The organism is Sphingobium sp. 22B, from assembly GCF_001580035.1.
Lineage (GTDB): Bacteria > Pseudomonadota > Alphaproteobacteria > Sphingomonadales > Sphingomonadaceae > Sphingobium > Sphingobium fuliginis.
This window is the reverse complement of record NZ_LTAB01000011.1, coordinates 132,843-189,785: the sequence shown is the minus strand read 5'-3', so window position 1 is coordinate 189,785 and position 56,943 is coordinate 132,843. Positions and strand designations below refer to the sequence as shown.

Here is a 56,943-nt window from a genome sequence, read left to right as displayed (position 1 = left end):
CTTCCGCTGCGTGCGGCTGGACCATGTGCTGCTGGGCGGACCCAACATCGTCGAGAACAGGGACATCTTCACCGGGATATTCGGCTTCACCGTCAGCGAGGAACTGGTCACGCAGGGGGACGAGACCCGGCTTGCGGTCTTCCTTTCCTGCTCCAACAAGCCGCATGACATCGCCTTCATCCTGCAACCGGATGGCAGCCGCTTCCACCATGTCTCCTTCCTGCTGGATTCGGTGAACGACCTGTTCCACGCGGGCGACCTGATCGGCAAATATGAAATCCCGGTCGACGTGTCGGTGAACCGCCATGGGGTGACGCGCGGCGCGACCATCTATTTCTTCGATCCGTCGGGCAACCGCAATGAAGTCTTCACCGGCGGCTATGTCCATTATCCCGATACGCCGACGCTGACCTGGGACACCAGCCAGTTGGGCAAGGCCACTTTCTCGCAGGACAATATGCCGCGCGAGAGCTTTCTGAACGTTCTGACCTGACGGTCCCGGCCGAACGTGGAAAAAAACCTCTCCGCCGCGCGACCGGCGGGCCGCGCGTCGAACAATGGAATGATGGTCAGGTCGCGCCGCCCTGTTGGGCTGGTCGCGTCAGGTCGTCAGCGACGACAGGGTTTGAGAAACGTCCGCATCATGTGACCTCTTTTGGAGAGCAGGTCTATTCAATACTGACTGGTATATAATGCGGTGCAGCAGCAGGGTCAACAGGCTTTTTATACCGTTTGGTAATTTTTCGGTACGGAATTCCGGAAAGCCCGGTTTTCCGTCACTTCCCCGGCCAGACGGCCAGCGTCGTCTCCACCAGTTGCTCCAGCAGTTCGCGCGACATCCCCGCGCTCGCATGCACGGCCATGCCCTGCACCACGGCGGTCAGATAGGTGGCCAGCGCCTTCGGCTCGATCGTGTCGGGAAAATCGCCTTCCTCCCGCGCCCGTTCCAGCCGCGCCACCAGGGCCGCGTCGGAGGAGGCGCGGCGGGCGATGACCTCGTCGCGGATCGACTCGGCCTGCGTGGCGCAGGCGACCGCGCTGATCACGCCCAGGCAGCCATGCGGATCGGTCGTCCCGGTCTGGATCGCCAGCGACCCGCGCAGCAGCCGTTCGGCCACGCCCTTTGCGGTGGGTTCGTCCAGCGCGGACTTAATGTAGCACAGCTTGTCGCGCTCATAGAGGTCGAGCGCCTTGCGGAACAGCGATTCCTTGTTGCCGAAACAGGCGTAGAGGCTGGGCTTGGTGATGCCCATCGCCTCGGTCAGTTCCGCCATGGACGCGCCTTCATAGCCGCGCCGCCAAAAGACGGTCAGCGCGGCACTGAGCGCTTCTTCGGGATCGAACTCCCTCGGGCGTCCCCTCGCTGTCTGAGTCTGTGTTTCCATACCGAGCGGTATATAGTGAGAGTTGCGCCCATCGTCCAGACCCGGCTTCTACGGAGCGCCACTTTGCCCTATCAGCCGGAAAAAAGAGAGCAAAGCGCGCATGCAGACCCGCCTTCTTCAATATTTCCTGGCCCTGGAGAGGGAAGGGCATTTCGCCCGCGCCGCCGCCGCCTGCCATGTCTCGCAACCCACGCTCTCGGCCGGCATTTCCGCGCTGGAGGCGCAACTCGGCAAGCGCCTGATCCAGCGCAACCGCCGCTACGCCGGGCTGACCGAGGAGGGCCGGGCGATCCTCCCCTGGGCGCAGCAGCTTCTCGCGGCGGCGGACAATCTGATGCAGGCGGCGGCGGTCGCCAAGGGCCCCTTGCAGGGCGAATTGCGCCTGGGCGCGATCCCGGCCGCCATGCCCGCCGTCGGCCCGCTGGTGGAGGCGCTGCTGGAGCGGCATCCCGGCCTCAACATCTCGGTCCGGGCGCTGACCTCGCGCCAGATCGAGCGGGAGCTCGCCGCGTTCGAACTGGACGCGGGCCTCACCTATCTGGATTTCGAGCCGCCCTCCCACATGCTGGCCGCGCCCCTTTATGTCGAGCGCTACATGCTGGTGGCGGCGCGCGGCGTGCTGGATGAAAAGCGCCCGCCGGACTGGGAGGATGTGGCCGCCCTGCCGCTGTGCCTGCTCCATCAGGGCATGCAGAACCGGCGCATATTGGACGCCCGGCTGGGCGAGCGTGGCCTCGCGCTGCGCCCGGTGGTGACGGCGGACAGCTATGTCGCCCTGTTCGCGCTGGTGCGGCAGGGGCGGCTCTGCTCCATCGTGCCGGACAGCCATGCGATGCTGCTGGACGGTCTGGACTGGGTGCGCACCTTCGCCCTGCCCGACGCGGAGGAGGGGAGCCGGATCGGCGTCATCGTTTCCGATCGCGCCCCGCTGGGCCCGCTGGCGCAAGCGGTCCTGACCGTGGCGCGGGATATTTCAGGACGGAGCGAGGCGGTTTAAGGAGCGCCCCCACTCCCCGTCATGCTGAACTCCTTTCAGCATCCATTGGGCCTCCCAAGCGGAGCGTTCTGAAAGGCCCCGCCCTAAACCTCAAGTGGACGCATCTCACTGAGGCGATGGGTAAAAGGACTATCCTCTCTCCTCCTCCCTTTCCCCCAACACAATCGCATCGATCCGCCGCAACATAGCCACAAAAGCCTCCACCTCCTCCGCACTGAAATGCGAGAATATCCCGCTCTCCAGCTCCAGCGCCCTGGGCGCGATGGCCCCATGCAACCGCCGCCCTTCCTCCGTCAGCGCCAGCAGATGCGACCGCCGGTCCTCCGCATTGGGCAGGCGCTGAACAATCCCCCGCCCGCTCAACGCAATCGCCGCCCGGCTGACCGTCACCTTGTCCATGCGGCTCCGGGCGCAGATCTGCTGCTGCGTAACGCTGCCAAGCTCCGCCACCCACGCAATGACCCGCCATTCCGCAATGCTGATCCCGAACAGCCTCTCATAACTTTGCGCGATGGTGTCGCTCAGCAACGCCGCCGTGAAGGACAGGCGATAGGGAATGAACTGATCGAGGCGCAGCGTCTTGGCGGTCATCTGCAACTGGTAACATTTGATACTTCATCGGCAAAGCGCTATGATGGTAACAATTGATACCATAGGAGTCGCGCCGAAATGGGAGAGAGCAGGCCATTCGCAGCCGCCATGCTGACAGGCTTCGGCAATCATTTCGCGACGGAGGCGGCGCCCGGCGCCCTGCCCGTGGGCCGCAACTCCCCGCAACACGCCCCCTACGGCCTTTACGCCGAACAACTCTCCGGCACCGCCTTCACCGCGCCCCGCGCGGAAAACCGGCGAAGCTGGCTCTACCGCCTGCGCCCAGCGGCCAATCACCCGCCCTACCGCCCCTATGAGGCCGAAACCCTCCTGCGCAGCGGCCCCTTCGACGAAGCCCCCCCGACGCCCAACCGCCTGCGCTGGGACCCCCTGCCGCTCCCCGAACGACCGGTGGATTTCCTCGACGGCCTCATCAGCTATTGCGGCGCGGGCGACCCGGCGGCGGGCGAGGGGCTGGCCGTCCACCTCTACGCCGCCAACCGCCCGATGGAAAAGCGCGCCTTCACCAATGCCGACGGCGAAATGCTGATCGTGCCGCAGCAGGGCAGGCTGCGCCTCACCACCGAAATGGGCGTGATGGACGTCGCGCCGGAACAGATCGCGCTGATCCCCCGCGGCGTGCGGTTCAGGGTGGACCTGCCCGATGGAACGGCGCGGGGCTATGTCTGCGAAAATTACGGGGCCTTGTTCCGCCTCCCCGACCTCGGCCCCATCGGCGCCAACGGCCTCGCCAACGCCCGCGATTTCGAGACGCCAGCCGCCTGGTTCGAGGATGACGACAGCCCCCACGAAATCGTCCAGAAATTCGCCGGCCGGCTGTGGACGACGACGCAGGACCATTCCCCCTTCGACGTGGCGGCCTGGCACGGCAATCTCGCGCCCTGCCGCTACGATCTGCGCCGGTTCAACACGATGAACACGGTCAGCTACGACCATCCCGATCCGTCGATCTTCACCGTGCTGACCTCCCCCAGCGACCGGGCGGGAACCGCCAATTGCGACTTCGTGATCTTCCCGCCGCGCTGGATGGTGGCGGAGGACACATTCCGCCCGCCATGGTTTCACCGCAATGTGATGAGCGAATTCATGGGCCTGATCCACGGCGTCTATGATGCCAAGGCAGGCGGCTTCGCGCCCGGCGGCGCGTCGCTGCACAATTGCATGGCGGGCCACGGACCGGACAAGGCCAGCTATGAAGGCGCGCTGGCCGCCGAGTTGAAACCGCACCGGATCAGCGACACCATGGCCTTCATGTTCGAAAGCCGCTTCGCCTTTCGCCCGACCCGCTTCGCGATGGAAACGCCGCTTGGCCAGTTGGATTATGACGATTGCTGGTCCGGCTTCGCCAAGGCGCAACTGCCGCAAGGGAATAAGGCATGAGCTTCCCGCAGATAGACGAAACCCATGATCCCGCCCGGTCGAGCTGGGTCGAGGGAGCCGATGGCCATCCCGACTTCCCGGTCCAGAACCTGCCCTACGGCATTTTCTCGCCCCCCGGCGGAACGGCGCGGGCGGGCGTCGCGATAGGGGAGCGGATTTTCGACCTAAGCGCCGCCGCCGAAGCGGGCCTGCTTCCCGCCGCCGCCGCCGCGGTCCTGCACGGAACCGCCCTCAATGCCCTGATGGCGCTCCCGGCGGCGGACCGGCTGGCGCTGCGCCGCTGGCTCAGCGCCCTCTTCAGCGATGAAGGGCAACGGCAGGCGGTCGAACCCCTGCTGCACCGGGCGGCGGACTGCGCGCTGCACCTGCCCGCCGCGATAGGCGATTATACCGACTTCTATGTCGGCATTCACCATGCCACCAATATCGGCAAGCTGTTCCGCCCCGACAATCCGCTGCTGCCCAATTATAAATATGTCCCCATCGGCTATCATGGACGGGCATCCTCCATCCGGCCGTCAGGCGTGCCGGTGATCCGGCCGCAGGGCCAGCGCAAGGCCCCCGATGCCGATGCTCCGATGGTGGGGCCCAGCCAACGACTGGATTATGAGCTGGAACTGGGCATCTGGATCGGCGCGGGCAATGCGCTGGGCGAGCCTGTGCCGATTGCCGAGGCGGCGAACCATATAGCGGGCTTTTGCCTGCTCAACGACTGGTCGGCGCGCGACTTCCAGGCATGGGAATATGTGCCCCTGGGCCCGTTCCTTGCCAAGAATTTCCAGTCCACCATCTCCCCCTGGGTCGTGACGGCGGAGGCCATGGCCCCCTTCCGCATCGCCCAGCCTCCAAGGCCGCAGGGCGACCCGCAACCCTTGCCCTATTTGTGGGATGAACAGGATCAGGCCCATGGCGCGCTGTCCGTCGATCTGGAGGTCCATCTGTCGAGCGCAAACATGCGGGCGCAGGGCCTCGCGCCCATGCGCCTCTCGCGCGGCCCCGCTTCCTCCATGTACTGGACCGCGCAGCAGATCGTCGCCCATCATGCCTCCAACGGCTGCAACCTCAATCCCGGCGACCTGCTGGGGACGGGCACGCTCTCCGGCCCGACGCCGGACAGCTATGGCAGCCTCATGGAACTGACCGAGGGCGGCAAGACGAAGATCGCCCTGCCGACCGGTGAGGAACGCGCCTTTTTGCAGGATGGCGACGAACTGGCGCTGAAGGCGGTGGCGCGGGCGGACGGCCATGTGCCCATCGGCTTCGGGGAATGCCGCGCCCTGATCGAGCCGGCGCGATGAGCGCGCTCACCCTCCACGGCTATTGGCGCTCGACCAGTTCCTATCGCGTGCGGATCGCGCTGAACCTGAAGGGCGTGGCCTATGATCAGGTCACGCACGACCTGCGCACCGGCGCGCAGCGGGAACCGGACTATCGCGCCCTGTCCCCGCAAGGGCTGGTACCCGCCGTGGAGACGCAGGATTTTGCGTTCACGCAAAGCCCCGCCATTCTGGAGTGGATCGAGGAACGCTGGCCGCAACCGCCCCTGCTGCCACCCGATGCGGAGGGGCGGGCAATCGTGCGCTCCATGGCGGCGCTGATCGGCTGCGACATCCACCCGCTCAACAATCTGCGCGTCCTTCAGGCGCTGAAGCAGGACTTCGGCGCGGACCAGCCCGCCCTCGACACATGGATCGCCCGCTGGATCACGGACGGCTTCGCCGCGCTGGAAACATGGGTGACGCGCCATGGCCGGGGCTTCGCCTTTGGCGATCGGCCGGGGCTGGCGGACTGCTATCTGGTGCCGCAACTCTATTCGGCGGAGCGCTTCCATGTCGACCTGTCCGCCTTCCCCGCCCTCGTCGCGGCGGGGGAAAAGGCGCGGGCGCTGGACGCCTTCGCAATGGCCCATCCGTCCGTCCAGCCCGACGCCGACCCATGAGCGAGGACGAACGGCTGACCGCGACCCCGCCGGGCGTGGCCCTGGCTCCACTCGACAGCATAGCGGACGGCAAGGCGCGCAATTTCGTGATCCAGATGCGCAAGGGCCGCTTCCACGGCTTCGTCCTGCGCATCGGAAACGAAGTCCGCGGCTATGTCGACCGCTGCCCCCATATGGGCCTGCCCCTGGCGCAGAAGCTGGACGATTATCTGACGCCCGACGGCGCCCTGATCGCCTGTAGCTGGCACGGCGCCCTCTTCGCGCCATCCGACGGCGCATGCCTGGGCGGCCCCTGCGCGGGCGCCGCGCTGATCCCCTGGCCGGTGACGGTCGAAGACGGAATGATCGTGACGACGGTTTGATAGATAATCTCTATCAAACATGATCCTCTTCGATTTGACGCCACTCCCGCCAGCGCGCAGCATGGCGCGCAGGAAAGGGCGGAAAAGATGCAGCAGGAAGACGCGACGAGGCTGATAGAGGACTGGACCCGGACCCATGGCCGCACCCGCGACCGCCTGCTCCCGCTGCTGCACATGTTGCAGGAAGAGATAGGCTTTATCGATGATGCAGCCATCCCCGCCATCGCCACCGCACTCAACCTCAGTCGCGCAGACGTTCATGGAGTTGTGACCTTCTACCATGATTTCCGCCGAACCCCCGCCGGCCGGCATGTCGTAAAACTCTGCCGCGCCGAAAGCTGCCGGGCCCGCGGCGCCGCGGCAATCGAGAAGGCCGCAACCGATCGGCTGGGCGTCCCCATGGGCAAGACGCGCCCGGACGGACAGGTCACGCTGGAACCCGTCTATTGCCTCGGCCTGTGCGCCGTCGGTCCCAACGCCCTTGTCGACGGAAGGCCGGTCGCCCGGATCGACGTGGCGGCCCTCGACCGGATCGCGCAGGAGATCGCGGCATGAAGCGGGTCTATGTCAGCCGGGACATGGCCTCCGTCGCCCTGGGCGCGGACGAGGTCGCCCACGCCTTCGAAGCCGCAGGATGCGAGGTGGTGCGCACCGGCAGCCGGGGACTCTTTTCCATCGAGCCCTTGGTCGAGGTCGAAAGGGAGGGGAAGCGGACCGGCTTCGGGCCGGTCGGACCGGCGGACGTCGCGGCCGTGCTGGACGGCAGCCATGAAGCGCGGCTGGGCGACGTGGCGGCCTTGCCCTTCTTCGCCGGGCAGCAACGCTTCACCTTCGCGCGCTGCGGAGTGATCGATCCGCTCAGCCTGAAGGACTATGCCGAACATGGGGGCTGGCGCGGGCTGGAAACGGCGCGCGGCATGACTCCCCAGGCGGTGGTGGATGCGGTGAAGGCATCCGGCCTGCGCGGGCGGGGAGGAGCGGGCTTTCCCACCGGCATCAAATGGCAGACGGTGCTGGATGCGGTTTCGGACGCAAAGTTCATCGTCTGCAATGCCGATGAAGGCGACAGCGGCACCTTTGCCGACCGGATGCTGGTCGAAGGTGATCCCTTCTGCCTGATCGAAGGGATGGCGATAGCCGGTCATGCCGTGGGAGCAAGCCACGGCTATATCTATATCCGCAGCGAATATCCCTTCGCCATCGCCGCCATGCGGGAAGCGATCCAACTCTCCGCCGAACGGACCGCGCCTTTCACGCTCGAAGTGCGCGTCGGGGCGGGCGCCTATGTCTGCGGCGAGGAAACCGCGTTGCTTGAAAGCATCGAGGGCAAGCGGGGGCAGGTGCGGGCAAAGCCGCCTCTCCCGGCGCTGGCGGGGCTGTTCGGACGACCGACGGTGATCAACAATCTGCTCAGCCTGGCGGCGGTTCCCTTCATCCTGGCGGAAGGGGCGAAGGCCTATGCGGACGTCGGCTTCGGCCGGTCGCGCGGCACCATCCCGGTGCAGCTTGCGGGCAATGTGAAGCATGGCGGCCTCTATGAGATCGGCTTCGGCATCACGCTGGGCGAACTGGTGAACGACATCGGCGGCGGCACGGCCAGCGGGCGGCCCGTCCGCGCGGTGCAGGTCGGCGGCCCCCTTGGCGCTTATTTCCCGCCCAGCATGTTCGACCTGCCCTTCGATTATGAGGCTTTCGCGCAGGCTGGCGGGCTGATCGGCCATGCCGGGATCACCGTGTTCGACGACAGCGTCGACATGGCGCACATGGCCCGCTTCGCGATGGAATTCTGCGCGGTCGAAAGCTGCGGCAAATGCACCCCTTGCCGGATCGGGTCGACGCGGGGCGTCGAGGTGATGGACCGGATCATCGCGGCGCGGGACAGCGCGACCGTCGTTCAGGCCGGTCACAACTGGGAGGGGTATCTCCAGGAAGCGCTCAATTCTCGCACGCCCGACCGGATCGATGCCGGGCTGGAGGCGCAGACAGCGTTGCTGCGCGACCTTTGCGACACGATGAAACATGGCTCGCTCTGCGCGCTGGGCGGTTTCACGCCCTATCCGGTGCTGAGCGCGCTCGATCATTTCCCCGAGGATTTCGGTGCCAAGTCGCCGGTGAAGGAAGCTGCGGAATGAGCTACACGCGCGAAACCGACCATGGAACCCCGCCCGCCATATCGACCGGCAGGAGCGTGACCCTCACCATCGACGGCGATACCGTGACGATGCCGGAAGGCACGTCGATCATGCGGGCGGCGTCGCTGACCGGCTGTTCGATCCCCAGGCTGTGCGCGGCCGACAATGTCGAAAGCTTCGGTTCCTGCCGCCTCTGCCTGGTCGAAGTGGAAGGACGCAACGGCTATCCCGCCTCCTGCACCACGCCGATTGCCGAGGGCATGGTGGTGCGGACGCAGAGCGAGCGGCTGAAGCAGTTGCGGCGCGGGGTGATGGAGCTGTACATCTCCGACCATCCGCTCGACTGCCTGACCTGCCCGGCCAATGGCGATTGCGAATTGCAGGAGCAGGCGGGCGCCGTGGGCCTGCGCGACGTCCGCTACGGCTATGACGGCGCGACCAATATGGGGCAGGCGAAGGACCAGTCGAACCCCTATTTCGACTTCGATCCCAGCAAATGCATCGTCTGCTCCCGCTGCGTGCGCGCCTGCGACGAGGTGCAGGGCACATTCGCCCTGACCATCGAAGGGCGGGGCTTCGACTCCAGGGTTTCGCCATCGCAGGGGCAGGATTTCCTCTCGTCCGAATGCGTGTCCTGCGGCGCCTGCGTCCAGGCATGCCCGACCGCGACCCTGACCGAGAAGAAGGTGGTGGAGATCGGCACCCCGGATCGCGCAGTCGTCACCACCTGCGCCTATTGCGGCGTCGGCTGCACCTTCCGCGCGGAGATGCGGGGCGAGGAGCTGGTGCGCATGGTGCCGTGGAAGGACGGCAAGGCCAATCGCGGGCATAGCTGCGTCAAGGGTCGCTTCGCCTGGGGCTATGCCCAGCACCGCGACCGTATCCTCAAACCCATGATCCGCGCTTCGGTCGACGAACCCTGGCGCGAAGTGTCGTGGGAGGAGGCCATCGCCCATACCGCCAGCGAATTCCGGCGCATTCAGGCGAAATATGGCACGCGCAGCATCGGCGGCATCACCTCCAGCCGCTGCACCAATGAGGAGACCTTCCTCGTCCAGAAGCTGATCCGCCAGGGTTTCGGCAACAATAATGTCGATACCTGCGCGCGGGTCTGCCATTCTCCCACCGGCTATGGGCTGAAGACGACCTTCGGCACCTCGGCGGGCACGCAGGATTTCGACAGCGTGATGCAGGCCGACGTGATCCTGGTCATCGGCGCCAATCCGACCGACGGCCATCCGGTCTTCGCCAGCCGCATGAAGAAACGGCTCAGGCAGGGCGCCAAGCTGATCGTCATCGATCCCCGGCGGATCGATCTGGTGAAGTCGCCCCATGTCGAGGCTTCCCATCATCTGCCGCTCCGGCCCGGCACCAATGTCGCCATGCTGACGGCGCTGGCGCATGTGATCGTGACGGAAAAGCTCTATGACGAGGCGTTCATCCGCGATCGCTGCGATTGGGATGAGTTTGCCGAATGGGCCGATTTCGTTTCCGAACCGCAGCGCTCGCCCGAAGCGGTCGAGCCCCTTACCGGCGTCAAGGCGACGGAGGTCCGCGCCGCCGCCCGGCTTTATGCGACGGGCGGCAATGGCGCGATCTACTATGGCCTGGGTGTGACCGAGCACAGCCAGGGCAGCTCCACCGTCATGGCCATCGCCAATCTCGCCATGGCGACCGGCAATATCGGGCGCGAAGGCGTGGGCGTGAATCCCCTGCGCGGGCAGAATAATGTGCAGGGCGCCTGCGACATGGGCAGCTTCCCGCACGAATTTTCGGGCTATCGCCATGTCTCCGACGATGCGGCGCGCGGTCAGTTCGAACAGGCCTGGGGCGTGACGCTGGATGCCGAGCCGGGGCTGCGCATCCCCAACATGCTCGACGCGGCGACGGACGGCACGTTCAAGGGCATCTTCATCCAGGGCGAGGATATTCTCCAGTCCGATCCCAACACCCATCATGTCGCGGCGGGGCTTGCCGCGATGGAATGCGTCGTCGTGCAGGACCTGTTCCTCAATGAGACGGCCAATTATGCCCATGTCTTCCTGCCCGGATCGACCTTCCTGGAAAAGGATGGAACCTTCACCAACGCCGAACGCCGCATCCAGCGCGTGCGCAGGGTGATGGCGCCGCTCAACGGCCATGCCGATTGGCAGATCGTCCAGTTGGTCGCGCAGGCCATGGGGCTGGGCTGGTCCTATGCGCACCCTTCCGAAATCATGGACGAGATCGCCGCGCTGACGCCCACCTTCGCGGGCGTGCATTATGACCGGCTGGATGCAGAGGGATCGCTGCAATGGCCTGCCAATGATGCAGCGCCCGACGGCACGCCAACCATGCATATCGGCGGTTTCGTGCGGGGGAGGGGCAAGTTCGTCGTCACCGACTATGTGCCGACCGATGAGAAGACCGGGCCGCGCTTCCCGCTGTTGCTGACCACCGGGCGCATCCTCAGCCAATATAATGTCGGCGCGCAGACGCGGCGGACCGCGAACGCGGCCTGGCATCCGGAGGATCGGCTGGAAATCCATCCCAACGACGCCGAAAATCGCGGGATCAGCGATGGCGACTGGGTCTCGCTCAAGAGCAGGGCCGGGGAAACCAGCCTGCGCGCCCTGATCACCGAGCGGGTGGCGCCGGGCGTGGTCTACACCACCTTCCATCATCCCGACACGCAGGCCAATGTCATCACCACCGACTATTCCGACTGGGCCACCAATTGCCCGGAATATAAGGTGACGGCGGTCCAGGTCATGCGCTCCAACGGACCGAGCGACTGGCAGCGCGACTATGCTGAGCAGGCACGGCATAGCAGGCGCATTGCGCCCTTGGAAGCGGCCGAATAGGATCGGGCGCATGAGCGATGAAAATGAAGTCATGTCGACCGAGGACCGCCTGATCTACATGGCGAACCAGATCGCCCGCAATGTCGCGGCGTTGGGCGAGGCGGAAGCTGTCGCCATGACGGCGGACCATATCCGCGCCTTCTGGGATCCGGCGATGAAGCAGCGCATTGCTTTGCTGGCGGCTGCGCGTCCCGGCGCACTGTCTCCCATAGCCGCCGCCGCTGTCGGCCGGGTCGTGGCGCCTTGAGCGCCGCGCCCGAAGATCGGCCCTTCACCTTCAGGCACATAACGCCGGCAGGCCCCATCACCCCGGTGACGCGGGAATTGGCAGAGGAAGTGCCGATCGCCATCGAATTCAACGGCATCGGCTATGCCGTGCTGATGGCCACGCCCGCCGATGTGGAGGAACTGGTGCTGGGTTTCACGCTGGCGGAGCGGTTGATCGGCCGGGAAGATGCGCCGTTCGAGGTGGATGTGCATGCGACCGAACAAGGGATCATTGCCCGGGCGACCTTGCCGGAGGAGCGAACGGAGGCCTTGCTGAGCCGGGTGCGGCATCGCGCCTCGGAATCGTCCTGCGGAATTTGCGGGGTGGAGAATCTGGAACAGGCGATCCGGCCCCTGCCATCCGTCACGGTTTCGTCACGGGCCGACAAACAGGCGGTTTTTCGGGCGCTGGGGGAGTTGAAAGGACATCAACCGCTCAATGCGAGAACCGGCGCGGCCCACGCGGCGGCGCTGGTGGCGGCAGACGGCACGATCCGCCTGGCGAGGGAGGATGTCGGGCGGCATAATGCTTTCGACAAGCTGATCGGCGCGATGTGGCGGCGTGGATGGGCATGGGATGGCGGCTTTGCGCTGCTTTCCTCGCGCTGCTCCTATGAATTGGTGGAGAAGGCCGTGCTGGCGGACTGCCCCCTGCTGGTGACGATCTCCGCGCCGACGCGCCTTGCAGCCGAACGGGCGGCGGGGGCGGGGCTGGCTCTGGTGGCGCTGGCGCGCGCTGACTCCATCCTGTTATTCGGGGAAGGGGGACTGGGCCTGGAGCAGTAAAGGACCGCAGGGCTTCTGCCGGGATACTGGTTTCGCGGTAATCCGGATGCGCTCCAGAGCCGGGCGCTAATTCGGCTGCCCGGCGGATCGGAAGCGCAGGCGGATCGTCCCGTTCGCCGGCACCGTCATGGCCCAGACCTGCTTGCCCGGCTTTTTCGTCAGGCGACCGCTGAAGCCGCTGAATAGCCGTCCGCTGTTCGCTGGAAAGTCGATCTCGAAACGGATGGGGAAGGGATTCGCGTTGCGCACGGCAAGGTTGTGATGGAGGATGCCCTTGCCCGCCTCTTCCTGTTCCGGTTCCAGTGTCAGGTTGCTGGCTTGCGCGAAGGACCATTCGACTTCCTCGTCGACGGTCTTGTCGCCTGTGGTGCTTTCCCCGACATACATGCGGCCCCAGGGGCTGTCCTGATAGAGAACCGCGCGTCCCGCCGGAAGGGGATCGCCCAGGCCATCCTTCCTGCCGTTGCGGAAGCGGAACAGCATCCGGGGATCGTCCGGCTCTTCCCACCTCATCTCCGTCCGATAGACCAGGCTGCCCTTCACCTTCTGCTTCACCAGAAAGGCCACCTGCTTCTGTGCACGGGCGGCGACGGTGACGGGAACGGGAATGCGGTACAGCTTGAGGTCGCCCAGATTTTCTGCCCTGGCGACCACGGCGACAGGAGCGGGGGCCGACAGCATGCCTTCCTGCCGCCGCTGGGCCGTCACGACAATGTCTTCGCCCGCCATCATCATGGCCATGGGCGGCGGTGCAGGCGGCGGCGGCGGCGTGCCGCTGCCCAGGTCGCTCGTCGTCCCGGCGGGCCAGCAGGCGCTGAATCTGTTCAGATAGCGGGCTTCTTCACGCGCCCTTTCGCCGCTGTCGTCGCGGCTGTCCTCCGAACGGTTCACCCTTCCGGCTATGGCGGAAGCGGTGGCATCGGCAAAGCTGGTGTCGTCCGCGCTCGCCAGCGTCAGCCAGCCGAGCAGGTCCAGCGACTGGCCGTCCGGGGCCAATGTGCCGACATAGGTCGCATCCCAGTCGAAGCCGGTGGCGATATAGGCCAGGGTGATCGTCGCAGGGCCGCCGGGCTGGTCCCTGGTCGTCATGGTCAGCACCGGCTTTGCGGAGTGGGTCGCGGGCGCCCCCGGATAAAGGAGCGTCTGGTGCAGTCCGGAGCAATAGAGCGCCTCCACGCCTCGCATGGTCGTCACCACCAGACGGTCGGCGGCGGATCGCACGGTCGCGCTTTCCTCGACCGTCCTGCCGCTCGCCGGGTCGGTGCGGCGAAGGATCACCCGTTGCCCGGTAAAGGCGTCAACCAGCCCCTTTTGCGACAGCAGCGCCGCGTCGCGATTGCGCTCCCGCGGGCGCGCGCCAAAGAGGATCGCCGATTGCGGCACGATGCCGCTCGCCACCCCCTCGAACCGGATCACGGCTTCGCCCGGCGGCAACATAACCGTGCGCGTCTCCGCGATCAGGGCGAAGGCGCCGGGCTCATCGCGGTCGAGCGGAGCCTCTCCCCGGTCCGGATCGCGGTAGAGCGTGACCGCCACCTTGTCCGGACCGCTGGAGATCACGACCGGCAACTGCGCCCTCGCGGCCAGGGGCGCCCAGAGCGGCAGGATCATCAGCCACAGCCACAGGCGGGGCATGGCCGCGCTTACCAGGGGGTGAGGAAAGTGGCGGTCAGTTCGACCTTGCCATTGGCGGGCACCGGCACCACCCAGCGCCGCAGGTCAGCCGTTTCCTGCACGCCGGGAATGCTCTCCTCCGGCACGCGCAGGTCGCGCCACCACCACCATTGGGACAGGCCGGACTGGACCACGTCGACATTCACCGGCACCGGCTTGGCATTGGTGACGATGTAGCGCATCCGCGTGCGAAAATATTTCTGCGGCCGCTCGACATAGCCTTCCGCCTTTGTGCCGTCGGGATAGGCGACGCGCCAGCGCTCGGTCTTCGTCCATTCGTCCGTCGTGATCGTGTCGCGCTGCTCGACCACCGGCTGCACCTTCACATCGAAGGCGTCGCCCGTTCGCAGGGCGAGGGTGGAGCCGCCGGGCGTGTGCGGAATGCCGCTTTCCCCGATGAACTGGGCCTGCCCGCGCGCATCCCGCATATAGACGCGAACCGTGCCCGCGGGCAGGGCCGCGCCGATTCCGGACGCCTCGGCATTGGAGAATTTGAGCACCGATGCGGCGCTTTCCGCCTGGTCCTTGCTTTCCATCCAGTTGCTGCGGAACTCGTAACCGCGTTCCGCCGGCACGCCCGATGCGTCGAGGAAGCTCACCTGCTTGGTCTGGGCATTGGCGATCGTCGTGCGACCCTCGATCGGATAGACATGGAAGTCGCCCAGTTGCTCGCCGCCGCTCTCCGTGCCGGGCCGGTTTCCGCGGGGCTGGGGCCGGCCGCCATTATAGCCGCCATAAGATTGCTGCACCTGTCCCACTTCCCCCGCGACCAGCAGGGCGCGGGCGTTGGCGAAAGCGGTGCCGGTGCTGTTGTTGAGCGTGATCCAGCCCTGCATGTCGAGCTTGCCCGCTTTCTCGTCGAACAGGGCGACATAGTCGGATTTCCAGCTCATGCCCGGCGTCAGGTAGCTCAGCGTCACCGGCCTTGCACCGCCCTGCGGCGCATCCAGGGTGACGCTCAGCGTCGGGCGCGCGCGCAGGTTGGGCGGGATGGAGGAGAAAATGACCCGCACAGGCAGACCGTCGTCGCGCAGCACCTCGATCCGCTCACCGATCTTCAGCACCACGCCGCCATTGGCCGCGAGCACCATTGCCTGTTCCCGCGTTTCCGCGCCGGTGGCTGGGTTGGTGCGCAGCAGGGTGATCGTCTGGCCCACCGCCTTTTCCATCAGCGATGCGGGCGACAAAAGGTCATAGTCGAAATTCTGCTCGACAATGCCGATGCCTTCTCCCGACAATGTCACCGTTTCCGGGCGAATGCGCGCCGAGACATCGGGAAATTCCTGCCGGGAGCGTCCGGAGGGCAGGGTGATGCGGCGGACGTCCTGCACCAGCGCCAGATCGTTATTATAGATGGTGACGGACAGGTCGCCCTGGGCATTCGGCGCGGAAGGCTGAGCAAAGAGCGCCTGGGGAGCCAGGACCGCAACCGAGATTATCGCAGGACATATCAGACGCATGAAGCCCCCCTCCGCCAATCCTGCAAGACATGCCGCAAAAACAAAGGTCGTTCCAGAGGCATAATCCCGGAACGACCTTTGTCGCCTTTCAAGATGACCGCGGTGCAGGGCGGACAGGACTGCGCCATTCTTCCGCCCCGCTCGCGAAGGCGTACAGCCCGCACCCGGCCCACCGCCCTTCCATCCGTTCGGATGCTGCGGAGGGAGGCGCCAGTCCGTCGCTCAATGCAGGCCCGAACCGCCGCCAGCCAGTTCCTTGGCGATGGTGCCGACCATGTCCTTGGCATCGCCGAACAGCATCTGGGTGTTGCTGTTATAGTAGATCGGATTGTCGATCCCGGCGAAGCCCGCATTCATCGAACGCTTGATCACGAAGACCGACTTGGCCCGATCCGCCTCGATGATCGGCATGCCCGCGATCGCGCTCTGCGGATCGTCGCGCGCCGACGGATTGATCGTGTCGTTGGCGCCGATGATCAGCGCCACGTCCGCCTGCGGCAGTTCGGGGTTGATGTCGTCCAGCTCGATCAACTGCTCATAGGGCACATTCGCTTCGGCCAGCAGCACGTTCATATGTCCCGGCATGCGGCCCGCGACCGGATGGATCGCGAACTTCACATCGACGCCCTTCTTGGTCAGCGCCTGATACAGTTCGCTCACCTTGTGCTGCGCCTGCGCCACCGCCATGCCATAGCCCGGAATGATGACGACGCTGCTGGCGTTTTCAAGCTGCAACGCCGCTTCCTCGGCCGAGGCCGAACGGACAACGCGGTCGTCCTTGCCGCCCGCCGCGCCGGCCACGACCTTGCCGAAGCCGCCGAACATGACATTGGCGAAGCTGCGGTTCATCGCCTTGCACATGATGACCGCCAGGATGAAGCCCGACGCACCGTCCAGCGCGCCCGCCACGATCAGCAGCTTGTTCCCCAGGGCAAAGCCCATGGCGCTCGCCGCAAGCCCCGCATAGCTGTTGAGCAGCGCGATCACGGTCGGCATGTCCGCCCCCCCGATCGGGATCACCAGCAATATGCCGAACAGCAGCGCCAGCGCCACGAAGGCGGGGAACAGCCAGGTCTGCGTCGGATCGAGCGCGAGCATCGCGGCGATCACCAGCGCCGCCAGCGCCACGGCGCCGTTCACCACCCGCTGCCCGACGAAGGAGACGGGACGGCTGCCCATGATCTCCTGCAACTTCGCGAAGGCGATGACCGATGCGGTGCAGGTCAGGAAACCCAGCAGCATCTCGAACATCAGCGCCCACATGATGAAGCTGCCGGCATATTCGCCATGGGCGTGCTTGTAATATTCCGCCGCGCCGATCAGGCCCACGGCAAGCGCGCCGAAGGCGTGGGAGATGGCGGTCCGCTGCGGGATCGCCGTCATCGGCATCAGCAGCGCCATCGGGATGCCGGCGGCCGCGCCCGCGACCATGGCGATGAGGATCAGGTTGTAATCGACCACCTCATGCTGGACCAGCGCGCCGACGATGGCGACCAGCATGCCGATCTCGCCTGCCCGCACGCCCCGGCGGGCGGTCGAGGGATGGCTCATCCACATCAGCGCCAGGATGAACAGCGACGATGCGATGATCGCCGCAAAGGGTACGAATGCGTTCATCTCACTTCCCCCGCGGCTTGAACATCTTGAGCATGCGGTCGGTGATCATGAAACCGCTGACCAGATTGACCGTGGCGCAGAACACCGCGACGAAGCCCAGCGTCCTCGCCAGCGGCGTCGCGCCTTCCTCGCCCGTGATGCTGATCGCGCCCACGATCACCACCGCTGCGATGGCGTTGGTCAGCGACATCAAAGGCGAATGCAGCAGCGGCGACACCTTCTTGATGAGCTGAAAACCGACGAAGGCCGCCAGGATGAAGACGAACAGATAATCGGGATTAAGCGAACTCATTGCAGTGCCCCCGTCAATTGAAGCAGCCTTTCGCTGACGACTTTCCCACCCTGCGTCACGCGGATGGCGTTGCCGATCTCCTCGTCCAGCACCGGCGCGTTCCGGTCCTTGTTCCAGAAGGCGGAGAGGAAGTTATAGAGGTTGCGCGCAAACAAGGCCGATGCGTCGGCGGCGAGGCGAGAGGGCACATTCTTGTGCCCGACGATCTTGACCCCATGTCGCTCGACGACTTCGCCCAGCACCGCGCCCTCGACATTGCCACCCTGCTCGACGGCCAGGTCGACGATCACGCTGCCCGGCTTCATCGACGCGATCTGCGCGTCCGAAATCAGGCGCGGCGCGGGCTTGCCCGGAATCAGCGCGGTGGTGATGACGATGTCCTGCTTGGCGATATGGCCGGACACCAGTTCGGCCTGCGCCTTTTGGTAATCCTCGGACATTTCGGTGGCATAGCCGCCCTTGCCCTCGCCCTCGATGCCCGCGACGCTCTCGACGAAGATCGCCTTGGCGCCCAGGCTCTCGATCTGCTCCTTGGTCGCGGAGCGCACGTCGGTGGCGGAAACCTGCGCGCCCAGCCGCTTCGCGGTCGCGATCGCCTGCAGGCCCGCGACGCCGACGCCCATGATGAACGCCTTTGCCGGCGACACCGTGCCCGCCGCCGTCATCATCATTGGGAAGGACCGGCCATATTCGGCCGCCGCGTCCAGCACCGCCTTGTAGCCGGCAAGGTTGGACTGGGAGGAGAGAATGTCCATCGACTGCGCGCGGGTGATGCGCGGCATGAACTCCATCGCCAGCGCCTCGAAACCGGCGGCGGCATAGGCGTCGACCCGCGCCCGCTCGGCAAAGGGATTGAGGCCCGCGACGATCCACGCGCCGGGCTTGGCGCCCGCGATGCTGGCCACGTCCGGCCCCTGCACGCCCAGGATGATGTCGGCATCCGCCACAGTAGCGGCGCGATCCGCCACCGTCGCGCCCATGGCGGCATAGTCCGCATCGGATATGGCGGCGGACAGGCCCGCTCCAGCTTCCACCGCGACTTCCGCGCCCAGCGCCTTGAATTTCTTGACCGTTTCCGGCGTGCCGGAAACGCGGCGCTCACCGGGCGCCATCTCTTTCACTATGCCGATCTTCACTGCATCCACCCTCGTCCCATGTTGGCAGGGCTCTGGCGCGGCCAAAAGCCGTCCTATCCTCAGCCCGTACTAATATGCCCATTATCGACCCCTATGAATCGCAATACTGCCAAACCGGAAAGAATCAAACAAATAATATGCACATAATAGGGCGGGGTGTATGAGGAGTGCCCTTTTGCCGGCAAATTCGCTATGGGCGGTCGGACCCCAGACGAGGAGTAAGATGAGCATCCGCAAGCAGAATTCCCGCGAAGGACTGGTGACGGCGGCCGTGGCGAAGCTGCGTGACATGATCGTCGCCCAGCCGCCCGAAGCGCAGATCGGATCCCTGCCCGATCTGGCGAAGGCGCTGGGCGTGGGCATCGTCACCGTGCAGCAGGCGGCGCGCGTGCTGGAGCATGAGGGTTTCCTGAAGGTGCGGCGCGGCCCCGGCGGCGGCTATTACGGCACCCGGCCCGATGCGGAGGGTTTGAGCCAGGCGATTTCCGGCTTCCTGGCGCTGCATCATTCGGCGCATCCGGAGGCCATCGACATCATCACCCTGCTCGACTGCGAACTGATGGCGGCGGCGGCGCGCGCCACGGACGAGGCGCTTCGGCAGGAGCTTGCGGCGCTGGTCAAATCCATCGACGGGCGCAATACGGCGCGGCAGCGCGGCGCATTCGACCAGAGCATGCTGGACATTCTCTACCTGATGGTCGACCGCCCGCTGATGGAACTGCTTTCCCGCGTGGCCGTGCACCATTATGCCGAATATCCGCGCGGGCCGGTCTATGGCGGAAGCGAAGGCAAGCAGCGCTGGAAGCGGGAAAGGCGCGCCATCATCGCCGCGATCCTAGACGGCGATCCGGAGCGCGCCCGCTTCGAAGCGCAACGGCGCCGACGGGAGATCATGCGCCAACTCGACGCGGCCATCTGAGGAGGCCGGATCGGGCAAAGATGAAGCGCCGGTCCCTTCATCGGGAACGGAGGCTTCGCGGGCATTTAAGGATGTGCTAGCGCCGCGACGATGACAAAGCCTTTGCCGCCTTCTGGACCGAATGACGAGCCATCGTCGCGCCGCCGCCAGATATTGGAGATCGCCGCCCAGCTATTCGCGAAAAAGGGTTATCGCGGCACCTCCATGCGCGACATCGGCGAGCAGGCGGGCGTGCTGGGCGGTTCGCTTTACCATCATATAAGGTCCAAGGACGCCTTGTTCGTGGAACTGCACAATGCCGCGCTCGACAGGGCGGAAGAACGCATAGCCGCGGCCGTGCGGGCGCAATCCGATCCTTGGGCCCGGCTGTACGCGGCCTGCGCGACATTGTTGGACATCCAGCTTGCCCCCGGCTCCCTCACCACGCCGATGATGAACGACTTTCGGGAAGTGCCGGATGATGTCCGCGAACAGCTGATCGCGCGGCGCGACCGGTTCGAAGGGCTGTTTCGCTCGCTGGTCGAGGAACTGCCGCTGCCGGCCCCTATCGACCGGTCGATCTATCGCAACCTGCTTCTGGCGCAATTGAACGCCACCGCCGACTGGTACCGTCCGGGCAAGCTTGCTCCGGCGGAGATTGCGGCGCAGATCGTCGCCGTCTTTCGGCATGAATGATCGCTGCCCCGCCGGGGGAGGGCGTCCGCGTGCTAAAATTCGATGGAAATCTGCACCTTGAGCTTGCTCACCCCGGCCGCTTCGGCAATGCGCGTCTTCGCCTGATCGATGACCTCCTTCAGCGACCGGGCATAGGCCTCGGCGCCCGATGCGTCGGTTTCCCGGAGCGGCGGACGCCCCTTGCCGTACAGCAGCTGTTGCTCGGACAGGCCGAAGACCGCCGCAAGAATGCGCAGATTTTCCCTTCTCGGGGTCGTCCTGCCTGTCTCCCATCCCCAGATGGTGGGCTTGCTGAACCCCGTCCGCTCGGACAATGCCGTGCGGCTCAGTCCCTTTTCATGCCGCAGCCGCAGCAGGCGTTCGCCCAATCCTTCGGCGGCGGCTTCCTCCGGCGGATCGCCGGCAGGCTTCACATCGTCGCGCCCTGGACTGCGCAGCCTGATCGCGCTTACCGCGCCCTGGGGCAGCGACGTTTCAAAACGACAGCCGAACAGGGTCTCGTTCTGCCAGACGACGCGGGCCACGACCCGATCGGCATCGGGCAGGGACAGCATGATGCTCTGCCCGATCTCCAGCGTCGACCTGGTCTCTATCAGCATGCCGGCGGTCGAGATGTCGTGGATCACCACATTCGTGCTCGCGCCGTCGGACGTGCCGGGAAGTTCCAGGCGAATGCGCCAACGCGCGGCGTCTCGCCTGTTTTCGGACTCGGGTGGCTGGTCGACGATCGCTGGTATGGGCATTTTCCGACTATTCGCACCGGTGGGTTTCCGGAATGTTAATAAGTCGGTCGTGGACCTTGGCGATTGCCGAATGGCAGGGGATGCGCCGCGATTGACTGTAACAGATGTTTGGTATAGCAGAGGCCCGCGATTTCCAGGAGAGTCCCGATGTTCAGCTATGTTCCCCCGATAGACGATTATCGCTTTCTGTTGACGGAGGTTCTCGGCTTCGACCGGACAATGGCGGACATCGGAAAGGAGGTCGATGCCGACCTGGCGGTGGCCGTCCTGGAGGAAGCGGGCCGGATGTGCGCCGACCGGCTGCACCCGCTCAACCGCCATGGGGATGAGGAGGGAAGCCATCTCGTCGACGGATCGGTGAAGACGCCGGAGGGTTTTGCCGACGCCTGGCGGGACTTCGCGGCTGCGGGCTGGGCATCGCTATCGGCGGAGCCGGAATATGGCGGGCAGGGGCTGCCCTTCATCCTCCAGCTCTGGCTGGACGAGATGCTGTCGGCGGCGAACCTGTCCTTCGGCCTGTTCCCGGGCCTGACACGCGGCGCGTGCGAGGCGATCATCGCCCATGCCAGCGATTCGCTGAAGGCCACCTATCTGCCGCGCATGGTGAGCGGCGAATGGACCGGCGCCATGGCGCTCACCGAAAGCGGCGCGGGCACGGACCTGGCGCTGCTGAAGACCAAGGCGGCGCCCGGCGCCGACGGCAGCTACGCCGTCACCGGGCAGAAGATCTTCATTTCCTCGGGCGATCATGATTTCGGCGGCAACATCGTCCATCTGGTGCTGGCGCGCCTGCCCGATGCCCCGGCGGGGGTGAAGGGGATCAGCCTGTTCCTGGTGCCCAAATATCTGCCCGCCGCCGATGGCGGCTTCACGATCCGCAACGCCATGTCGGTCGGCGCGCTGGAAAAGAAGATGGGCATCCACGCCCAGCCGACCTGCGTGATGAACTATGACGGCGCGACCGGCTGGCTGGTGGGGGAACCGAACAGGGGCCTGGCCGCCATGTTCACCATGATGAATGCCGAGCGTCTGATGGTCGGCATCCAGGGGCTGGGGATTGCCGGTGCAGCCTATCAACAGGCCGCCGGCTATGCGAAGGAGCGGCTCCAGGGACGCAGCGCCGATGGCGCGCGGGGTCCGGTGGCGATCATCGAACATGCCGATGTGCGGCGCATGCTGCTCAATATCCGGGGTTTCGTGGAGGCCGGACGGGCGTTGGCCGGGTGGACGGCCTTGCAACTCGACCGGGCGCATCATCATCCCGATGCCGCCCAGCGGGCGAAGGCGGATGCCCTGGTCGCGCTGTTGACGCCGGTGGTGAAGGCGGCCTTCACCGACTTCGGCTTCGAAAGCGCGGTGCAGGCGCAGCAGGTGTTCGGCGGGCATGGCTACATCCGCGAATGGGGCATGGAGCAATATGTCCGCGATGCCCGCATCGCCCAGATTTATGAGGGCACCAATGGCGTGCAGGCGATGGATCTGGTCGGACGCAAGCTTCCCATGGCGGGCGGCGCGGTGGTCGATGGCTTTTTCACCCTGGTGGACGCGGATCTGGAAGCTGGGGCGGGGCTGGACATTGCAGCGAAGACGGGCGACGCGCTCACCCTTCTCCGCGGCGTGACCGCGTCGCTGCGCGGCGCGGGGGTCGACGCCACCGGAGCGGCGGCGGTCGATTATCTGCGCCTTTTCGCGCTGGTCTCCATGGGCTGGATGTGGACGCGCATGGCCACCGCCGCGCGGGGCGATGCGCCGCTGCATGCGGCGAAGCGCGCGCTGGCCGACTATTTCGCGCAACGGATGCTGCCGCAGGCCCAGGGGCTGGCAGCCGGCATCGCGGCGGGTGAGGCCACGATCATGGCGCTTGGCGCCGACGCCTTCTGAACGAAAGGATCATCATGGCCGTCGAGATGACCCGGGCGGGTGCGACCATCGTCCTGCGCCTGTCCAACGGACCGGTAAATGCCCTTTCGGTGGGCAACGGCTTTGTCGAGGAACTGGGGGCGAAAGTCGGGGAAGCGGCGAGCGATCCCGCCTGCCGCGCCATCGTGATCGCCGGCGCCGGCCGGATGTTCTGTGGCGGCGCCGACATCGGCGATTTCGACGGCGATCCCGAGCAGGTCGACCGGCTGCGGCATCTGATTGCGACGGTCGAGGCGTGCGGCAAGCCGGTGATCATGGCGATCCACGGCATGGCGCTGGGTGGTGGCCTGGAACTGGCCATGGCGGGCCACTACCGCGTTGCCCAGGCGGGAAGCCGCCTTGGCCTGCCCGAAGTGACGCTGGGCCTGCTGCCCGGCGCGGGCGGTACGCAGCGCCTGCCGCGCCTGATCGGGGCAGGCGCAGCGCTCGACATGATGCTGTCGGGCAAGCCCGTGATGGCGGAGCGCGCATTGTCGGCGGGACTGGTCGATCAGTTGGTGGACGGCGACGTTGTGGAAGCGGCGCTGGAGGTGGCGCGCAACGTGCCTCCGCTGCGCCGTTCGGGTACGCTGCCGGTGCCTGCCGACCTCGCCGAGGCCGTCGCGTCGCGCCGGGCGAAGCTGCGGGCCGGGCTGAGCCAGGCGCCTGCCCGGATCGTCGATTGCGTCGCGGCGCTGTCCGGCGATCTAGCCGCCGGTTTGGCGCTGGAAGCGGCGCTGTTCGGGGAATTGCTGCGCTCCGAAGCCTCTCGCGGCCTGCGTCACGCATTTTTCGGGGAGCGGACTGTGGCGCGCATTCCCGGATTGGCGCCGGACGTGCGCCCCCGTGACGTCGGCCATGTCGGTATTGTGGGCGGCGGCCTCATGGGCACGGGCATCGCGCTTGCGCTGTTGAACGCGGGCCTGCCCGTGACGATGGCCGAACTGCGTCCCGAGGCGCTCGCCAAGGCGGAAGCCACCATTTGCAAGACGATCCAGCGCGATGTGGAGAAGGGCAGGATCGGTCAGGACGTGGCCGATGCGCGCATCGCCGCCTTCACGGCGGCGACCGAACTGGAGGCGCTCGCGCATGCCGATCTGGTGATCGAGGCGGTGTTCGAGGATATGGGCGTCAAGAAGCAGGTTTTTTCCGCGCTCGATGCGATCGCCCGGCCGGATGCGATATTGGCGAGCAACACATCGACGCTCGACCTCGACGCCATCGCCGCGCTGGTGGCCGATCCGTCGCGGGTCGTCGGCCTGCATTTCTTCTCGCCCGCCAATATCATGCGGTTGCTGGAAGTGGTTCGCGGCAGGGAAACCGCGCCGGATGTGCTGGCGACCGCGATGGCGCTGGGCAAGCGGATCGGCAAGGTCGGCGTCGTGTCGGGCGTGTGCGACGGCTTCATCGGCAACCGCATGTTCGAGGAATATCTGCGCCAGGTCTGGTTCATGCTGGAGGAAGGCGCGCTGCCGCAGCAGATCGACGCCGCTATGGAGCGGTGGGGCATGGCGATGGGACCGTGCCGGACGATGGATCTGGCTGGACAGGACATCGGCTGGGCGATCCGCAAGCGCCGTATGGCGGAACAGCCCGACCGGCCCTATTCGGGCGTGATAGACCGCATCTGTGAACTGGGGCGGTTCGGACAGAAGACGGGCAAGGGCATCTACGCCTATCCGGATGGCCGGACGGCGGAAACCGATCCGGAAATCACAAGGCTGATCGAGGATTACTCCGCCGAGACAGGCCTTGAGCGGCGCGCGTTCAGCGATGAGGAAATCGTCGGCCGTTGCCTGCTGGCCCTGGTCAATGAAGGCGCGCGGATCGTGGAGGAAGGAATCGCCTATCGTCCCGTCGACGTCGACATGATCTACATCCATGGCTATGGCTTCGGCCGCGAACGCGGCGGACCGATGTTCCAGGCCGACATCATGGGCTTGTCCACCGTTCTGGACCGGCTTCGCGCCCTTGCCGCCGGCCGTAACGGATGGGCATGGACGCCCGCCCCGCTGATCGAGCGGCTCGCTGCCGAGGGTGGGCGCTTCGGGGATCTCAACATTCAGGACAGGAACAGCATATGACGGATGTCTTTCTGGTATCGGCGGCGCGGACGGCCATCGGCAGCTTCGGCGGCTCGCTCAAGGATCAGAAGCCGGGCGAACTGGGTGCGCATGTGGCGCGGGCGGCGATCGAGCGCGCGGGGCTCGACGCAAGCCTGATCGGCAATGTCGTACTGGGCAATGTCATCCCTTGCGAGCCGCGCGACGCCTATGCCGCGCGCATAGCGGCGATCGGCGCGGGCATTCCGCAGGAAACTCCGGCGAACAGCGTCAACCGCCTCTGCGGATCGGGTTTGCAGGCGATCCTTACCGCAGCCCAGTCGATCATGCTCGGTGACTGCGACATCGCGCTGGGCGCGGGCGTGGAGATCATGAGCCGCGCGCCTTATTTCCTGCCCGCCGCCCGCTGGGGCCAGAAGATGGGCGATGCGGTGGTGCAGGACGGGTTGACCGGCGCGCTGACCGATCCCTTCCACGGCATCCATATGGGCGTCACGGGGGAGAATGTCGCTGTCCGCTACGGCATTTCGCGGGAAGACCAGGACGCGCTCGCCTATGAAAGCCAGAAGCGGGCGGCGAACGCCATCGCGCAGGGCTATTTCAGGGAGCAGATCGTGCCGGTGGAGGTGACGGTGCGGCGCAAGCCGGTGCCGTTCGACACCGACGAATTCGTGCGCGCCGATGCGGCCCCGGAGGATTTCAGCAAGCTGAAGCCCGTCTTCCAGAAGGATGGGACCGTGACGGCCGGCAATGCGTCGGGAATCAACGACGGCGCCGCCGCCGTGGTGCTGGCAAGCGGGGAGGCGGTGAAGGCGCAGGGATTGAAGCCCCTCGCGCGACTGGTCGCCTATGGCCATGCGGGGGTCGATCCGGCCTATATGGGCATCGGCCCGGTGCCCGCCACGCGCAAGGCGCTGGAGCGGGCGGGGATCGGCGTGGGCGATCTGGACGTGATCGAATCCAACGAAGCCTTTGCGGCGCAGGCCTGCGCCGCCTCGCGGGAGCTGGGCTTCGATCCGGCAAGGGTCAATCCCAATGGCAGCGGCATTTCGCTGGGCCATCCGGTGGGGGCGACGGGCGCGATCATCACGACCAAGCTGGTCTATGAACTGCAGCGCACCGGCGGCCGCCTGGGCCTGACGACCATGTGCATAGGCGGCGGCCAGGGCATCGCGGCCATCTGGGAACGGGTGTGAGGCCTGGCTCGCCCCTGGCCTGACGGACGAACCGTCAGGCCAGGGGCGTGCTCACGGGCGAAGGGGCGAAGCCGCCCCGCCGCTTATTTCGCGCTGAGATCCAGCGCGACGTCGACGATCATATCCTCCTGACCGCCGACCATCTTGCGACGGCCCACTTCCGCAAGGATGCTGCGCGTGTCGAGGCCATAGTCCTGCGCCGCCTTTTCCGCATGGCGCAGGAAGCTGGAATAGACGCCCGCATAACCCAGCGTCAGCGTTTCGCGGTCCACGCGCACCGGCCGGTCCTGCAGGGGGCGGACCAGTTCTTCGGCGGCGTCCATCAACGCATAGAGATCGCAGCCATGGTTCCAGCCATAGCGGTCCGCTGCGGCAATGAACACCTCCAGCGGCGCATTGCCGGCGCCGGCTCCCATGCCGGCCAGGCTGGCGTCGACGCGGACCGCGCCGTTCTGCACGGCGACGATGGAATTGGCGACGCCCAGCGAAAGATTGTGGTGGGCGTGCACGCCACGCTGCGTCTCGGGCTTCAGCACGCGATCATAGGCCTGAAGCCGCGCCGCATATTGCTCCATGTTGAGCGCGCCGCCGCTGTCGGTGACATAGACGCAGTGCGCGCCATAATCTTCCATCAGCTTGGCCTGCTGCGCCAGCGCATCCGGATCGGTCATGTGGCTCATCATCAGGAAGCCGGACACGTCCATGCCCAGGTTGCGCGCCGCCTCGATATGCTGCTTCGAAACATCCGCCTCCGTGCAATGGGTGGCGATGCGCACCGACCGCACGCCCAGATCATAGGCATGCTTCAGATCGTGCACCGTGCCGATGCCGGGCAGCAGCAGCGTCGTCAGGACGCTATGTTCCAGCACGTCCGCCACGGCGGCGATCCAGTCATGGTCCGTATGCGCGCCGAAACCATAGTTGAAGGACGACCCGCTAAGGCCGTCGCCATGGGCGACCTCGATGGCGTCGACCTTGGCGTCGTCCAGCGCCCGGGCGATCTTCTGCACATGGTCGATGCTATATTGGTGACGGACGGCATGCATGCCGTCGCGCAGCGTGACGTCCTGGATGTAGAGCTTGGTCTGGGTCGGATCGAAGGTCATGCGACGGCTCCTTCATGCATGCGGACGGCGATCTTCTCGGCGGTGCGCAACGCGGCCGAGGTCATGATGTCGAGATTGCCGGCATAGGCGGGCAGGTAATGGGCGGCTCCCTCGACCTCCAGGAAGACGCTGACCTTGAGGCCCGTGAATTCCCCGTCCATCTCCGGAATGCGCAGGGGACGGTTCGATCCGATATGTTCGAACTGCACCGCCTGCTTCAGCCGGTATCCCGGCACATAGGTCTGCACTTCGGCCACCATGCGGTCGATGCTGGCGCGGATCTCGTCCTGGCTGGCGTCGTCGCACAGGCAATAAACGGTGTCGCGCATGATCAGCGGCGGCTCGGCGGGGTTGAGGATGATGATGGCCTTGCCGCGGCTCGCCCCGCCGACGTCGACGATCGCCTGGCTGGTGGTCTCGGTGAATTCGTCGATATTGGCGCGCGTGCCGGGGCCTGCGCTCTTGGAGGCGATGGAGGCGACGATCTCGCCATAATGCACCTTCGCGACGCGGTTGACGGCATGGACGATGGGGATGGTCGCCTGGCCGCCGCAGGTCACCATGTTGACGTTCGACGCATCCAGGTTGGTTTCGCCGTTGACGGGCGGAATGGTGTAGGGGCCGATGGCTGCGGGCGTCAGGTCGACCACCCGCTTGCCATGCGCCTGGAGCAGTTCATTGTGCCGCTTGTGCGCGCCTGCCGACGTCGCGTCGAACACGATGGCGATGTCCTTGAAACCCTCCAGCGCGATCAGGCCGTCAATGCCCTCCGCCGTGATGGGCACGCCCATGCGGGCGGCGCGCTTCAGCCCGTCCGATTCCGGATCGATGCCGACGAAGGCACCCATTTCCAGCGTCTCCGAAAGACGCATGATCTTTATCATCAGGTCGGTGCCGATATTTCCCGATCCGATGATCGCAACCTTGGTTTTGGCCATATCCTTCAAGCCTTTTCGTAAAGGAAACGCATGTCGCCGGCGCCGGGTACGGCCCGCCTCACAGCGCATGAGAATAAGGGAGCTTTGTACTTGACGCCACCGGGCCAAGCTGTGATCTTCTCACATCATGAGAAACAGGACGCCGCAAATCAGTTCGCTCAAGCGGACCCTGGCCATGCTGGAGGGGGTTGTGGCCGATGGCGGGCAGAACAGCGTTTCCGCGCTGGCGCGGTCCATCGACATACCCGTGGCGACGGCCCACCGGCAGGTGACGACGCTGGTCGAGGAAGGGTATCTGACGCCGGTCGGGCGCGGACGGCATGTCGCCGGGGCGCGGCTGCTGCGGCTCTTGCAGCGGCTCGACGAAAAGCAGTTGATCGTCAACGTCGCCGCGCCCGCCATGCACCGGCTGGCCGTGAAGGCGCGGACGATCGTGCAGCTGGGGACGCTGGAAAATGACATGGTCACCTATCGCCTGAAAATCGGCCAGGGGGCGGCAGGACTGTTCACGCGGGTGGGAATGCAGTTGGAGGCCTATTGCTCCGGCATGGGCAAGGTGCTGCTGGCCCATCTTCCCCGCGGCGAGCGGGACGCCTATCTCGCCAACGGGCCCTTCGTCGCCCTTACCCCGCGCACCATCGTCGATGCTGGCGCTCTGGCATGCGAACTCGATCTGGTGGCGCGGCAGGGATATGCGATCGACGATGGAGAAATTGCCGAAGACCTGACCTGCGCGGCCGTTCCGATCCGAAGGCCGGACGGCATGGTGCCCGCCGCCATATCCATATCGCAGTCGATGAGCGCGAGGAAGATCGGGCATGACGAGGTGATCGAACTGCTGCACGCCACGGCGCGGGAGATCGAGCAGGTGGCGTTCAACGCAGCGGAATGAGGCGCCACCGATGACCAGCGCCCGCGTTCGACGCAGCGCGTCCTAGCCCTTGTCGATGATCTCGCGTACCCGTTCCGCCAGGCTGCGGAAGGTGAAGGGCTTGGCCAGCAGTTCGACGCCGCTGTCCAGCCGTCCGTCGCGCATGATCGCATCCCTGGGATAACCCGATGTGTAGAGGATGCGCAGCCTGGGCTGCCGGGCGCGGGCCGCAGCGGCGAGTTCGCTGCCCGACATGCGGGGCATGACGACGTCCGTGATCAGCAGCTTGATCGGCTGGTCCTGCTTGTCCAGCAGGGCAAGGGCGGAGGCACCGTCATGCGCCTCCACCACCCGATAACCCAGCTCGCGCAGCGTTCCCACCGTATAGGCGCGAACATCGTCGTCATCTTCGACAACCAGGATCGTTTCCGACGCGCTGCCGAAGGGTTCGCGCTCGTCCATCGCATCGGCGGGCGGTTCCGCGCTCTGGACGCTGCGCATCAGCAGCAGCGTCACGGTCGTGCCTTCCCCCAATGCCGAGTCGATCAGCACGCTGCCGCCGGATTGCTTGGCGAAGCCATAGACCATGGACAGGCCAAGGCCCGTGCCCTTCCCGACCTCCTTGGTGGTGAAGAAGGGATCGAACACCTTGGTCAGGGTGTCCGCGTCCATGCCGGTGCCGTTGTCGCTTACCGTGATCGCCACATAATCGCCGGGACTGACATGGCTTTCGTCGCTCTGGTGCGCGGCGACCTGCCGGTTGCCCGCGGCGATGGTCAGCGATCCGCCCTGCGGCATGGCGTCGCGGGCGTTCACGGCCAGGTTGAGGATCGCATTTTCAAGCTGGTGCGGATCGGCCTCTATGGCCCAGACGTCGTCCGGCGCCTCGATGGCGATGGCGACCGCTTCGGTGATGGTGCGGGTGAGCAGGTCCGACATGCCGGCCAGCAGGCGGGGCACCTCCACGGCACGGGGGTCGAGCGGCTGCCGGCGGGAGAAGGCAAGCAGGCGCTGGGTCAGCGCCGCTGCCCGTTCCGCACCGCGCATGGCATTGTCCAGCGCGCGGCCCACCCTGGGATCGGCCGAATTGTCGAGCCGCCGCAGCGCCATGTCGACGCTGCCGGTGATGATGGTCAGCAGATTGTTGAAATCATGCGCGATGCCGCCGGTAAGCTGGCCGACGGCCTCCATCTTCTGCGCCTGGCGGAGCGCATCCTCCGCCCGCAGGCGTTCGTCTATCTCCTGCGCGACGCGCTGCTCCAGCGTGTCGTTCAATTCGCGCAGCCGCGTTTCCTGAAGCTTCGCATCGGTCACGTCATAGATGACGCCCAGCAGCCGGTAACCGCTTCCCTCGCTGTCGCGCATCGCCTCGCCACGGCGGGCGATCCAGCGTTCCGCGCCATCGTCGCTGCGGCGGATGCGGAACACGCTGTCGATGCTGGCAGGTTCCGCACCGTCTTCGGGTATCAACGGCTCCTCGTCCTCGCACACGACCGCGTTGATCGTCCTGACCGGCAGCCGGTCGGCGGGGTGGAGGCCGAGCAGCCGGCAGAATTCGCTGGAGACCGACACTGTCGCGAAGCCGTCCCGATATTCGAACGTGCCGATCCCGCCGGCGCTCTGCGCGATGCGGAGCCGCTCCTCCGTGCGCTTGCGGTCGGTCACATCGACCAGCAGCCCGGTGAAACGTACCGGCTCGTCCTGATCGTCAAGCTGGCTCCGGCCCCGGCCGTGCATCCATAATATCGCACCGTCCGGAGCGATGATGCGGAATTCCTTGGAGAAGAATTCGGAGCCTGCCAGCATGCCAGCGACCGCGATGCGGATGCGGGCGCGATCCTCCGGATGGATGGCGCGGAAGAAGGCGGCGGTCGGCAATGGCTGGTCGGCGGCATCGGCGCCCAATCCGTACAGCTCGGCAAAACGGGCATCGACGGTCAGCCGGTCCCGGACGATGTCCCAGTCCCAGGCGCCGCTGGCCCCCGCCGCCGCGAGCACGGCGCGCAATTGATCCGCGTTTCCGATGATCGTTTCGTCAGCCATCCTCGCCCACGATGCGCGAGATGAACTCGTCGAGCAACTGCTTGAGCGTCGCGAGCGAAGGAATGTCCATCAGCATCGCGATATAGCCGCGAATGTCGCGCTGGCGCACCGCAAAGTCGATGTAGAGAAAGAGGACCAGCCCTTCCGACCCTGTCGTTTCATCGATTTCGAACAGGGTCGCGCCATTGCCCCGCAGCACTTCGGGGATGGTCATGGACAGCGACCGCTTGAGCATGTTGGCCATGGTCGCAAGGCAGCTGTTGAGGATGATGTTGCCCGTCTCGGCCAGCGCCTCCTGCTCCATCTCGACCGCTTCCTCGGCCGAAAGGGCGCCGCCCGTCACCGCCCGAACCAGCTCCAGGCTGTTCGTTTCGGGGAAGATCAGCAGGGCCCGCCCGCAAAAGGGACCCGAAAAATCCTGCCGCACCGCGATCAGGTCGACCACTTCGCGCTCGCTGATCAGGCGGGCGGCGCGGCGCTGGCTCACGACCTCCACCGAAGGGACGGACAGGACGACCTGGTCCCCGATCATCTTCCTCAAGGAAGAGGCGGCGCGGCTCACGCCGATATTCACGATCTCGGTCAGGGCGTCCTGTTCGAGTTCGCTCAGCGCGACGTGGCCCGTTATCATTCCTGGCTGGACCTCAGCTTGAGCGCAGCGCCGGTCAGGAAGCCGGCAAGGCCCTCGCTGGTGACGGGTTTGGCGATGAAGGCGGCGCCGATCGCCCGCGCCTGCGCGATGATCTCGTCCTGGATATTGGCGGTGATGATCGCGATCGGCATGTCCGGCCTCAAAGCGCGTATCTCACCTGCAAGTTCCAGCCCATCCTGTTCGGTCATGTTGAAATCGATGAGAGCGACTTCGATCCGCTCCTTGCCCAGCAGTTCCAGCGCCTGCGCCCCGCTGCCGGCCTCGATTTTCTGCCAGTCGGGCTGAAGTTCCGCCAATGCCTTTCCCGCGACGATCCGCGCGAGTTTGCTGTCGTCCACGATCAACACGGTAACGGGCATTCATGACTCCACTCAATCTCGACCCGGTCGGGCCTTCAGCTTCTTCTATAGAAAGGAACCGCAACCGCAGATATGAAATTGTTACACCTCGATCTGCATTGGCGATGCAAAGGCGATTTCCCGCAGGAACGGGCTTTCGGGCCGGCCGATGACGGGCCGGCCGGCGGCGAGGACCAACTGCACCACGGCAAGATGCGCCCGCGCCAGCCCGGCGATGTCGATCCTGTGATGGGGATGCTCCAGCAGCGCGGCCAGCAGCGGTTCGGCGTCCTCCACCGTCGCAGCGCCAGAGAGGATGATCCGGTCCTCCTCCACGACCACGCTCATGCCACCAGCTCCGGCAGGTCCAGCACCAGCAGCACGCTGCCGTCGGACATCATCGCCGTACCCGCCACGGCGGGCATGGCGGCCAGCAATCCCGTGCTTTCGCGCACGACGGCGTCGAACCGCTCCCCGAAGGCAGCCACGCGCAGCGCGGTGCGGCAGGGTCCGGCATCGGTCACCACCAGCCGGGCAAGCGCGCCGCTCGTGGGTTCCAGCCCCAGCAGCGCCGCCAGGTCCAGAACGGGCACGGACCTGTCCCGCAATATGCAGGCATGCGCCTGGCCGACCGGCTGGACCGCGCTGGCGTCGACCCGTGCGGTTTCAACGATCTGGTCCAGCCTGACGCCGAGCTGACGGTCCCCCGCCGCGACGACCAGAAGCGGAGTCGTGATCGCATTGGCCGGCAGGCGCAGGATGATGCGCGTGCCCCGGCCGACCTCGCTCTGGATCGCGATGGTCCCCGCCAGCCGTTCGACGGCCGCCCGCACGGCGTCCATGCCGACGCCCCGGCCCGACAGCATGGTCGCGCTTTCGGCGGTGGAAAAACCGGGGAGGAAGACGATATGCAAGGCTTCCGCGTCGCTGAGCGCGGCCGCCGCCTCGCCGCTCATCAGGCCCTTGGCGACGGCTGCCACCCGCATCGCCTGCGGATCGATCCCGCGCCCGTCATCGGTCAGGACGATGGAGATATGGCCGCCATCCTGCCGGACGGCAAGCCCGATCCGCCCTTCGGCGGGTTTCCCGCTGGCCACCCTCTGCCCGGCCGGCTCCAGCCCGTGGTCGACGGCGTTGCGCACCAGATGGAGCAGGGGTTCGAACAACTGGTCGGCCAGTTGCTTGTCGACCTGCGCCGTCTCCCCCTCGATGGTGAAGCGGATCGCCTTGTCCACCATGGCCGCGGCCTCCCGCGCCAGCCGCGGCAGGCGGCGCAGCACGGGTTCGAGCGACACCAGCCTCACCTGCGCGACCGAGCGCTGGAGCTGTCCGGCGACGCGGGCGATCTCGTCCTCCGCGGCACGGAGTTCGGCGGCGAGCAGCGGATCGATGGCGCGCAGGCGGGCCGCTATCGGTTGCAGCGCACGGATCGCGACGGCAAGTTCGCCGCTCTGGTCGGCCAGCCGGTCGAGCCGGGCCGCCTCGACCCTGAGCGTGGCCGCAAGTTCGGCGGCATAGGGGGCAGAATCGCTTGCCGCTGGCGACGGATTGAACGGCGCGACCGCAATCTGATCGGGCGCCAGCCGGAACGCGGCGCGCACCTGCGCTTCGTCGGCGGCGCTCAACCCCTCTATGGCGGCCATGCAGCGGAACGGCTCGCAGGCGGCGAGGTCCGGCCAGGCATCGCCGGCGGGCAATATGGCGATGCCCAGCAATTGCGGCACATTCTCAACCATGGCCAGCGGGTCCTCGCCCCGGAAGAAGCAGTCGGGATCGGGGGTATAGCGGAAGGCCGTTCTCGCCCGGCCGGGGTCGACCATGGCCAGTTCGGCGCGGCTGCGCAGGGCGGCGATCCAGTCCTGATCAGCCGCGACCCGGGGTGAGACAGGCAGGGGAAGGTCAGCTTCACCGGTTTTCCCGTCCCCTGCGATCAGGGCGATCAGGCGGTCCGAAAGGCCGGTGGCGTCGGCGTCCAGCGAAGCGGCGCCCTCCATGGCGTCGATCCAGCGGTCGGTCTGGTCGATCGCCTGCATCAACAGGTCGAGCATGGCTTCGTCCAGCGCCCCGTCGCCTTTCCTCGCGCCTTCGAGTCGGGCCTCTGCGACGTGGAGCAGCCGTTCCGCCGGCGCCATGTCGAACAGGGCGACCGACCCCTTGAGCGTATGGGTGGCGCGGAACAGCCGGTCGAGCGCCGGGCGGTCCCGTGCGTCGCGGCCAAGCGCCACCAGGGCGGCATGCGCATCCGCCACCAGATCGCGTCCTTCGAGCAGGAACTGTTGAAGCAGCTCGTCCATCAGCGCCGACGATAGACGATTGCCTGGCGCAAGCGAACCAGATCGAAGCGCTCGTCGATCCGGGCCATGGATTCGCTATGGCCGAGCAGGAGATAGCCGCCGGGAAGAAGCGCCTCGTGCAGATGCCGGGCGGCGGCGATGCGCGATTCGTCGTCGAAATAAATGAGCAGGTTGCGGCAAAGCACGATGTCGAAGCGGCCCTGGCTCGCCACCGAAGCCGCGTCGTTCAGGTTCGCCTGGGTGAAGAGCACGGATTCGCGCAGGTCCTGGACGATCCGTCGGCGGTGCTGATGCTCGCGTTCGAAATAGGCCGCGAGCATGTCCGCCGGCAGCCGGGCGAGGGCGCGCGCGCCATATTGGCCGTCCCGCGCGGCATCGAGCGCGTGGGTGTCGATGTCCGACCCGACGATCTCGACATGATAGGCGTCAACCAGCGGCCATCGCTCCAGCAGCCAGAGCGCGATCGAATAGGCTTCCTCCCCGGTCGAGCAGGGAAGGGACCAGATGCGGATCAGGTCGCCGGGCCGCTTTTCCGCGGCGATCCTGGGCAGGATCTCGTCCGCCAGCGCGGTGAGCTGATGCTCCTCCCGGAAGAAATAGGTCTCGTTGATGGTGACGGCGTTGATCAGCATCTGCCGCTCGTGCGCATCGCGCTCCAGCAGCAGGAGGTAGCGGGCGATGTCGGTTGTCGCGGTCCGGTCCATGCGGTGCGCGACCCGGCGTTCGAGGTAGAAGCGCTTCTTCTCGTCGAACTTCATGCCGGTCAGGCGGTAGAGCAGCGCCGTCAGCCGCGTCAGCGACGATCCCGCAAGCAGCGTTTCGGGCGCCTGCGTCATCCCTGCGCCCAGGCGAGGAGCTGCGCCGCCAGTTCTTCCAGCGGCAGGACCAGATCGGCGCCGCCCGCCGCGACGAGCGCACCCGGCATGCCCCAGACGACGGAGCTTGCCTCGTCCTGCGCCAGCACATGGCCGCCGTCCCGGTGGAGGGCGGCCATCGCCTCCGCCCCGTCATGCCCCATGCCTGTCATCAGCACGGCGACCAGCGTCCGTGGCGGGAACAGCGCGCGCGCGCTTTCGACCAGCCGGTCCGCGCTGGGATGCCATAGCCGATCCGCCCGCATCGGGGCGGCCAGTATCTGGGGCACGCCATCCCGGCGGGAGAAGATCAGGTCCGCGTCTCCCCGCCCGATATAGGCGGTGCCGGGGCGAAGGGGGCGGGGCTGCCGCACCTCCTCCACCGCGATGGCGCATCCCCGGTCGAGGCGGCGGGCCAGCGGCCCGGTGAAGCTAGACGGCATGTGCTGGGCGATGACGATGGGCCAGGGGAAGTCGGCAGGCAGCGGACCGAGCAGCGCGTCCAGCGCCGACGGCCCACCGGTGGAGACGCCCACCAGCACCGCCTCTATCCCTGAAAGCGCCTCGGCTTTCCCGTGCGAAGGAAGGCGGGCGGGCCGCCTGCGGGGGGGAATGGCCGTCGCGGCCTGTCTGGGCATGGACGGGCGGACGGGAGCAGCGGAGCCGCCCGCAAGGCGCGTGGCGGCGGCGCGCCGCCGGACCCGCTCGGTCAGCCGGGCGCTGCGCGGGATGCGGGCGCTGGCGGCCTCGCGGACTTTGGCGACAAGCGTGGCCGCGATTCCTTCGATCTCGATCGACAGCGGTCCCCGCGGCTTGGGAATGAAATCGACCGCGCCCAGCGCCAGCGCTTCCAGCGTCTCGTCCGCCCCGGCTTCGGTGAGGGAGGACAGCATGACGACCGGTGTCGGCCGCTCGACCATGATGCGGTCGAGGCAGGCGAGCCCGTCCATTCCGGGCATGTGAATGTCCAGCGTCACGACATCGGGCTGGAACGCGCTGAGCTGTGCTAGGGCTTCGTCGGCGTTGCGGGCCGTGCCTGTCTCGAAATCCCCGGCTTCGGCGAAGATTTCGGTCAGAAGCTGCCGCATCAATGGGCTGTCGTCGACGATCAGCAGTCGGATCATGGCGCTGGCGTCGGCTGGCGGCGGGCGATTTCGGCCATAAGGGCTTGCTCGGCTGAAGAAAGCAACGCTGCCGGCTGGACGACGAGCAGCGTTCTGCCGCCACCGTCCGAAGCGTGCAGCGCCTCTCCGAAAATCCCATCGGCCAGCGCATCGGGAAGGGGTGCGGGAACGAGCATGCTGCGTTCGACGGCAAGGATGGTGCGCGCTTCGTCGACCAGAAAGCCGACGCGCCGGCCGTCGGTGCGCAGCACGATCAGCCGTCGCCGCGCTCCGCTGGCCGGGGAACCCGTCAGACGCATGACTTGATCGACCACCGCGAGCGGTTCGCCGCCAGCCGCCGCCAGACCCGCCAGCCACGGCGGCGCCCCGGGCAGCGTGGTCAGCCGCTCCGGCGGCCCCATCACCTTGTCGATGGCCCCGACCGGCAGGGCAAGGTCATAGGGACCGATGCGGACGAGCAGCAGGGACATCCGCTGGCTGGAGGGCGAGGATGCAGGCGCGGCTTTGCCGCTTCGCTGATCCTTCGTCACCGGCAGGCGCGCGGCGGGATCACGCAGCAGTTCGTCGACCGCCAGGATCGACACCAGCCGGCCGCCGCCCTCCGGACGGCAAATGGCGCTGATCCGCGCCTCGCCTTCCGTCCGCAACAGGGCGGTGGGCAGGCTGTCGATCCGCCCGGGCGACACGCGCAAAAGTCCTTCGACATGATCGACCAGCAGTCCCAGATTCTGCCCGCCGAGCGCCACCACGACGATGCGGCGGCGGGCTCGGTCCGTCTCCGCCCCATCATCGCCGGAAAGGCCCAGCAGCGCCGGGAGCGACAGCACGCCCAGCGACCGGTCGCGCCACCGGATCGTCCCCACCACGGCTGCATCCGCGCCGGGGAGCAGCGCCACGTCGCGGGGCATGCGCAGCACTTGCGCAACCTCCTCCAGGGGCAGGGCGAAGCTCTGATCGCCTATCGCCACGCGCAGCAGCGCCAGCCGGTCGTCCCGCATGGCGTGCCGGACAGGTCGTGCCATGGCCCCGCCTGCGCTGGCGCGTCGCGCACTCGCGCGCAGGGGAAAGGCCTGTGCGATCCATTGGTCGAGGGGGAAATCCTCGATCCTGCCCGCCTCGTCCCCGTCGGACCTTTCCACCGCATCGATGGTCAGGGCGATGGGATCGCTGCCCCCCAGCACCAGCAAATGGCGCGCCGCGCCCAGCGCTTCGCCGCCGGTCATCGCGGCCGGGGAAAGCACCGCGATCGTCTCTCCCCGCACATTGCCCAGCCCCAGCAGACCCGGCGGCGCCAGTGGAACCGGCGTCAGCCGCGGCAATCGGGCGAGTTCGCGCACGCGGCCCGCCGCCACGGCATAGCGCCTGTCACCGGCACGGAAGACGAGCCGGTCGCCCGCCGTCATGCGCCGGACTCTCCGCTGTTGAGCGAGGCGGCGAGAGAGGCGATGTCTTCAATGGCCGCAGCCAGCATTTCCGCGCTCTGCGCCTGCTGGTGAGCGGCAGCGCCCGCCTCCCGCGCTGCTTCGGCCGCCAGTTCGGCCGCCTTGGCGATCTGCTCGCAGCCGCTTCGCACCTCTCGCGCGGCGTGCTGTATCGCCTCCGCGCCATCGAGGATCACGCCATTGTCGGCGCGGGTCGCGTTCAGCTCCGCCGCCATGCCGGCGAAGCGGGCAAGCAGCGCTTCGTTGCGCGTCGTTTCCGTCTCCCCCGCCGCGGCGATCTGGTCGAGCGTGCGCTGCGCGATCTGAATGCCTTCCTGGATGGCGCGCACGACATCCTTGCCTTCTTCGGCATTGGCGGCCAGGCTGCGCGCCAGTTTCCGAATGTCGGCCGTGACGGTCGTGAAGCCTTCGCCCGCTTCGCCGGACCGGGTCGCCTCCACCGCGCCGCTCACCCCCAGCATGTTGGTCTGGAGCGCGCCGAGCGCCAGCGTGTCGGCCACCTTCTCCGCCCGCCGCGCCGTTTCGTTCAGCCTGCCGAGCAGGTCCAGCACGGCGCGCGTGTCTTCGACGGCGGCGCCCACGCCGTCGATCAGGCCGGTCAGTTTCGCGCTTCCTTCCCCGACCGTCGCGACCAGCCCGTCCAGGCTTTCGACCGCGCCGGCCGCCCTGTCCTTTGCAATGGTGGCGCTGGTTTCGATCTGCCCCATGGCGGCGCTGGCCTGCAATGTGGCGGCGCTTTGAAGCTGTGCGCCGCGCGCAATCTGCTCGATGGCGATCTGGATCTGGCTGGATGCGCCCGACAGCTCCTGCACCGTGGCGGATAATTGTTCGGCGGCCACGGCGATCTGCTCGACCTCCTGCGAACCGGCCCGTTCCGTCCCCAGCGCGCCGCTCAGCGCCGCCAGCGCTTCCGCCGTCTGCTGGCTCTGCTCCAGCGAGGCGGCCTGCTGCTCTATCGCCTGCTGCGCCTCGGCCGCCGCGGCGGACTGTTCCTCCGCGGCGCTAGCGACCTGCTCGGCCCCGCGTTCCGATTCCGTGGCGGCGACCTCGGCCTGGAGGGCGGCGGCGGCGATCTCCTGCGCGCCGCCCAGAACGGTGGCGAGGGTGTCCCGCGCTTCTTCCAGGGCTGTGCTGACATGGCTGCCGCTCCGCGCCTCCCCGCTGGCGCGTTCGCTGGCCGCGCGGACCCGCGCCGCAATCGCGCGGACCTCCGCGACGATGCCCGTCGCAATCGCGCGGATGTCGGTCGCGCTCGCCTCCGACGCTTCGGCCAGTTCGCGAACCTCGTCGGCAACGATGCCGAAGCCCCTGCCGCTGTCCCCGGCGCGGGTCGCCTCGATCGATGCGTTCAGCGCCAGCATGCCGGTCTGTTCGGCCAGGTCGCCCATGGCGTCGCCTACCGCGCCGATGCGGCCGGCGGCCAGTTCCAACTGCTCTATCACCGTGACCGAGCCAAGCTGGCGGCGGGCGTTCAACTCTATCGCCGCGACGGAAGCATCGATCTGTTCGGAGATTTCCTTGAACGACGCCTCCAGCCTTTCGGTCTGGCTGCGCGATGCGGCGGCGCGGATGCTCGCTTCCCGAAAATTGGCGCGCAGATGGCCGACGAGGCCGAGCGACTCCTGCGCGGCGCTGGCCGCCTCCTCCGCGCCGCTCGCCATCTGCTCGACATTGCGCTGGAGTTCGGCCGCGGCGGACGCCGATTCCCCCAACCCGCTGGCGAGTTCCTGCGTCGCCTGGTCGAGCCGCTCGACCGCGGTCAGGGGCTTGCGCCTGCGTCCCGGCCGTGCAGGGAGCCGTTTGGGCGGGCTGGACCCGATGGGGGCCACGGACTTGTCCATTGCCGGCCGGTCGTCAGGAGAGGATGCGACCGATCTGCCACGGCCAGCCTTGCCGAGCGCAGCCTTTTTCACCAGGGCCATGGGTAACTCTCTTCCTCGCTTCGATTTCCTACCCGCATAAGCGAGGCGGAAGGCGCACGCCATATCTCCGTGAAAAATGGCAGGGGTGGACTGGCGGAACCGCCGCTTCGCGCAGCCCGCTCAGGATTCCTCGCTCAACGCGGCGGGCACGTCATAGCCCCACTCCGCATATTTGCGGGCGACGACCGATGTCATCAGCGCGAGTTCGGGGGAGCGGTCGCCGGGACGATGGCTCAAGATGATGGGGGACGTGGCGGGTTCGGCCAGTTCGCGAAAGGCGACGTCGTGGCTGCGCGCCCGTCGGACCGATTCGGGAACGATCGCCATGCCTTCCTCCGCCGCGACGAGGCCGATGGCGATCTGAAGCTCGCGCGCTTCATGGACGATGCGCGGCTCAATCGCCTGGTCGCGGAACAGGGAAATCACTTGATCGGCATAGCTGGGGCGTGGGGCGCGGGGATAGACGATCTGCGGTTCGTCCGCCAGTTCGCGCAGCGAAATCGGCCCTTCGCCGCTTGCCAGGGGATGGTCGATCGGAAAGGCTGCGACCAGCTTTTCATCGCGCAGGATGATGCGGCGCACGCCCGGGTCCTCGAACCGGATGCGGCCGAACCCGACATCGATCCGCCCTTCCTTCAGCGCGGCGATCTGGTCCAGCGTGGTGCTTTCCACCATGACCAGTTCGACATTGTCGGCGACCTTGCGGAACGCGCGGATCAATTCGGGCAGCCGCGCATAGATGGTCGAGGCGACGAAGCCGATCACCAGCCGCCGCCGCCGGCTGGTCGCCGCCGCCTTCACCATCGCCTCCACATCTTCCATGCGGCTCAGCACCTGCACCGCCTGCGCATGCAGCAGGCGCCCCACGCCGGTCAGCCGCAGCGGACGGCTGGCGCGGTCCAGCAGGGGCGCGCCGACATGCGCCTCCAGCTGCTGGATCGCGCGCGACAGCGGCGGCTGCGCGATGTGCAGCCGTTCCGCCGCGCGGTTGAAATTGCCCTCGTCCGCCACGGCCACGAAGTAGCGCAGAAGGCGCATGTCCAACATGATGATACCTCCGGAGTATGACTTTCCGGCCGCGTCGACCCTTGAACCGCCGACAGCCGGGCAGACGGCCTTGCCTGAAACCGTAAGCTTTCAGGAGATTCGCCGCAATGTCCGCATCGGGACCGGGATGATACTTTCGTCGTCGATCGCCCGTGCCGAAGGCATGCGGCCCGATGCCGGCCCCATCTGGGCAGAGGGGCCGTTTTGCGTGAAGTCGTGGCTCCGGCGCGCCAGTCGGCGGCGCCCGGCGCATCTCTCGCGCGGCTCCATGCGTTCAGGGGGGAAGAAGGAGACGGACATGGCAGAGCTGAGCGCAATCAAGGAACATATGGACATCATCGGCGCCGACGGCGTGCACATCGGCACGGTCGACAAGGTGGAAGGCGACCGGATCAAGATGGTCAAGGCCGACAGCGGATCGCACGGGGACCATCATCATTTCATTGCCGGCGGGCTGGTCGCCGCGGTGGAAGGGAATCAGGTCCGGCTTTCGGCCTCGGGTTCCGCAGCGGTTCTCCTGGAGGAGGAGGAAGGCGGCGAAGCGATCATGGACGACGGCAACTGACTCAGGAGGATCGTCATGGCTGCGGATGCGCAAAGCGATCATAGGGCCGAGGTCGGGAACATGACCGATGAGGAACTGATCGACAGCTGGGAAACGGCCTCGGACAAGGAGACGGAGAATCTGTCCCCCTTCCTTCAGGCCGTGGTCGAGGAAATGGATCGGCGCAAGATCGCCTTCTCCGTCGATCCGGGAGGCGCATGATGGCGAGCACCCTCAAGAAAGGCGATCCCGTAACGTGGAAAAGCCATGGCGGACAGGCCCATGGCAAGGTGGTGAAGAAGGTCACCGAAACCACCCGGATCAAGGGCCACAAGGTTGCGGCCACGCCGGGCAATCCCGAATTCATCGTGGAAACGGACGAGGGCAAGCGGGCTGCGCACAAGCCCGATGCCCTCAGGAAGCGGTAAGCGCCTCGCGGGTGGCCTCAATAACCGACCGCATAGCCCATGCGGCGGGGGTCCGCCCCGCCCATGCGCGCGCCCGATGGATCGACCGCTATGCCCTGGACGCTGCCGATCGCATAGGGGCCGACCTTCTCGATCCGGTGGCCCATGGCCGTCAGCCCTTGCAGCACCGGATCGGCAAAGCGGCCCTCCGCCTGCACGGTAATGGCAGCGCCGGGCCTGTAGAAATTCGGATCGGCATCGAGCGCGAAGCGCGGCGCCTCTATGGCTGCCTGGATCGGCATGCCGCGATCGACCATGTTCACCAGGAACTGGAATTGTGTCTGGCCGATCGTTTCGCCGCCGGGCGATCCGAACACCAGGTGCAGCCGGCCCTTGTCCAGAACGATGGTGGGGCCGTTGCCCAGAAGCGCGATCCTGCCGGGCGCGACCTTGTTCGGGTGCCCGTCATAGGGTGCGGTGGACCCCAGCCTCAACCCGTTGTTGAAGAGGATGCCCGTATCGCCCATCACCAGAAAAGTGCCGAAGCCGCCGCCAATGGTGGTCGTGACGGCGATGGCGTTGCCGTCCGCGTCGACGGCGGACAGGCTGGTCGTGTCGCCCCCTCGCGTGCGGTCGTCGCCCCGCGCCGCGAAGCGCGGCCGCGCCCGTTCCAGCGCCGCCCGGTCGAAGGCGGCGGCATCGCCCCCCTCCGGATAGAGGCCCGCCCGGGCCGGATCGATCAGCCTGCGCCGCTCCGCCGCGAAACGCTTGGAGAGCAGGCCCTCGACCGGCGTCTGGGCGAAGTGGGGATCGGCGGCGTAGCGATAGACATCCGCCTTGGCGACCTTGATCGCCTCGATCAGCAGATGAGTGAACTGCGGCCCCTCGGCGGGCAGGGCGGCCAGGTCGAAACCCTCGACCAGATTGAGCTGCTCGCACAGTTCCAGCCCGGTGCGGGAGGTCAGCGGACTGCTATAGACGTCCAGCCCGCGATAATGGGTGCTGACCGGATCGCTCCAGCGCGGTTGATAGGCCTTGAGATCGTCGAGTCGCAGCCAGCCGCCGGTTTCGGTCGAAAAGCGCGCAAATTCCTGCGCGATGGGGCCTGAGTAGAAATAGTCATAGGCGGCTTGCAGGGCACGATCCCGGTCCGCGCCGCCCTTCAGCGCCTTCGTCTCGGCATCGGCCAGCGCTTGCAGCGTGCGGGCGAGATTGGGATTGCGGAAGATCGAGCGGGCCGCAGGCGGCTGTCCATCCGGCAGGAACAGGGCGGCGCTGGTCGGATAGAGGCTCAGCGTCTTTTGCGCCCGGCCGATGAACAGGGCGATGGACGGGTCGAGCGGGTGGCCGTCGCGGGCATAGCCGATCGCCGGCTCCAGCAATGTGGCGAGCGGCAACCTGCCGAATCGCCGGGCAAGCGCGATCCAGCCGCCAAAGGCTCCGGGCACCGTCAACGCCTTCGGGCCATGGTCCAGCGCCTTGGGATCGACCTGCGGGTCGAGCAGGCGCGGCGCGCCGCCGGTGAAGGCGAGCGAGTGGACCTTGCCCGCCCTGCGGTCGAGGCAGGTGGCGAAGCCGTTGCCGCCCGCGCTCGATGCCCAGGGTTCGACGACATTCATCACCGCCATGGCGGCCACCACCGCGTCGGCCGCGCTGCCGCCCTGCATCAGCATGCGGGTTCCCGCCATGGCGGCCAGCGGATGACCGGCGGTGACGCCGCCATGCGGCATCGGCACTTCGACACGGTGCGCCGCGACGCTCGTTCCGCCGGAGCGGGGCGCATCGGGGGCACGGGCACCCGATTGCGCGCGGGCGGCGGATGGAAGGCCCGTGAGCGCCAGTCCCGCAAGCCCGGCGGCCAGCAATTCTCGACGGTCGAGCGCTTCCGGGCGCCGGGGCTTAGCGGGAGCGGACATGGGTCAACCTTCGATCCTGGGGGCAAGGGAAAAGGGGATGCGGCGCCGGGAGCATGGCGCCGCATCCCGCCGCATCAGAAGGATTTCTTGATGCTGGTGTACCAGTAGCGCGCCTGCGGCTGGTAGAGGTTCGACAGATAGCCGCCCGACGCCAATGGCGGGTCCTTGTCGAAGATGTTGCGCGCGCCGATCTGGATGCTCGTGTCGTTGAGCGGCCCGCCATTTTTGAACGTATATTGGGCATAGAGATTGACGGTCGTCTGTCCCTTCACGATCCAGGGATTGGTCGAGCCATCGCGTACCGCATTCTCATATACGCTGTCGATGAACTGCGTATAGGCGCCGATCTTGACCGGCCCCAGCGTCCAGTCGAGCGTCGCCGCGATCCGCCAGCGCGGCTGGCCGTCGCGGCCCACCACGTCGCCCCCGCCCTGGATCGGCACGCCTGCATTGACCAGACCCGCGGAGCGCCCGTCGATCACCGCCGTCACCCCTGCCGGAGCATCGACATAATAGCTGATCAGGCGCGATGCGTTGACGTTGAGGGAGAAGGTGCCGATCGATGCGGTCGGCAGCAGATAGTCGAGGTTGAAGTCGATGCCCTGCACCGTCACCGGCAGCAGGTTCTCGAAATTGGCGACCACATAGAGAAGCTCGCCCACCGGGGCGAGCCCGGTGCCCGCCACCAGCGCCACGTCGTCCGCCGTGGGATCGCGGCGCACGACATTGGGATTGCTGCTGCCCTGCACGCGCCGCAGATAATCGAGGTTGAGGCCGTTCTGATAGTCGAGCAGGCCGACCACATTCTTCTGCTTGATGCGCCAGCGGTCGACGGTGAACGTCACCTTGCCCCAGCCGTCGCCCAGCGGCGGGGAAATGACCGCGCCAAAGCTCCAGCTTTCCGATTCCTCCGGCTTCAGATTGGGATTGCCGCCGCTGCGCCGCAGGACGGAGATGCTGCGGTTGCACTGGGAGAAGTTGGCAATCCGCCCGGCGCGCAGGTCCGCTTCGCAGAGCACATAGTCGATGCCGGTGTTCACGCGGTCCAGCGTGGAGGTATTGATCACCTCAAGGTTCGGGGCGCGGAAGCCCTGCGACCAGGAACCGCGCAACCGCATGCCCTGAAGCAGTTCCCAGCTTCCCGCGATCTTCGGCTTCGCGACCGATCCGACGTCGCTATAGTCTTCATAACGTCCGGCGATCTGGAAATCGAGGCTGCGGAAGAAGGGAACCTCCATTTCCGGACTGAAGATCGGGATGGCGAGTTCCGCATAGGCGGACTTCACATTGCGCTTGCCGCGCACGTCGGGGCTGGGACTGGCCCCGCCCAGGTCGGAACCGTAGAAAATGCCGGTGACGGCATCGGTATAGGTGGTGTCGACCCCGCGAATGCCGCCCTGATAGGGGGAACGATTGTCATGGTAGGTTTCGCGGCGATATTCGACGCCTGCCGCGATGCCGATGCTGTTGTCCGCCCACAGGCCCAGCAGATGGGCGTTGGAGATCTTGAAGTCCCACAGGGCCAGCGACGTGCGTGTCTTGCGCGTCGCCTTGATGCGGAAGCTGTCGATGGTCGCGTCGCTGTTGGGCGTGCAGTCGCCGATGGACGGCGCGTCGACGCAACCGCCGTTGAAGGGGTTGTAGGCGTCGGGCGTCGTGCGGTTGATCGCGGCCTGCAGCAAAGTGTTGGAGAAGTTCTCCTGCGTATCCGCGGCGGTGGCCCATGTATAGAGGCCGGCCGTATCCCAGTCCCAATTGCCGATATTGCCCTTCAGGCCACCCAGGAAGCGATATTGATAATTGGTCACTTCCACGCTGCGCGACCCGACGTCGACATAGCTGAGGGACGTGATCTGGACGGGCAGGCCCGTCGCCGGAACGACGGCGGTGCTGAGCCCGGGCAGGCGGTTGGGGGAACCGATGGGCCCAAGCGGATTCCAATAGGCGTTGGCGGCGACGGTGATCGGGATGTTCGCCAGCGAACCCGGCGCGCCGATGATCGCTTCCGTCTTGCCGCGATAGAAGCCCGCTTCGCCATAGAGGGTCAGGTTGTCGGTCAGGTCGAAATGCCCGTTGGCGAACAGGTTGATGCGCTTGACCGAAGGCTGGGTGGTGAGGTCGTCGAACGTCGCGGGCGAATTGAAGCGCAGGTTGGAATCGACGTTCGCCATTTCCGTCGCGCCGTTACCGTCATCATAGCATGTGCCGGTGGTGCCCGACGGGATGCGGCATCCGCTGTTGGTGCTCGGTTGGATGTGGAACTGGCTGGAACTGTTGGTGAAGGCGACGCCGTTGCTGGTGATCGTCCGGTTGAGGAAGGTGCCGTTGGCGGCGGGGCTGAGCGCGCGGAACGTGCCCCAGGGCGTGCTGGTGCTGGTGCCGTTGAACGCGGAGACGCCGGCGAAGCTGGTGCCCGCGACATAGCCGCGCCGGTCGACATTGGCGGTATAATCCTGATCGCTGAGATAAAGCTTCGACTTCTGCGCATAGCCGGCGAACAGGGTGATGTTGCCGCGTCCTTCGCTGAAATCCTTGCCGATCAGGCCATTGACGGTGAACTCGCGAAGATTGGTACCTTCCGCTCCGCCATATTGCGCGTCGAACTTGGCGCCGTTGAAATCGGAATTGAGGACGTTGTTGACGACGCCGGCAACAGCATCCGAACCGTAGAGAGCCGCCGCGCCGTCGCGCAGCACTTCGACGCGCGCTATGTTGCCGACGGGAATTGTGTTGGCGTTATAGCCGAAAGTCGGGACGCCGGAATCGATGACGCCGGTGATGGCCTGTGACGTGGGGTGCAGCACGGTGCGGCGGCCGTTGATCAGCAGCAGCGTGTTGCCCTGGCCCAGGCCGCGCAGCGATACGGTAGAAACGTCGCCGCGCGCCGCGTTCGCATTGCCGCCGCCCAGCACCTGTTCGTTGAAGGTCACGCCGCCCAATTGCGGGATGGACCGGAAAAGATCGGCGCCGGACACTGCGGCCACCGCTTCGATCTGCTGTTCGCCCACCACGCTGACGGGCAGCGCGCCGGTCGTGTTCGCGCCCCTGATCTGGGTGCCGATGACGACGATCTCGGCGTCTGCTCCGCTGTCCTGCGGAGCGGTGTCGGCTGCCGTCTGCGCGTGAAGCGCACCTGCCGTCAACGCCCAAAGGCTGGCTCCCGCCAGCGTCGAAATGCTGTTCCTTCTCACCCTCATCTTGCTGTTCCCCTGTGATGAAGCCCGTCCGCCGATCCCTTCGGCGGACGGGCTTTGCGCGGTTCAGCTATCGGGCAGGTGCGCGCCGATGAATCCCGTGCACGACAGGCGGTTGTTCTTATATATTGGGAATTGGCCCAGACTGTGCATTCGCGGATCCCCCGATAGCTGGAGTTCCGGCATCATCCCCTGTGGACCATGTTGTTTCCGGCCCCACGCCGGCAGCATGCATTGACGGACGAAACGCCCACTATCGCATCCGTTCGGGAGAGTAGAACTGATCAGAACATGATTTCCGCCATGGCCGGATGAATATTTTTAAAATTCCATGAAATTTCCTGAAGCATAGTGGAAAGCGGGATCATTCTCGTTACAGGGAAAGGACCGGCAAGGCAGATGCCTGCTTTCCCTCGGGTAGCGCTGACTATGCCGATTACAGGGGATCTTCGTTCATGACCGATACTGCAGGGCAGGGATTGAGCCGTCGCGACTTCGCGGCATTGGCTATGGGGGGCGTCGCCCTGGCCCAGGCGGGAGCCTCCGCGCAGGACGCGGCGCCCGCCGCCAGGGCGCCGCTGGAGCCGACCCGGCTGGTGAGCGCCGGCGAAACGCTGCGGCCGGAGATCGTCGGCAATTTCGGCATCGTCGCCGCCGGGCGTCATTATGCGGTGGCGGCGGGGACGCGCATATTGATGGCGGGCGGCAATGCGACGGACGCGGGCGTCGCGGCGGTGTTCGCGGCCGCCGTGACGGAGATTTCGCATTTCGGCTTCGGCGGCGAAGCGCCGACCATCATCTATGACGCGAAGGCGAAGAAGGTTTCGCTGGTGAACGGGCAGGGCGTCGCGCCCATGCTCGCCACGCCGGACAGGTTCGCCAGGGCGGGCGTCATCCCCGGCAACGGCCCCAATGGCGGCACGGTGCCCGCCATGGTCGACGCCATGGCTCTGGCCTTGCAGATCAACGGCACGATGACGCTCGATCAGGTGCTGCAACCCGCCATCGAACTGGCGGACGGTTTCGTCATGTATAACTTTCTGGCCGAAGTCTTCGCCAGCCAGAAGAAGGCGACGTCCAAGTGGAAGGACGCCTATGACACCTATTATCCGGGTGGGGCATTGCCGAAAGTGGGCGAAATCTTCCGCCAGCCCAATCTGGCGAAGACCATTCGCACCATCGCGGAAGCGGACCGGGCCGCCTATAAGAAGACGAAGAACCGCAAGGCCGCGATCCAGGCGGGACGCGACGCCTTCTACAAGGGCGACATTGCCCGGCGGATCGGCGCTGCGATGGAGCGCGACGGCGGCCTGATGCGCTATGAAGACCTCGCCGCCTATAAGGGCAAGGTCGAAACCCCGACGATGACCAGCGTCTTCGGCTATGAAGTCTATAAGGGCGGCTTCTGGAGCCAGGGCCCGGCCATGCTGATGGCGCTCAACATTGCGGAGGCGGCGGGCATCGCGTCGATGGAGCCGGGGTCCGCGCCCTATCTCCACATCGTCGCGGAATCGATCAAGCTCGCCTTCGACGACCGCAACGCCTATTTCGGGGACCCGGATTTCGCGACCGTGCCGATGAAGGGCCTCTTGTCCAAGGCCTATGCCGCAGAGCGCGCGAAGCAGATCGGGCCCAAAGCGTCGATGGAACATCGCTATGGCGACCCCTGGGCGTTCGAAGGCAAGGCTCGGACAACGCCCGCCTTCACGCCGCATATGCTGAAGGCCCCGCCGCGCCCGACCGCCGACACCACCGCCATCGAAGTGGTCGACAAGGACGGCAATCTGTTCAGCGCCACGCCCAGTTCGGGCTGGTTGCTGGGCGGCGCCTATATCGCGGGTGACACTGGCGTGCCGATGAGCAACCGCTTGACCGTCTTCGACCTCGATCCCGAAAGCCCCAATGTGCTTGTCCCCGGCAAGCGTCCGCGCACGACGCTCTCGCCCTCCATGGTGCTGAAGAACGGCGCGCCCTATCTGGCCATCGGCACGCCGGGCGGCGACAATCAGGATCAGCAGATCATGAATGTGCTGTTGCGGGTACTGGCCTTCGACCAGCCGCTCCAGGCCGCGATCGAGGCGCCACGCATCAACAGCAACCATTTCCACGCCTCCTTCGCGATCAAGAAGGATGAACCGGGCGTGCTGGAAATAGAGAATCGCGTGCCGCAGGCGGTCCGCGACGATCTGGCCGCGCGCGGGCACAAGCTGGACGTGCTGGGGCCTTTCGCCGTCTCCACCGGCATCGTCGCGGCGGGCGTCGTGCCCGGCAGCGGCACCCTGCGCGGCGGGGCGGACGTGCGCCGCGAACGCTATGTCTTCGGCTGGTAAGAGGACCGATCGATGAAGTCTCCCCTGAAATATCTGTCCATTACCCTGCTGTCGGCCTGCGCCGTGCCGGCCTATGCCCAGCCCGCCAATCTGCCCCCGCCGGGTGGGGAAAAGCCCATCGCCTTCGACGTGCGTGAGGGCACCTCCATGGCCGTGTCCGTCTCGCCGGACGGCAAATGGCTGGCGGTGGACCTTCAGGGAAGCCTCTGGATCATCCCCGCCAGAGGCGGCAAGGCGAAGCGCATCACCGACTATTTCAACGATGCGCGCCAGCCGGTCTGGTCGCCCGACGGATCGCGCCTCGCCTATTTCGCCTATCGCGACGGCGGCTACGATCTCTGGACGATCAAGCCCGACGGCAGCGACATGCGCAAGCTGACGCTGGGCGCGTGGGATGATCGGGAACCGGCCTGGTCGCCCGATGGGAAGACCATCGCCTTCTCCTCCGACCGCAGCGGCAATTACGACATCTGGACGCTGGACGTCGCCAGCGGGGCGGTGAAGCAGATCAGCAGCAATCCGCGCGAGGACCGGATGCCGAGCTGGTCGCCCGACGGCGCGAGGATCGCCTATGCGGGGATAGAGGGCAGCAGGACGGCGCTCTACGCAACGGTGCTGGCTGACGGCAAGGAAAGCCTGCTCAAGCAGGTCGAGGGCAGGGTGGATGCGCCCTCCTTCGGCCCCGGCGGCGAACTCGCCTATGTGGTGCAGGACGCGAAGGGCAGCCATCTGGAGGTCGATGGCAAGGCCGTCAGCGGGACCGAGAATGTCTTTCCCTTCCGCATAAGCTGGGGGAAGGGCGGCTATTATTACGTCTCGGACGGCAAGATCAGGCGGCGCAGCGGCGGACGCCTCTCCACCGTCGATTTCGCCGCCACGCTGGAGGTGGTGAAGCCCAGCTATGCGCGGGCGAAGCGCGACTGGGATTCCACCGCGCCGCGCAAGGCGCTGGGCATCGTCCATCCCACCATCTCGCCCGACGGCAGCCGCATCGCCTTCGTGGCGCTGGGCGATCTCTACCTTATGTCCTCCAAGGGCGGCGTGCCGGAGAACCTCACCAAGGACGCCGCGCTGGACGCCGATCCCGCCTGGTCGCCTGACGGGCAAAGCATCGTCTATACCTCCGACAAGGGCGGCGGCTTGCCGCAACTGTGGATACGCGATCTCAGGACCGGCAAGGACCGCAAGCTCACCGACATGGACACCCAGCCGCTTGGCGCGGCCTGGTCGCATGACGGCGGGCGCATCGCCTTCCTCGACGTCGACGGGCGCTGGGGCGTGGCGGGCGTCTGCGTCGTCGACGTGGCGAGCGGGAAAGTGACGCGGCTTCAGGCATCGCTCGGCCAGCCGGGCAGCCCCACCTGGTCGGCGGACGGCAAATATGTCGCCATCGCGCTCTCCTACAAATATTCGAACAGCTTCCGTGAGGGCACCAACCAGATCTACGTCATCCCCGCCGATGGCAAGGGCGAGCCCTTCTGGCAGGTGCCGCAGGACAATGCCGGAACCGACACGCGGGGCGGCGGCGGTCCCGCCTGGTCGCCTGACGGCACGAAGATGGCGGCGATCTACGAAGGCCTGCTCAAGATCTGGCCCGTCGCCGCCGACGGCAAGCCGATGGGTCCGCCGCGCAGCTACACCTCCGAAATCTCCTATTTCCCGACCTGGACCGCCGACAGCCGCACCATCCTCTACCAGTCGTCGGACAAGCTGAAGGCGATCGATACCGAAACCGGCGTGATCCGGGAGATTCCGGTCGACCTTAGTTACCGCCTCGCCAATCCGACCGGGCGGATGGTGATCCACGTCAGCAATCTGGTCGACTCCGTCCGCGACGAGACCCAGCATGACAAGGACATCGTGATCGAGGGCAACCGCATCGCCGCGATCCGCGATCATGATCCGGCGCTGCATCAGGCGGAGCATTTTGTCGACGGCACCGGCCTCACCGCCATTCCCGGCCTGATCGAGCATCACGCCCATCTGCAAAAGGATTTCGGCTCCAATCTGGAACGCGCATGGCTCGCCTATGGCATCACCACTGTGCGCGATCCCGGCAATCAGGTCTATGACGCGATAGAGGATCGGGAGGCGGCCGAAGCGGGCGTGCGCATCAGCCCGCGCCTCTATGTCAACGGGCCGCTGTTCGAATGGCAGCGAGTCTATTACAAGATGGGCGTCGCCGTTTCCGGCCCGGCCCATCTGGAGCGGGAGCTGGAGCGCGCCCGCATCCTCAAATATGACATATTGAAAAGCTATGTCCGCATGCCCGACATCTACCAGCGGCGCATCGTGGAGGCGGCGCACCAGATGGGCGTGCCGGTCACCGGCCATGAAATCTTCCCCGCCGCCTATACAGGCGTCGACGCGACCGAGCATCTGGGCGCCACCAGCCGCCGCGGCTATTCGCCCAAGCAGGGGCCGATGGGCATGGCCTATGAAGATGTGATCCAGCTTCTCGGCAGGAGCGGCCGGACGCTGACACCCACCAATTTCGGCGCCCTGACCAATTATCTGGAGAAGAACCCGTCCTATCGCGACGATCCGCGCATCAACCTCTATCCGGTCTGGGCGCGCAAGACGGTGACGGAAAGCGATCCGATGGCGGCGCTGTTGCGGCCGATGATGGCGGGCAGCCTGACAAGCCTGAAGAAGATGTTCGATGCCGGCACGCTGGTCGCGGCGGGCACCGACACGATGATCGCGACCAACCTGCATGCGGAGCTTTCCTCCTATGTGGATGCGGGGCTGACGCCCTTCCAGGCCTTGCAGACGGCGACGGTCAATTCGGCCAAGTCGCTCAACCTGGACGCGGGGACGCTGGAGGCTGGCAAGCTGGCGGACATTACCCTCCTCGCGGGCGATCCGCGGGAGAATATCGCGAACACTTTCAATGTGAGGAAGGTGATCGCCAACGGAAAATATTATGACGTCGCAGAACTTGTTTCCGGCGGGCAATGATACCGCAACATAGGCATGGCGGATTTTCCTTCCCGCCTCGTTCATCGGGATACAGGCATCAGCAATATGGGAACGGGGGCGTTCATGGCAAATCCGTCGGCGTTCAGGCTTTCTCTTGTCGGCATCGTGGCCGCCGCTTCCTTGTCATCGACGGCCCATGCCGCGCCGGTGGAGCATAAACAGGCCCCCGGCGCGATGATCGCCAGCGCCGCCGTGGTCCCGCCCGGCAGCACGCTCTATTTCCTCTCCGGCGCGACCGGCGCGCCCATCGACCCCAAGGATACGGAAAGCCCCGGCGCCTTTGGCGATACCGAGGCGCAGGCAATGTCGATCTTCACCAGGATGAAGGCGCAGCTTGCGGAAATGGGTCTCACCATGGGCGATGTGGTCAAGCTGACCGTCTTCCTGGTGGGAGACCCCAAGCTGGGCGGTAAGATGGACCGCGACGGCATGACGCGGGCCTATAAGAAATTCTTCGGCACGGCGGAGCAGCCCAACCTGCCGACGCGCTCGGCCTTCCAGATCGCGGGTCTCGCCCGGCCGCAGCAATTGATCGAGATCGAGGCGATCGCTGCCAGGGGCAACTGAACTTCCGCCGCCGCGCACAGGGGGTATTATGGAGAATAGCATGCAGCCGAGCCGCCGCCAGCTTCTGGGCCTGATCGGCAAGGCGGGTGGCGCGGCGGCCATGTACCAGGCGATGACCGCGCTGGGTCATGCCGCCGAAACCCAGTTCGACGGACCGCCCGTCCTCTCCGGCGCGAAGCCGGGCGCGTCGGTCGTCGTGCTGGGCGCGGGCTTGGCCGGCATGGTCGCCGCCTATGAACTGGAAAAGGCGGGCTATCAGGTCAAAGTCCTGGAGTTTCAGGACCGTCCGGGCGGCCGCAACTATACGCTGCGCGGCGGCGACACCTTCACCGAAAGCGACGGCACTGTGCAGAAGGTGCAGTTCGCGCCGGGCAACTACATCAATCCCGGCCCCTGGCGCATCCCGCATCATCATAATTGCCTGCTGCATTATTGCCGGCAGTTCGGGGTGGCGCTGGAGCCGTTCATCCAGCTCAACCATAATGGCTTCATCCATTCCAGCGAAGCCTTTGACGGCAAGCCGCAGCGCTACAAGGCGGTGGCGACCGACTTCCGGGGCCACACCTCGGAACTGCTGGCCAAGGCCGCGAACGCCAAGGCGCTGGACGGCAGCGTGAGCGCGGAGGACAAGGAGAAGCTGCTGGAGGCGCTGCGCCATTGGGGCGTGCTCGACGACAATATGGCCTATACCAGCAGCGTGGCCGTCTCCGCCCAGCGGGGCTATGACCGCCCGCCCGGCGGCGGCGTCGGCGGCGCGCCGTCGCCCTCGCAGATCGCGAAGCTGGGCGACGTGCTCGACCCGCAGGTCTGGACGGCGATGAGCTTCTATTTCAACTATGTGATGCAGACGACGATGTTCCAGCCGGTGGGCGGCATGGACATGATCGGCAAGGCCTTCGCCAAGCAGGTCGGCAAGCTCATCACCTATAATGCCAAGGTCACGAAGGTCGCCCAGAACGGCAAGGGCGTGACCGTCAGCTACAGGGACGTGCCGAGCGGCAGGATGAACAGCGTCAGCGCCGACTGGTGCGTGTGCACCATCCCGCTGTCGATCATCAGCCAGGTCGAGATGCAGGTGGGCCTGAAACTGGCGGCGGCGATGAAGGCGGTGCCCTATGCTGGCCAGCTCAAGATGGGTCTGGAATTCAAGCGCCGCTTCTGGGAGGAGGACGACAATATCTATGGCGGTCACAGCTTCACCGACCAGCCCATCGCCCAGCTATCCTATCCCAACGACCGTTTCTTCTCCAGCGGGCCGGCGGTGCTGCTGGGCGCGTTCGCCCGCGATGCGGGGGCGTTCGAACTGACCGGCATGACCCCGCAGGATCGGATAGAGGCGGCGCTGGCGCAGGGCGAAATCTTCCATCCGCAATATCGCAAGGAATTCCTGAACGGCGTTTCCGTGCCCTGGAGCCGCGTGCCCTGGATATTGGGATGCACCTCGCGCTGGAGCGAGGAGAACCGGGAGGCGCATTACCAGAATCTGGTCGCCATTGACGGGCGCGTGGTGCTGGCGGGCGAACATGCCAGCTATTATGGTGGCTGGATGGAAGGATCGCTGCTCTCCGGCCTCGACGCGATCACGCGCATCCACCAGCGGACGCAGGCGGCATGAGCCCGCGCCGCGCCCTGATCCTCGTCCCGCCGCTATTGGCCCTTCTCGCCGCGCCGGGCCATGCCGACACGCCCGGCGGCGTGCAGGCGAAGAACAAGGCGGTGGATGGGGAGAAGGTCTACAGGCAGATCTGCGCCGCCTGCCACATGCCCAATGCCATGGGCAGCGGCGGCGGCGCCATTCCGGCTCTGGCGAAGAACAGGAAGCTGGCCGATCCCGCCTATCCGGTCACCATCGTGACGAAGGGCAAGGGCGCCATGCCGCCGATGAGCGACATGCTCTCGCCAGCGCAGGTGGCGGCGGTCATCACCTATGTGCGGACCCATTTCGGCAACGCCTATCCCCAACCCGTCACGGAAGCGGACGTAAAACGCATCGCCAAACCCGGCCGAAGCGCGGAGTGACAGGAAAGGCTGTTCCTTCCCGCGCACCGCGAAAACCCTTAGCAATTTCCCCTTAATTGATTCCCTTCCTCGCCTCACATCTAATCGGTTTGGATGAAGTGAAGGGGAAGCCATGCAAGTCGCTGTCCAGTCGAAGCCGCAGGTGAATACCCAATGCCGTCCGCTTGTCGTCGATCTGGACGGCACGCTGATCAAGGGGGACTTGCTGGTCGAATGCCTGATCTCGGCCTTCAACGACAGACCCCGCACCATCCTCTCGTCCTTTCTGCGCATGGGATGGAACAAGGCGGCGATCAAGGCGGAACTGGCGGACAGCCCCGATTTCGATCCCCATTACCTGCCCTATGACGATCAGGTGCTCTCCCTGATCCGCGCGGCGCGGGCGGAGGGAAAGCCGACCTACCTCGCCTCGGCGGCCGACGCCCGGCTGGTGTCGCAGATCGCGGATCATCTCTGCCTGTTCGACGGCTGGTTCGCGTCCGACGGGACGACCAACCTGTCGGGCAGGGCCAAGCGGGACCGGCTGGTCGCGGAATTCGGGGAGGGCGGCTTCGACTATATCGGCAATGCCATGGTCGACGTCCCGGTCTGGGAGCATGCCGCGCAAGGCTATGCCGTGCGCGCGCCCACTGCCGCCTTCCGCCATATGCAGCGCAGGGGCCGCCCGCTCAAGGCCCTGGCGGAGGAAGGGGCCAGCCCCGGGCTCTGGCTGCGTCAGTTGCGCGTCCACCAATATGTGAAGAATGCGCTGGTCTTCGTGCCGCCGCTGATCGGCAATGAGATCACCCGGCTGGCTCTGCTGCAAAGCCTCTGCGCCTTCGTCGCCTTCTCCCTGATCGCGTCGTCCATCTATATCGTCAACGACATCGTCGACCTGCATGCCGACCGGCGGCACCCCAGCAAGCGCGGCCGTCCGCTCGCCAGCGGGCAATTGCCGATCGGGGCGTCGCTGATCGTCTCGGGCCTGCTGCTGACTCTCGGCCTGCTGACGGGGGCGATGGTGTCGCTGCCGCTGCTGGGCGTGCTGTTCGGCTATTTCGCGCTTACCAGCGCCTACAGCTTCGTGCTCAAGCGGAAATTCCTGATCGATGTCCTGGCGCTATCCCTGCTCTACGCCGTGCGGGTGATCGGCGGCAGCGCGGCGACGGGGATCGTCATGTCCGACTGGCTGCTCGCCTTCGCCGTCATGTTCTTCACCAGCCTGGCGCTGATCAAGCGCTACACCGAACTCGCCAAGCGCAAGGACGCCGATCTGGGCGACGCCAGCAACCGCAATTACAAGGTCAGCGACATGACCATGGTGATGTCTATGGCGGTGGCTTCCGCCTATGTCTCCATCACCGTGCTGGCGCTTTATTTCACCTCGCCGGCCGTCAACGGCTCCTATCGCCATCCCGACCTGTTGTGGATCATCTGCCCGATCATGCTCTATTGGGTGGGGCGGATGCTGATGCTGGCGCATCGCCGCCTGATCCACGACGATCCGGTCGTCTTCGCCCTGCGCGACCGCATGAGTTCGGGCATGGTCTGCCTGGTCCTGCTCATCATGTTCGCGGCGCACTGATCCCATCCCCGGAGGAAAACCTTGCCTGCCCAAGCCCTGGCTGAACATCGCGCGGCCGCCGGCCTGCTGTGGCCGCTTCTGGTCCTGACCTGCGTGCTGCTGTCCTCCGGATCGCAGGTGCTGATGAAGATCGGCATGAACGGCGTCCCGGTGCAGAATGCGCTGGCGCGCGGATCAGCGATCGAGATCGCGACCACCATCGCGACCACCCCCCTGGTGATCGTCGGCATGGCGATGTTCGGCCTCAGCGCCGGGGCGTGGCTGATGGTCCTGTCCCGCATGAACCTGTCGCAGGCCTATCCCTGCGTCGCGCTCGGCATCGTGGTCACCGCCATTTGCGGCTTCTGGCTGTTGGGGGAGGCGATTTCGCCGGCGCGTCTCGGGGGCATCGGGCTGATCGTGGCGGGCGTGC

The 56,943-nt window shown here is 66.3% G+C and carries 49 protein-coding genes (2 of these 49 running past the window's edge); 27 read left to right on the top strand and 22 right to left on the bottom strand.

The genetic code is table 11. From position 1 onward, the window contains the following. Positions 1–493 carry the 3' portion of a catechol 2,3-dioxygenase gene (locus A0J57_RS12410; protein ID WP_061936107.1) on the top strand. It extends 440 nt beyond the left edge of the window, so 493 of the gene's 933 nt are visible here — the last part of the coding sequence; its start codon lies off the left edge, out of view; its stop codon occupies positions 491–493. A 283-nt stretch (positions 494–776) separates the two neighbouring features. Here the strand turns inward: A0J57_RS12410 and A0J57_RS12405 are convergent, their stop codons facing one another. Beyond that, a complete protein-coding gene (locus A0J57_RS12405) occupies positions 777–1,385 on the bottom strand; it encodes a TetR/AcrR family transcriptional regulator (protein ID WP_025549485.1) in 609 nt (202 codons plus the stop codon). A 100-nt stretch (positions 1,386–1,485) separates the two neighbouring features. Here A0J57_RS12405 and A0J57_RS12400 point away from each other — a divergent pair, with 100 nt between their 5' ends. Continuing rightward, positions 1,486–2,382 carry a LysR family transcriptional regulator gene (locus tag A0J57_RS12400; protein WP_061936103.1) on the top strand — a complete coding sequence of 299 codons (897 nt, stop codon included), beginning with the start codon at positions 1,486–1,488 and terminating at the stop codon, positions 2,380–2,382. 129 nt (positions 2,383–2,511) lie between these two features. Here A0J57_RS12400 and A0J57_RS12395 read toward each other — a convergent pair whose 3' ends face one another. Next, on the bottom strand, positions 2,512–2,973 hold the full coding sequence (locus A0J57_RS12395) for a MarR family winged helix-turn-helix transcriptional regulator (RefSeq protein WP_061936100.1): 462 nt from the start codon (positions 2,971–2,973) through the stop codon (positions 2,512–2,514). Positions 2,974–3,051: 78 nt separating this feature from the next. Between A0J57_RS12395 and hmgA the strand changes: the two genes are divergently transcribed. The 9 genes from hmgA to fdhD all read left to right on the top strand — a co-directional run bounded on the left by hmgA (position 3,052) and on the right by fdhD (position 12,703). Beyond that, positions 3,052–4,374, top strand: coding sequence for a homogentisate 1,2-dioxygenase (gene hmgA, locus A0J57_RS12390; RefSeq protein WP_061936097.1), 1,323 nt, complete (start codon positions 3,052–3,054; stop codon positions 4,372–4,374). Beyond that, a complete protein-coding gene (gene fahA / locus A0J57_RS12385) occupies positions 4,371–5,672 on the top strand; it encodes a fumarylacetoacetase (protein WP_061936094.1) in 1,302 nt (433 codons plus the stop codon). The genes hmgA and fahA overlap by 4 nt, the downstream gene beginning before the upstream one ends. Next, positions 5,669–6,313, top strand: a complete 645-nt coding sequence (maiA, locus tag A0J57_RS12380) for a maleylacetoacetate isomerase (protein ID WP_061936091.1) — start codon at positions 5,669–5,671, stop codon at positions 6,311–6,313. Before fahA ends, maiA begins: the two co-directional genes overlap by 4 nt. After that, positions 6,310–6,675, top strand: coding sequence for a Rieske (2Fe-2S) protein (locus A0J57_RS12375; RefSeq protein ID WP_061936088.1), 366 nt, complete (start codon positions 6,310–6,312; stop codon positions 6,673–6,675). The genes maiA and A0J57_RS12375 overlap by 4 nt, the downstream gene beginning before the upstream one ends. Before the next feature lie 87 nt (positions 6,676–6,762). Beyond that, positions 6,763–7,230, top strand: coding sequence for an NAD(P)H-dependent oxidoreductase subunit E (locus A0J57_RS12370; RefSeq protein ID WP_061936085.1), 468 nt, complete (start codon positions 6,763–6,765; stop codon positions 7,228–7,230). Continuing rightward, positions 7,227–8,807: an NADH-ubiquinone oxidoreductase-F iron-sulfur binding region domain-containing protein gene (locus A0J57_RS12365; RefSeq protein WP_061936083.1), complete on the top strand. Its 1,581-nt coding sequence runs from the start codon at positions 7,227–7,229 to the stop codon at positions 8,805–8,807. The genes A0J57_RS12370 and A0J57_RS12365 overlap by 4 nt, the downstream gene beginning before the upstream one ends. Next, the gene (gene fdhF / locus A0J57_RS12360) at positions 8,804–11,650 is read left to right on the top strand and encodes a formate dehydrogenase subunit alpha (protein ID WP_061936080.1); all 2,847 of its coding nucleotides are present in this window, start codon (positions 8,804–8,806) and stop codon (positions 11,648–11,650) included. Before A0J57_RS12365 ends, fdhF begins: the two co-directional genes overlap by 4 nt. Positions 11,651–11,660: 10 nt before the next feature. Next, positions 11,661–11,897 carry a formate dehydrogenase subunit delta gene (locus A0J57_RS12355; protein WP_061936078.1) on the top strand — a complete coding sequence of 79 codons (237 nt, stop codon included), beginning with the start codon at positions 11,661–11,663 and terminating at the stop codon, positions 11,895–11,897. Then, on the top strand, positions 11,894–12,703 hold the full coding sequence (gene fdhD, locus A0J57_RS12350) for a formate dehydrogenase accessory sulfurtransferase FdhD (protein WP_061936075.1): 810 nt from the start codon (positions 11,894–11,896) through the stop codon (positions 12,701–12,703). The genes A0J57_RS12355 and fdhD overlap by 4 nt, the downstream gene beginning before the upstream one ends. Positions 12,704–12,769: 66 nt before the next feature. Here the strand turns inward: fdhD and A0J57_RS12345 are convergent, their stop codons facing one another. The 5 genes from A0J57_RS12345 to A0J57_RS12325 all read right to left on the bottom strand — a co-directional run bounded on the left by A0J57_RS12345 (position 12,770) and on the right by A0J57_RS12325 (position 18,882). Further along, complete coding sequence (locus tag A0J57_RS12345; protein WP_061936071.1) at positions 12,770–14,338, bottom strand: DUF4139 domain-containing protein; 1,569 nt, start codon at positions 14,336–14,338, stop codon at positions 12,770–12,772. Between the two features lie 8 nt (positions 14,339–14,346). Continuing rightward, complete coding sequence (locus A0J57_RS12340; RefSeq protein ID WP_061936212.1) at positions 14,347–15,837, bottom strand: DUF4139 domain-containing protein; 1,491 nt, start codon at positions 15,835–15,837, stop codon at positions 14,347–14,349. 222 nt (positions 15,838–16,059) lie between these two features. After that, positions 16,060–17,454, bottom strand: a complete 1,395-nt coding sequence (locus tag A0J57_RS12335; protein ID WP_044661092.1) for an NAD(P)(+) transhydrogenase (Re/Si-specific) subunit beta — start codon at positions 17,452–17,454, stop codon at positions 16,060–16,062. A 1-nt stretch (position 17,455) separates the two neighbouring features. After that, positions 17,456–17,746 (bottom strand): NAD(P) transhydrogenase subunit alpha, encoded by a 291-nt coding sequence (locus A0J57_RS12330; RefSeq protein WP_061936068.1) that lies wholly within the window; start codon positions 17,744–17,746, stop codon positions 17,456–17,458. After that, entirely contained in the window at positions 17,743–18,882 is a 1,140-nt protein-coding gene (locus A0J57_RS12325) for an NAD(P) transhydrogenase subunit alpha (protein ID WP_061936209.1), read from the bottom strand. Before A0J57_RS12325 ends, A0J57_RS12330 begins: the two co-directional genes overlap by 4 nt. Positions 18,883–19,105: 223 nt before the next feature. On the opposite strand from A0J57_RS12325, the gene A0J57_RS12320 reads away from it, so the two are divergent. After that, positions 19,106–19,801, top strand: a complete 696-nt coding sequence (locus tag A0J57_RS12320; protein ID WP_025549502.1) for an FCD domain-containing protein — start codon at positions 19,106–19,108, stop codon at positions 19,799–19,801. A gap of 90 nt (positions 19,802–19,891) precedes the next feature. Continuing rightward, positions 19,892–20,476, top strand: a complete 585-nt coding sequence (locus tag A0J57_RS12315; RefSeq protein ID WP_061936065.1) for a TetR/AcrR family transcriptional regulator — start codon at positions 19,892–19,894, stop codon at positions 20,474–20,476. A 32-nt stretch (positions 20,477–20,508) separates the two neighbouring features. Here the strand turns inward: A0J57_RS12315 and A0J57_RS12310 are convergent, their stop codons facing one another. Then, the gene (locus tag A0J57_RS12310) at positions 20,509–21,219 is read right to left on the bottom strand and encodes a helix-turn-helix domain-containing protein (RefSeq protein WP_061936062.1); all 711 of its coding nucleotides are present in this window, start codon (positions 21,217–21,219) and stop codon (positions 20,509–20,511) included. Between the two features lie 147 nt (positions 21,220–21,366). Here A0J57_RS12310 and A0J57_RS12305 point away from each other — a divergent pair, with 147 nt between their 5' ends. Genes A0J57_RS12305 through bktB form a run of 3 tightly spaced genes read left to right on the top strand, consistent with a single transcriptional unit; the run spans position 21,367 to position 26,377 of the window. Beyond that, positions 21,367–23,100 (top strand): acyl-CoA dehydrogenase family protein, encoded by a 1,734-nt coding sequence (locus tag A0J57_RS12305; protein WP_061936059.1) that lies wholly within the window; start codon positions 21,367–21,369, stop codon positions 23,098–23,100. A 14-nt stretch (positions 23,101–23,114) separates the two neighbouring features. Beyond that, positions 23,115–25,202, top strand: coding sequence for a 3-hydroxyacyl-CoA dehydrogenase NAD-binding domain-containing protein (locus tag A0J57_RS12300; protein WP_061936056.1), 2,088 nt, complete (start codon positions 23,115–23,117; stop codon positions 25,200–25,202). Beyond that, on the top strand, positions 25,199–26,377 hold the full coding sequence (gene bktB / locus A0J57_RS12295; protein ID WP_061936053.1) for a beta-ketothiolase BktB: 1,179 nt from the start codon (positions 25,199–25,201) through the stop codon (positions 26,375–26,377). The genes A0J57_RS12300 and bktB overlap by 4 nt, the downstream gene beginning before the upstream one ends. Positions 26,378–26,460: 83 nt before the next feature. Here bktB and dmpG read toward each other — a convergent pair whose 3' ends face one another. Together dmpG and A0J57_RS12285 are read right to left on the bottom strand one after the other, a co-directional pair. After that, positions 26,461–27,483, bottom strand: coding sequence for a 4-hydroxy-2-oxovalerate aldolase (gene dmpG, locus A0J57_RS12290; RefSeq protein WP_048576899.1), 1,023 nt, complete (start codon positions 27,481–27,483; stop codon positions 26,461–26,463). After that, positions 27,480–28,421, bottom strand: coding sequence for an acetaldehyde dehydrogenase (acetylating) (locus A0J57_RS12285; protein WP_061936050.1), 942 nt, complete (start codon positions 28,419–28,421; stop codon positions 27,480–27,482). Before A0J57_RS12285 ends, dmpG begins: the two co-directional genes overlap by 4 nt. A 127-nt stretch (positions 28,422–28,548) precedes the next feature. Here A0J57_RS12285 and A0J57_RS12280 point away from each other — a divergent pair, with 127 nt between their 5' ends. Continuing rightward, a complete protein-coding gene (locus A0J57_RS12280) occupies positions 28,549–29,313 on the top strand; it encodes an IclR family transcriptional regulator (RefSeq protein WP_061936047.1) in 765 nt (254 codons plus the stop codon). Between the two features lie 42 nt (positions 29,314–29,355). On the opposite strand, the gene A0J57_RS12275 is transcribed toward A0J57_RS12280, so the two are convergent. The 10 genes from A0J57_RS12275 to A0J57_RS12230 all read right to left on the bottom strand — a co-directional run bounded on the left by A0J57_RS12275 (position 29,356) and on the right by A0J57_RS12230 (position 41,005). After that, positions 29,356–31,335, bottom strand: a complete 1,980-nt coding sequence (locus A0J57_RS12275; RefSeq protein WP_061936042.1) for a hybrid sensor histidine kinase/response regulator — start codon at positions 31,333–31,335, stop codon at positions 29,356–29,358. Next, on the bottom strand, positions 31,328–31,966 hold the full coding sequence (locus A0J57_RS12270; RefSeq protein WP_025549510.1) for a chemotaxis protein CheX: 639 nt from the start codon (positions 31,964–31,966) through the stop codon (positions 31,328–31,330). Before A0J57_RS12270 ends, A0J57_RS12275 begins: the two co-directional genes overlap by 8 nt. Next, complete coding sequence (locus A0J57_RS12265; RefSeq protein ID WP_025549511.1) at positions 31,963–32,346, bottom strand: response regulator; 384 nt, start codon at positions 32,344–32,346, stop codon at positions 31,963–31,965. The genes A0J57_RS12270 and A0J57_RS12265 overlap by 4 nt, the downstream gene beginning before the upstream one ends. An 81-nt stretch (positions 32,347–32,427) precedes the next feature. Then, positions 32,428–32,673 carry a hypothetical protein gene (locus A0J57_RS12260; protein ID WP_061936039.1) on the bottom strand — a complete coding sequence of 82 codons (246 nt, stop codon included), beginning with the start codon at positions 32,671–32,673 and terminating at the stop codon, positions 32,428–32,430. After that, positions 32,670–34,619, bottom strand: coding sequence for a chemotaxis protein CheA (locus A0J57_RS12255; RefSeq protein ID WP_061936037.1), 1,950 nt, complete (start codon positions 34,617–34,619; stop codon positions 32,670–32,672). The genes A0J57_RS12260 and A0J57_RS12255 overlap by 4 nt, the downstream gene beginning before the upstream one ends. Next, complete coding sequence (locus A0J57_RS12250) at positions 34,619–35,455, bottom strand: protein-glutamate O-methyltransferase CheR (protein ID WP_044661098.1); 837 nt, start codon at positions 35,453–35,455, stop codon at positions 34,619–34,621. The genes A0J57_RS12255 and A0J57_RS12250 overlap by 1 nt, the downstream gene beginning before the upstream one ends. Further along, positions 35,452–36,597 carry a chemotaxis-specific protein-glutamate methyltransferase CheB gene (cheB, locus tag A0J57_RS12245; RefSeq protein WP_061936034.1) on the bottom strand — a complete coding sequence of 382 codons (1,146 nt, stop codon included), beginning with the start codon at positions 36,595–36,597 and terminating at the stop codon, positions 35,452–35,454. Before cheB ends, A0J57_RS12250 begins: the two co-directional genes overlap by 4 nt. Continuing rightward, complete coding sequence (locus A0J57_RS12240) at positions 36,594–38,000, bottom strand: chemotaxis protein CheW (protein WP_061936031.1); 1,407 nt, start codon at positions 37,998–38,000, stop codon at positions 36,594–36,596. The genes cheB and A0J57_RS12240 overlap by 4 nt, the downstream gene beginning before the upstream one ends. After that, the gene (locus A0J57_RS12235; protein WP_061936029.1) at positions 37,997–39,961 is read right to left on the bottom strand and encodes a methyl-accepting chemotaxis protein; all 1,965 of its coding nucleotides are present in this window, start codon (positions 39,959–39,961) and stop codon (positions 37,997–37,999) included. Before A0J57_RS12235 ends, A0J57_RS12240 begins: the two co-directional genes overlap by 4 nt. 120 nt (positions 39,962–40,081) lie before the next feature. Continuing rightward, positions 40,082–41,005: a LysR family transcriptional regulator gene (locus tag A0J57_RS12230; RefSeq protein WP_025547710.1), complete on the bottom strand. Its 924-nt coding sequence runs from the start codon at positions 41,003–41,005 to the stop codon at positions 40,082–40,084. A gap of 301 nt (positions 41,006–41,306) precedes the next feature. On the opposite strand from A0J57_RS12230, the gene A0J57_RS12225 reads away from it, so the two are divergent. From A0J57_RS12225 to A0J57_RS12215, 3 genes are read left to right on the top strand one after another with little or no spacing between them, the layout of a single operon-like run. Beyond that, positions 41,307–41,573, top strand: a complete 267-nt coding sequence (locus tag A0J57_RS12225) for a DUF2171 domain-containing protein (protein WP_044661102.1) — start codon at positions 41,307–41,309, stop codon at positions 41,571–41,573. A gap of 15 nt (positions 41,574–41,588) precedes the next feature. Continuing rightward, positions 41,589–41,774, top strand: a complete 186-nt coding sequence (locus tag A0J57_RS12220) for a hypothetical protein (RefSeq protein ID WP_044661103.1) — start codon at positions 41,589–41,591, stop codon at positions 41,772–41,774. Beyond that, on the top strand, positions 41,774–41,980 hold the full coding sequence (locus A0J57_RS12215) for a DUF2945 domain-containing protein (RefSeq protein ID WP_061936206.1): 207 nt from the start codon (positions 41,774–41,776) through the stop codon (positions 41,978–41,980). The genes A0J57_RS12220 and A0J57_RS12215 overlap by 1 nt, the downstream gene beginning before the upstream one ends. Before the next feature lie 17 nt (positions 41,981–41,997). Here A0J57_RS12215 and A0J57_RS12210 read toward each other — a convergent pair whose 3' ends face one another. Next, complete coding sequence (locus tag A0J57_RS12210; RefSeq protein WP_061936026.1) at positions 41,998–43,875, bottom strand: gamma-glutamyltransferase family protein; 1,878 nt, start codon at positions 43,873–43,875, stop codon at positions 41,998–42,000. Positions 43,876–43,949: 74 nt separating this feature from the next. Then, a complete protein-coding gene (locus A0J57_RS12205) occupies positions 43,950–47,072 on the bottom strand; it encodes a TonB-dependent receptor (RefSeq protein ID WP_173664335.1) in 3,123 nt (1,040 codons plus the stop codon). Between the two features lie 452 nt (positions 47,073–47,524). On the opposite strand from A0J57_RS12205, the gene A0J57_RS12200 reads away from it, so the two are divergent. The 7 genes from A0J57_RS12200 to A0J57_RS12170 all read left to right on the top strand — a co-directional run. Then, positions 47,525–49,399: a gamma-glutamyltransferase family protein gene (locus A0J57_RS12200; RefSeq protein ID WP_061936023.1), complete on the top strand. Its 1,875-nt coding sequence runs from the start codon at positions 47,525–47,527 to the stop codon at positions 49,397–49,399. A gap of 12 nt (positions 49,400–49,411) precedes the next feature. Continuing rightward, positions 49,412–52,360: an amidohydrolase family protein gene (locus A0J57_RS12195; protein ID WP_061936020.1), complete on the top strand. Its 2,949-nt coding sequence runs from the start codon at positions 49,412–49,414 to the stop codon at positions 52,358–52,360. Between the two features lie 84 nt (positions 52,361–52,444). Then, positions 52,445–52,948 (top strand): RidA family protein, encoded by a 504-nt coding sequence (locus A0J57_RS12190; RefSeq protein ID WP_048578135.1) that lies wholly within the window; start codon positions 52,445–52,447, stop codon positions 52,946–52,948. 28 nt (positions 52,949–52,976) lie between these two features. Next, a complete protein-coding gene (locus A0J57_RS12185; protein ID WP_061936017.1) occupies positions 52,977–54,563 on the top strand; it encodes a flavin monoamine oxidase family protein in 1,587 nt (528 codons plus the stop codon). Then, positions 54,560–54,967, top strand: coding sequence for a cytochrome c (locus A0J57_RS12180; protein WP_061936013.1), 408 nt, complete (start codon positions 54,560–54,562; stop codon positions 54,965–54,967). The genes A0J57_RS12185 and A0J57_RS12180 overlap by 4 nt, the downstream gene beginning before the upstream one ends. A 112-nt stretch (positions 54,968–55,079) precedes the next feature. Further along, a complete protein-coding gene (locus A0J57_RS12175; protein WP_061936010.1) occupies positions 55,080–56,531 on the top strand; it encodes a UbiA family prenyltransferase in 1,452 nt (483 codons plus the stop codon). A gap of 21 nt (positions 56,532–56,552) precedes the next feature. After that, positions 56,553–56,943, top strand: the 5' portion of a protein-coding gene (locus tag A0J57_RS12170) for a multidrug efflux SMR transporter (RefSeq protein WP_025547692.1). Its footprint extends 20 nt past the window's final position; the window shows 391 of its 411 coding nt (coding positions 1–391); it begins with the start codon at positions 56,553–56,555; its stop codon lies beyond the right edge, outside the window.

Excerpts from the sequence above, each read along its gene's own strand:
- A0J57_RS12320 (WP_025549502.1), top strand. The coding sequence starts at position 19,106 with ATGAGCATCCGCAAGCAGAATTCCCGCGAAGGACTGGTGACGGCGGCC.
- A0J57_RS12200 (WP_061936023.1), top strand. The coding sequence starts at position 47,525 with ATGACCGATACTGCAGGGCAGGGATTGAGCCGTCGCGACTTCGCGGCA.
- A0J57_RS12355 (WP_061936078.1), top strand. The coding sequence starts at position 11,661 with ATGAGCGATGAAAATGAAGTCATGTCGACCGAGGACCGCCTGATCTAC.
- A0J57_RS12285 (WP_061936050.1), bottom strand. The coding sequence starts at position 28,421 with ATGGCCAAAACCAAGGTTGCGATCATCGGATCGGGAAATATCGGCACC.
- A0J57_RS12365 (WP_061936083.1), top strand. The coding sequence starts at position 7,227 with ATGAAGCGGGTCTATGTCAGCCGGGACATGGCCTCCGTCGCCCTGGGC.
- fdhF (WP_061936080.1), top strand. The coding sequence starts at position 8,804 with ATGAGCTACACGCGCGAAACCGACCATGGAACCCCGCCCGCCATATCG.
- A0J57_RS12275 (WP_061936042.1), bottom strand. The coding sequence starts at position 31,335 with ATGGCTGACGAAACGATCATCGGAAACGCGGATCAATTGCGCGCCGTG.
- A0J57_RS12260 (WP_061936039.1), bottom strand. The coding sequence starts at position 32,673 with ATGAGCGTGGTCGTGGAGGAGGACCGGATCATCCTCTCTGGCGCTGCG.
- A0J57_RS12340 (WP_061936212.1), bottom strand. The coding sequence starts at position 15,837 with ATGCGTCTGATATGTCCTGCGATAATCTCGGTTGCGGTCCTGGCTCCC.
- A0J57_RS12315 (WP_061936065.1), top strand. The coding sequence starts at position 19,892 with ATGACAAAGCCTTTGCCGCCTTCTGGACCGAATGACGAGCCATCGTCG.
- A0J57_RS12255 (WP_061936037.1), bottom strand. The coding sequence starts at position 34,619 with ATGGACGAGCTGCTTCAACAGTTCCTGCTCGAAGGACGCGATCTGGTG.
- A0J57_RS12310 (WP_061936062.1), bottom strand. The coding sequence starts at position 21,219 with ATGCCCATACCAGCGATCGTCGACCAGCCACCCGAGTCCGAAAACAGG.
- dmpG (WP_048576899.1), bottom strand. The coding sequence starts at position 27,483 with ATGACCTTCGATCCGACCCAGACCAAGCTCTACATCCAGGACGTCACG.
- A0J57_RS12225 (WP_044661102.1), top strand. The coding sequence starts at position 41,307 with ATGGCAGAGCTGAGCGCAATCAAGGAACATATGGACATCATCGGCGCC.
- A0J57_RS12205 (WP_173664335.1), bottom strand. The coding sequence starts at position 47,072 with ATGAGGGTGAGAAGGAACAGCATTTCGACGCTGGCGGGAGCCAGCCTT.
- bktB (WP_061936053.1), top strand. The coding sequence starts at position 25,199 with ATGACGGATGTCTTTCTGGTATCGGCGGCGCGGACGGCCATCGGCAGC.
- fahA (WP_061936094.1), top strand. The coding sequence starts at position 4,371 with ATGAGCTTCCCGCAGATAGACGAAACCCATGATCCCGCCCGGTCGAGC.
- A0J57_RS12210 (WP_061936026.1), bottom strand. The coding sequence starts at position 43,875 with ATGTCCGCTCCCGCTAAGCCCCGGCGCCCGGAAGCGCTCGACCGTCGA.
- A0J57_RS12395 (WP_061936100.1), bottom strand. The coding sequence starts at position 2,973 with ATGACCGCCAAGACGCTGCGCCTCGATCAGTTCATTCCCTATCGCCTG.
- A0J57_RS12405 (WP_025549485.1), bottom strand. The coding sequence starts at position 1,385 with ATGGAAACACAGACTCAGACAGCGAGGGGACGCCCGAGGGAGTTCGAT.
- A0J57_RS12270 (WP_025549510.1), bottom strand. The coding sequence starts at position 31,966 with ATGATAACGGGCCACGTCGCGCTGAGCGAACTCGAACAGGACGCCCTG.
- A0J57_RS12345 (WP_061936071.1), bottom strand. The coding sequence starts at position 14,338 with ATGCCCCGCCTGTGGCTGTGGCTGATGATCCTGCCGCTCTGGGCGCCC.
- A0J57_RS12220 (WP_044661103.1), top strand. The coding sequence starts at position 41,589 with ATGGCTGCGGATGCGCAAAGCGATCATAGGGCCGAGGTCGGGAACATG.
- A0J57_RS12235 (WP_061936029.1), bottom strand. The coding sequence starts at position 39,961 with ATGGCCCTGGTGAAAAAGGCTGCGCTCGGCAAGGCTGGCCGTGGCAGA.
- A0J57_RS12375 (WP_061936088.1), top strand. The coding sequence starts at position 6,310 with ATGAGCGAGGACGAACGGCTGACCGCGACCCCGCCGGGCGTGGCCCTG.
- A0J57_RS12190 (WP_048578135.1), top strand. The coding sequence starts at position 52,445 with ATGGCAAATCCGTCGGCGTTCAGGCTTTCTCTTGTCGGCATCGTGGCC.
- A0J57_RS12300 (WP_061936056.1), top strand. The coding sequence starts at position 23,115 with ATGGCCGTCGAGATGACCCGGGCGGGTGCGACCATCGTCCTGCGCCTG.
- A0J57_RS12195 (WP_061936020.1), top strand. The coding sequence starts at position 49,412 with ATGAAGTCTCCCCTGAAATATCTGTCCATTACCCTGCTGTCGGCCTGC.
- A0J57_RS12305 (WP_061936059.1), top strand. The coding sequence starts at position 21,367 with ATGTTCAGCTATGTTCCCCCGATAGACGATTATCGCTTTCTGTTGACG.
- A0J57_RS12180 (WP_061936013.1), top strand. The coding sequence starts at position 54,560 with ATGAGCCCGCGCCGCGCCCTGATCCTCGTCCCGCCGCTATTGGCCCTT.
- A0J57_RS12240 (WP_061936031.1), bottom strand. The coding sequence starts at position 38,000 with ATGACGGCGGGCGACCGGCTCGTCTTCCGTGCCGGTGACAGGCGCTAT.
- maiA (WP_061936091.1), top strand. The coding sequence starts at position 5,669 with ATGAGCGCGCTCACCCTCCACGGCTATTGGCGCTCGACCAGTTCCTAT.
- A0J57_RS12370 (WP_061936085.1), top strand. The coding sequence starts at position 6,763 with ATGCAGCAGGAAGACGCGACGAGGCTGATAGAGGACTGGACCCGGACC.
- A0J57_RS12330 (WP_061936068.1), bottom strand. The coding sequence starts at position 17,746 with ATGAGTTCGCTTAATCCCGATTATCTGTTCGTCTTCATCCTGGCGGCC.
- A0J57_RS12280 (WP_061936047.1), top strand. The coding sequence starts at position 28,549 with ATGAGAAACAGGACGCCGCAAATCAGTTCGCTCAAGCGGACCCTGGCC.
- hmgA (WP_061936097.1), top strand. The coding sequence starts at position 3,052 with ATGGGAGAGAGCAGGCCATTCGCAGCCGCCATGCTGACAGGCTTCGGC.
- A0J57_RS12400 (WP_061936103.1), top strand. The coding sequence starts at position 1,486 with ATGCAGACCCGCCTTCTTCAATATTTCCTGGCCCTGGAGAGGGAAGGG.
- A0J57_RS12175 (WP_061936010.1), top strand. The coding sequence starts at position 55,080 with ATGCAAGTCGCTGTCCAGTCGAAGCCGCAGGTGAATACCCAATGCCGT.
- A0J57_RS12250 (WP_044661098.1), bottom strand. The coding sequence starts at position 35,455 with ATGACGCAGGCGCCCGAAACGCTGCTTGCGGGATCGTCGCTGACGCGG.
- A0J57_RS12335 (WP_044661092.1), bottom strand. The coding sequence starts at position 17,454 with ATGAACGCATTCGTACCCTTTGCGGCGATCATCGCATCGTCGCTGTTC.
- cheB (WP_061936034.1), bottom strand. The coding sequence starts at position 36,597 with ATGATCCGACTGCTGATCGTCGACGACAGCCCATTGATGCGGCAGCTT.
- A0J57_RS12185 (WP_061936017.1), top strand. The coding sequence starts at position 52,977 with ATGGAGAATAGCATGCAGCCGAGCCGCCGCCAGCTTCTGGGCCTGATC.
- A0J57_RS12215 (WP_061936206.1), top strand. The coding sequence starts at position 41,774 with ATGGCGAGCACCCTCAAGAAAGGCGATCCCGTAACGTGGAAAAGCCAT.
- A0J57_RS12265 (WP_025549511.1), bottom strand. The coding sequence starts at position 32,346 with ATGCCCGTTACCGTGTTGATCGTGGACGACAGCAAACTCGCGCGGATC.